The 57,148-nt window shown below is 56.9% G+C and carries 51 protein-coding genes, 2 tRNA genes and 1 riboswitch (1 of these 54 cut by a window edge); of the genes, 32 read left to right on the forward strand and 21 right to left on the reverse strand.

Annotated features, from left to right (window positions below):
- Positions 1–50: 50 nt before the first annotated feature.
- Positions 51–127, forward strand: a tRNA-Asp gene (locus LQK91_RS17045).
- A 7-nt stretch (positions 128–134) separates the two neighbouring features.
- Positions 135–210: transfer RNA gene (locus LQK91_RS17050), tRNA-Trp, on the forward strand.
- 120 nt (positions 211–330) lie between these two features.
- Here the strand turns inward: LQK91_RS17050 and hdfR are convergent.
- Positions 331–1,164 (reverse strand): HTH-type transcriptional regulator HdfR, encoded by an 834-nt coding sequence (gene hdfR / locus LQK91_RS17055; protein ID WP_008926363.1) that lies wholly within the window; start codon positions 1,162–1,164, stop codon positions 331–333.
- A 120-nt stretch (positions 1,165–1,284) separates the two neighbouring features.
- On the opposite strand from hdfR, the gene LQK91_RS17060 reads away from it, so the two are divergent.
- Positions 1,285–1,623, forward strand: coding sequence for a DUF413 domain-containing protein (locus tag LQK91_RS17060; RefSeq protein ID WP_008926362.1), 339 nt, complete (start codon positions 1,285–1,287; stop codon positions 1,621–1,623).
- Positions 1,624–1,649: 26 nt separating this feature from the next.
- Here the strand turns inward: LQK91_RS17060 and LQK91_RS17065 are convergent, their stop codons facing one another.
- The gene (locus tag LQK91_RS17065; protein ID WP_078805088.1) at positions 1,650–3,170 is read right to left on the reverse strand and encodes a YifB family Mg chelatase-like AAA ATPase; all 1,521 of its coding nucleotides are present in this window, start codon (positions 3,168–3,170) and stop codon (positions 1,650–1,652) included.
- Positions 3,171–3,500: 330 nt separating this feature from the next.
- Here LQK91_RS17065 and ilvL point away from each other — a divergent pair, with 330 nt between their 5' ends.
- The 6 genes from ilvL to ilvA all read left to right on the forward strand — a co-directional run bounded on the left by ilvL (position 3,501) and on the right by ilvA (position 10,061).
- The gene (gene ilvL / locus LQK91_RS17070) at positions 3,501–3,599 is read left to right on the forward strand and encodes an ilv operon leader peptide (protein WP_072101316.1); all 99 of its coding nucleotides are present in this window, start codon (positions 3,501–3,503) and stop codon (positions 3,597–3,599) included.
- 150 nt (positions 3,600–3,749) lie between these two features.
- Positions 3,750–5,396, forward strand: a complete 1,647-nt coding sequence (ilvG, locus tag LQK91_RS17075; RefSeq protein ID WP_078805089.1) for an acetolactate synthase 2 catalytic subunit — start codon at positions 3,750–3,752, stop codon at positions 5,394–5,396.
- Positions 5,393–5,650, forward strand: a complete 258-nt coding sequence (ilvM, locus tag LQK91_RS17080) for an acetolactate synthase 2 small subunit (protein ID WP_008926359.1) — start codon at positions 5,393–5,395, stop codon at positions 5,648–5,650. The genes ilvG and ilvM overlap by 4 nt, the downstream gene beginning before the upstream one ends.
- 18 nt (positions 5,651–5,668) lie before the next feature.
- A complete protein-coding gene (locus LQK91_RS17085; RefSeq protein WP_008926358.1) occupies positions 5,669–6,598 on the forward strand; it encodes a branched-chain amino acid transaminase in 930 nt (309 codons plus the stop codon).
- 62 nt (positions 6,599–6,660) lie between these two features.
- Complete coding sequence (ilvD, locus tag LQK91_RS17090) at positions 6,661–8,511, forward strand: dihydroxy-acid dehydratase (protein WP_008926357.1); 1,851 nt, start codon at positions 6,661–6,663, stop codon at positions 8,509–8,511.
- A gap of 2 nt (positions 8,512–8,513) precedes the next feature.
- Positions 8,514–10,061, forward strand: coding sequence for a threonine ammonia-lyase, biosynthetic (gene ilvA / locus LQK91_RS17095; RefSeq protein WP_090967021.1), 1,548 nt, complete (start codon positions 8,514–8,516; stop codon positions 10,059–10,061).
- Here the strand turns inward: ilvA and ilvY are convergent, their stop codons facing one another.
- The gene (gene ilvY, locus LQK91_RS17100; protein WP_008926355.1) at positions 10,062–10,943 is read right to left on the reverse strand and encodes an HTH-type transcriptional activator IlvY; all 882 of its coding nucleotides are present in this window, start codon (positions 10,941–10,943) and stop codon (positions 10,062–10,064) included.
- Between the two features lie 162 nt (positions 10,944–11,105).
- Here ilvY and ilvC point away from each other — a divergent pair, with 162 nt between their 5' ends.
- Positions 11,106–12,581 (forward strand): ketol-acid reductoisomerase, encoded by a 1,476-nt coding sequence (ilvC, locus tag LQK91_RS17105; RefSeq protein WP_105099982.1) that lies wholly within the window; start codon positions 11,106–11,108, stop codon positions 12,579–12,581.
- A gap of 525 nt (positions 12,582–13,106) precedes the next feature.
- Here ilvC and LQK91_RS17110 read toward each other — a convergent pair.
- The 3 genes from LQK91_RS17110 to LQK91_RS17120 form a co-directional block, all read right to left on the reverse strand.
- Positions 13,107–14,438, reverse strand: coding sequence for an MFS transporter (locus tag LQK91_RS17110; protein ID WP_105099926.1), 1,332 nt, complete (start codon positions 14,436–14,438; stop codon positions 13,107–13,109).
- Positions 14,439–14,710: 272 nt separating this feature from the next.
- The gene (gene yhjD / locus LQK91_RS17115) at positions 14,711–15,730 is read right to left on the reverse strand and encodes an inner membrane protein YhjD (protein WP_003852018.1); all 1,020 of its coding nucleotides are present in this window, start codon (positions 15,728–15,730) and stop codon (positions 14,711–14,713) included.
- Between the two features lie 45 nt (positions 15,731–15,775).
- A complete protein-coding gene (locus LQK91_RS17120; RefSeq protein ID WP_008926352.1) occupies positions 15,776–16,675 on the reverse strand; it encodes a LysR family transcriptional regulator in 900 nt (299 codons plus the stop codon).
- A gap of 115 nt (positions 16,676–16,790) precedes the next feature.
- On the opposite strand from LQK91_RS17120, the gene LQK91_RS17125 reads away from it, so the two are divergent.
- The gene (locus LQK91_RS17125) at positions 16,791–17,549 is read left to right on the forward strand and encodes an SDR family NAD(P)-dependent oxidoreductase (RefSeq protein ID WP_105099927.1); all 759 of its coding nucleotides are present in this window, start codon (positions 16,791–16,793) and stop codon (positions 17,547–17,549) included.
- A 39-nt stretch (positions 17,550–17,588) separates the two neighbouring features.
- On the opposite strand, the gene LQK91_RS17130 is transcribed toward LQK91_RS17125, so the two are convergent.
- Positions 17,589–18,437, reverse strand: a complete 849-nt coding sequence (locus LQK91_RS17130) for a PhzF family phenazine biosynthesis protein (protein WP_105099928.1) — start codon at positions 18,435–18,437, stop codon at positions 17,589–17,591.
- A 106-nt stretch (positions 18,438–18,543) separates the two neighbouring features.
- On the opposite strand from LQK91_RS17130, the gene LQK91_RS17135 reads away from it, so the two are divergent.
- Entirely contained in the window at positions 18,544–19,167 is a 624-nt protein-coding gene (locus LQK91_RS17135) for a glutathione S-transferase family protein (RefSeq protein ID WP_003852022.1), read from the forward strand.
- On the opposite strand, the gene LQK91_RS17140 is transcribed toward LQK91_RS17135, so the two are convergent.
- Entirely contained in the window at positions 19,134–20,621 is a 1,488-nt protein-coding gene (locus LQK91_RS17140) for a PLP-dependent aminotransferase family protein (protein WP_039661117.1), read from the reverse strand. The genes LQK91_RS17135 and LQK91_RS17140 overlap by 34 nt on opposite strands.
- A 134-nt stretch (positions 20,622–20,755) precedes the next feature.
- Between LQK91_RS17140 and LQK91_RS17145 the strand changes: the two genes are divergently transcribed.
- Complete coding sequence (locus tag LQK91_RS17145) at positions 20,756–21,343, forward strand: LysE family translocator (protein ID WP_105099929.1); 588 nt, start codon at positions 20,756–20,758, stop codon at positions 21,341–21,343.
- Here the strand turns inward: LQK91_RS17145 and LQK91_RS17150 are convergent.
- From LQK91_RS17150 to LQK91_RS17160, 3 genes are all read right to left on the reverse strand, one after another.
- Positions 21,340–23,724, reverse strand: coding sequence for a phosphoketolase family protein (locus LQK91_RS17150; protein WP_105099930.1), 2,385 nt, complete (start codon positions 23,722–23,724; stop codon positions 21,340–21,342). The genes LQK91_RS17145 and LQK91_RS17150 overlap by 4 nt on opposite strands.
- 126 nt (positions 23,725–23,850) lie before the next feature.
- Entirely contained in the window at positions 23,851–25,464 is a 1,614-nt protein-coding gene (mqo, locus tag LQK91_RS17155; protein ID WP_003852028.1) for a malate dehydrogenase (quinone), read from the reverse strand.
- A 511-nt stretch (positions 25,465–25,975) separates the two neighbouring features.
- On the reverse strand, positions 25,976–26,431 hold the full coding sequence (locus LQK91_RS17160; RefSeq protein ID WP_003852030.1) for a carboxymuconolactone decarboxylase family protein: 456 nt from the start codon (positions 26,429–26,431) through the stop codon (positions 25,976–25,978).
- A gap of 57 nt (positions 26,432–26,488) precedes the next feature.
- On the opposite strand from LQK91_RS17160, the gene LQK91_RS17165 reads away from it, so the two are divergent.
- Positions 26,489–27,931, forward strand: a complete 1,443-nt coding sequence (locus tag LQK91_RS17165) for a PLP-dependent aminotransferase family protein (RefSeq protein ID WP_105099931.1) — start codon at positions 26,489–26,491, stop codon at positions 27,929–27,931.
- On the opposite strand, the gene LQK91_RS17170 is transcribed toward LQK91_RS17165, so the two are convergent.
- On the reverse strand, positions 27,921–28,163 hold the full coding sequence (locus LQK91_RS17170) for a DUF1158 domain-containing protein (protein WP_078805093.1): 243 nt from the start codon (positions 28,161–28,163) through the stop codon (positions 27,921–27,923). The two genes, LQK91_RS17165 and LQK91_RS17170, sit on opposite strands and share 11 nt — an antisense overlap.
- Before the next feature lie 316 nt (positions 28,164–28,479).
- On the opposite strand from LQK91_RS17170, the gene mntP reads away from it, so the two are divergent.
- The 3 genes from mntP (at position 28,480) to LQK91_RS17180 (ending at position 30,509) form a co-directional block, all read left to right on the forward strand.
- On the forward strand, positions 28,480–29,055 hold the full coding sequence (mntP, locus tag LQK91_RS17175) for a manganese efflux pump MntP (RefSeq protein WP_003852038.1): 576 nt from the start codon (positions 28,480–28,482) through the stop codon (positions 29,053–29,055).
- 117 nt (positions 29,056–29,172) lie between these two features.
- Complete coding sequence (azuC, locus tag LQK91_RS22115) at positions 29,173–29,250, forward strand: stress response protein AzuC (protein ID WP_123809971.1); 78 nt, start codon at positions 29,173–29,175, stop codon at positions 29,248–29,250.
- 443 nt (positions 29,251–29,693) lie between these two features.
- On the forward strand, positions 29,694–30,509 hold the full coding sequence (locus LQK91_RS17180; protein WP_105099932.1) for a DUF4225 domain-containing protein: 816 nt from the start codon (positions 29,694–29,696) through the stop codon (positions 30,507–30,509).
- Here LQK91_RS17180 and LQK91_RS17185 read toward each other — a convergent pair.
- Positions 30,487–30,816 (reverse strand): hypothetical protein, encoded by a 330-nt coding sequence (locus LQK91_RS17185; RefSeq protein WP_003852044.1) that lies wholly within the window; start codon positions 30,814–30,816, stop codon positions 30,487–30,489. The two genes, LQK91_RS17180 and LQK91_RS17185, sit on opposite strands and share 23 nt — an antisense overlap.
- Positions 30,817–31,167: 351 nt before the next feature.
- On the opposite strand from LQK91_RS17185, the gene LQK91_RS17190 reads away from it, so the two are divergent.
- Both LQK91_RS17190 and LQK91_RS17195 read left to right on the forward strand, forming a co-directional pair.
- Positions 31,168–32,079 (forward strand): alpha/beta fold hydrolase, encoded by a 912-nt coding sequence (locus LQK91_RS17190; protein ID WP_105099933.1) that lies wholly within the window; start codon positions 31,168–31,170, stop codon positions 32,077–32,079.
- The gene (locus tag LQK91_RS17195) at positions 32,072–33,463 is read left to right on the forward strand and encodes a hypothetical protein (RefSeq protein ID WP_003852046.1); all 1,392 of its coding nucleotides are present in this window, start codon (positions 32,072–32,074) and stop codon (positions 33,461–33,463) included. Before LQK91_RS17190 ends, LQK91_RS17195 begins: the two co-directional genes overlap by 8 nt.
- A 19-nt stretch (positions 33,464–33,482) precedes the next feature.
- On the opposite strand, the gene LQK91_RS17200 is transcribed toward LQK91_RS17195, so the two are convergent.
- Together LQK91_RS17200 and LQK91_RS17205 are read right to left on the reverse strand one after the other, a co-directional pair.
- A complete protein-coding gene (locus LQK91_RS17200; RefSeq protein WP_003852047.1) occupies positions 33,483–34,835 on the reverse strand; it encodes an MFS transporter in 1,353 nt (450 codons plus the stop codon).
- Positions 34,836–35,005: 170 nt separating this feature from the next.
- Positions 35,006–35,908, reverse strand: coding sequence for a GntR family transcriptional regulator (locus tag LQK91_RS17205; protein ID WP_105099934.1), 903 nt, complete (start codon positions 35,906–35,908; stop codon positions 35,006–35,008).
- Between the two features lie 137 nt (positions 35,909–36,045).
- Here LQK91_RS17205 and LQK91_RS17210 point away from each other — a divergent pair, with 137 nt between their 5' ends.
- Entirely contained in the window at positions 36,046–37,074 is a 1,029-nt protein-coding gene (locus tag LQK91_RS17210; RefSeq protein ID WP_105099935.1) for a zinc-binding alcohol dehydrogenase family protein, read from the forward strand.
- 9 nt (positions 37,075–37,083) lie between these two features.
- Here the strand turns inward: LQK91_RS17210 and LQK91_RS17215 are convergent, their stop codons facing one another.
- The gene (locus LQK91_RS17215) at positions 37,084–38,004 is read right to left on the reverse strand and encodes a nucleoside hydrolase (RefSeq protein WP_105099936.1); all 921 of its coding nucleotides are present in this window, start codon (positions 38,002–38,004) and stop codon (positions 37,084–37,086) included.
- A 117-nt stretch (positions 38,005–38,121) separates the two neighbouring features.
- Positions 38,122–38,197, forward strand: a riboswitch (Fluoride riboswitch).
- Positions 38,198–38,286: 89 nt separating this feature from the next.
- Here LQK91_RS17215 and crcB point away from each other — a divergent pair.
- Positions 38,287–38,664, forward strand: a complete 378-nt coding sequence (crcB, locus tag LQK91_RS17220; protein ID WP_105099937.1) for a fluoride efflux transporter CrcB — start codon at positions 38,287–38,289, stop codon at positions 38,662–38,664.
- A 127-nt stretch (positions 38,665–38,791) separates the two neighbouring features.
- On the forward strand, positions 38,792–39,607 hold the full coding sequence (locus LQK91_RS17225; protein ID WP_008926340.1) for a sugar phosphate isomerase/epimerase family protein: 816 nt from the start codon (positions 38,792–38,794) through the stop codon (positions 39,605–39,607).
- Here the strand turns inward: LQK91_RS17225 and LQK91_RS17230 are convergent.
- The 3 genes from LQK91_RS17230 to LQK91_RS17240 all read right to left on the reverse strand — a co-directional run bounded on the left by LQK91_RS17230 (position 39,604) and on the right by LQK91_RS17240 (position 42,178).
- The gene (locus LQK91_RS17230) at positions 39,604–40,209 is read right to left on the reverse strand and encodes an alpha/beta hydrolase (RefSeq protein ID WP_003852059.1); all 606 of its coding nucleotides are present in this window, start codon (positions 40,207–40,209) and stop codon (positions 39,604–39,606) included. The two genes, LQK91_RS17225 and LQK91_RS17230, sit on opposite strands and share 4 nt — an antisense overlap.
- A gap of 23 nt (positions 40,210–40,232) precedes the next feature.
- On the reverse strand, positions 40,233–41,174 hold the full coding sequence (locus LQK91_RS17235) for a glutathione S-transferase family protein (protein WP_105099938.1): 942 nt from the start codon (positions 41,172–41,174) through the stop codon (positions 40,233–40,235).
- A 98-nt stretch (positions 41,175–41,272) separates the two neighbouring features.
- On the reverse strand, positions 41,273–42,178 hold the full coding sequence (locus tag LQK91_RS17240) for a LysR family transcriptional regulator (RefSeq protein ID WP_003852064.1): 906 nt from the start codon (positions 42,176–42,178) through the stop codon (positions 41,273–41,275).
- 141 nt (positions 42,179–42,319) lie between these two features.
- Here LQK91_RS17240 and LQK91_RS17245 point away from each other — a divergent pair, with 141 nt between their 5' ends.
- Positions 42,320–43,444, forward strand: a complete 1,125-nt coding sequence (locus tag LQK91_RS17245) for a GNAT family N-acetyltransferase (RefSeq protein ID WP_078805100.1) — start codon at positions 42,320–42,322, stop codon at positions 43,442–43,444.
- Here the strand turns inward: LQK91_RS17245 and LQK91_RS17250 are convergent.
- Positions 43,441–45,273: an ABC transporter ATP-binding protein gene (locus LQK91_RS17250; protein ID WP_008926335.1), complete on the reverse strand. Its 1,833-nt coding sequence runs from the start codon at positions 45,271–45,273 to the stop codon at positions 43,441–43,443. The genes LQK91_RS17245 and LQK91_RS17250 overlap by 4 nt on opposite strands.
- A gap of 72 nt (positions 45,274–45,345) precedes the next feature.
- Between LQK91_RS17250 and LQK91_RS17255 the strand changes: the two genes are divergently transcribed.
- Positions 45,346–45,846 (forward strand): GNAT family N-acetyltransferase, encoded by a 501-nt coding sequence (locus LQK91_RS17255; RefSeq protein WP_078805101.1) that lies wholly within the window; start codon positions 45,346–45,348, stop codon positions 45,844–45,846.
- Positions 45,847–45,881: 35 nt separating this feature from the next.
- Here LQK91_RS17255 and LQK91_RS17260 read toward each other — a convergent pair whose 3' ends face one another.
- A complete protein-coding gene (locus tag LQK91_RS17260; protein WP_008926334.1) occupies positions 45,882–46,799 on the reverse strand; it encodes a sugar ABC transporter substrate-binding protein in 918 nt (305 codons plus the stop codon).
- Positions 46,800–47,218: 419 nt separating this feature from the next.
- Here LQK91_RS17260 and LQK91_RS17265 point away from each other — a divergent pair, with 419 nt between their 5' ends.
- The 8 genes from LQK91_RS17265 to kdpD form a co-directional block, all read left to right on the forward strand.
- Positions 47,219–48,610 (forward strand): MFS transporter, encoded by a 1,392-nt coding sequence (locus LQK91_RS17265; RefSeq protein WP_105099939.1) that lies wholly within the window; start codon positions 47,219–47,221, stop codon positions 48,608–48,610.
- Positions 48,591–49,547: a 2-hydroxyacid dehydrogenase gene (locus LQK91_RS17270; protein WP_105099940.1), complete on the forward strand. Its 957-nt coding sequence runs from the start codon at positions 48,591–48,593 to the stop codon at positions 49,545–49,547. Before LQK91_RS17265 ends, LQK91_RS17270 begins: the two co-directional genes overlap by 20 nt.
- Positions 49,548–49,706: 159 nt before the next feature.
- Complete coding sequence (locus LQK91_RS17275) at positions 49,707–50,873, forward strand: HD-GYP domain-containing protein (protein ID WP_105099941.1); 1,167 nt, start codon at positions 49,707–49,709, stop codon at positions 50,871–50,873.
- Positions 50,874–50,981: 108 nt separating this feature from the next.
- The gene (gene kdpF, locus LQK91_RS17280; protein ID WP_010253443.1) at positions 50,982–51,071 is read left to right on the forward strand and encodes a K(+)-transporting ATPase subunit F; all 90 of its coding nucleotides are present in this window, start codon (positions 50,982–50,984) and stop codon (positions 51,069–51,071) included.
- On the forward strand, positions 51,071–52,759 hold the full coding sequence (gene kdpA, locus LQK91_RS17285; RefSeq protein ID WP_105099942.1) for a potassium-transporting ATPase subunit KdpA: 1,689 nt from the start codon (positions 51,071–51,073) through the stop codon (positions 52,757–52,759). The genes kdpF and kdpA overlap by 1 nt, the downstream gene beginning before the upstream one ends.
- Positions 52,756–54,804, forward strand: coding sequence for a potassium-transporting ATPase subunit KdpB (gene kdpB, locus LQK91_RS17290; protein ID WP_105099943.1), 2,049 nt, complete (start codon positions 52,756–52,758; stop codon positions 54,802–54,804). The genes kdpA and kdpB overlap by 4 nt, the downstream gene beginning before the upstream one ends.
- A gap of 10 nt (positions 54,805–54,814) precedes the next feature.
- Positions 54,815–55,381 carry a potassium-transporting ATPase subunit KdpC gene (gene kdpC / locus LQK91_RS17295; protein ID WP_039661149.1) on the forward strand — a complete coding sequence of 189 codons (567 nt, stop codon included), beginning with the start codon at positions 54,815–54,817 and terminating at the stop codon, positions 55,379–55,381.
- A gap of 16 nt (positions 55,382–55,397) precedes the next feature.
- Positions 55,398–57,148, forward strand: partial view of a two-component system sensor histidine kinase KdpD gene (gene kdpD, locus LQK91_RS17300; RefSeq protein ID WP_105099944.1) — the 5' portion only. 925 nt of this gene lie beyond the right edge of the window; the window shows 1,751 of its 2,676 coding nt (coding positions 1–1,751); it begins with the start codon at positions 55,398–55,400; its stop codon lies beyond the right edge, outside the window.

Raw genomic sequence — 57,148 nt, forward strand, 5'->3', positions numbered from 1 at the left:
AAGGAACAGACGGTTCTCAGCCGGTTGCTGAGAACCGTGAAAGAATCGGTGGAGCGGTAGTTCAGTTGGTTAGAATACCTGCCTGTCACGCAGGGGGTCGCGGGTTCGAGCCCCGTCCGTTCCGCCACCCTATTAGGGGCGTAGTTCAATTGGTAGAGCACCGGTCTCCAAAACCGGGTGTTGGGGGTTCGAGTCCCTCCGCCCCTGCCAGAAAACGATCCTTTGCTTCGGCAAAGGATTTTTTTTTGCCTTTAAAAAAAGCAAAAAAGAAAAACCAGCTAACGCTAACTGGCCTCTGATCTTCCCTGCTCACCTCTTTTTCCCGTAAATTCAGCTGTTTTGCCTGACCAGAATCGGGAATTTAAGCAACTGGCGGATGTGTGCCTGCTGATCGCTGTTCTGCAACCAGACAGCATAGAGCGGACGAACGGCAACGGGTGTATCCGGAATCATCATCAACTCACTGTAAACACTTTGCCAGAAGTCCGGCAGAAACGCGCATGCGCCGGTGGTATGCAGCAGTTCACGGGTGACATGCGCTGACGTTGTGGAGAGGACCGGCACATCATCAGCCCCCGAGAGATAGCTCTGATGCTGATGAAAATCAGCTCCCCATTCCAGCTTAATGTAATCATATTTCTCACGCTTTTCGCTCTGCCGGGCGCAGAACAGCGCCAGTGAAATATGACCAATCTGCTGACTGGTTAACTCATCCATCTTAGGCGCTTCAGTGGTAATCAACAGATCCAGCTGGCGCTCATGAAGCTGTTTAACCAGCAGATGCCGCTGTGCCACGCGCGCTTCTAAATGCAGGCTCTCCCGATTCTCATACAGCGTCTGTAGCCATGGCGTCAGATAGGCTTCCCATAGAGATGCACTGGCACCTATAGAAAGCTCATGATGCTGCTGAGTATGAGAAACCTCCTTCTTCGCCATCATCCAGGTGCTCATCAGGCTTTCAGCATAGGGAAGCAGTCGCTCTCCTGCCGCTGTCAGACGTATGTTATTGCGATGCCGTGTAAAAAGATTAACGCCAAGCTGATTTTCTAACTGACGGATGCGAAAACTGACAGCAGATTGCGTAAGGTAAAGTGCTTCTGCAGCACGCCCAAAATGACGTGTCCTGCTCACTTCCAGGAAAGTTTTCAGTAATTCCGTATCCACAGCGTTCTCCCAAAAAATGTTTGTCGTATAGATTTAAATGTTTTGTTTTACACTCTGTCAAGCCTATCTAATACTCCGCGCCATTAACAGCACGGCATTAGAAAATCAGGAGCGTGTAACATGGCGGAAAGCTTCTCAACAGAGAATCGTTTCTTTGATAACAAACATTACCCGCGTGGTTTCTCACGCCACGGTGACTTTACTATTAAAGAAGCTCAGCTTCTTGAACGCCACGGTTTTGCTTTTAATGAGCTGGATTTATCAAAGCGTGAGCCTGTAACTGAAGAAGAACGTTTGTTTATTGAAGTGTGTCGTGGCGTGCGTGAGCCGCAAACGGAAGCTGAGCGCGTGTGGTCTAAGTATATGACCCGCATTAAGCGTCCTAAGCGTTTTCATACGCTCTCTGGCGGTAAACCGCAGATGGACACCGTTGAAGACTTTACCGACAGCGACGATTAACAGAGAAGGGGCGAAAGCCCCTTTTTTTATTGCAGGCTGTTGTGCAGATGAATCATTAATCGATCTATTGTACGGTAACTGACCGCTTCCTGCAGATGTGACCGGCTAATATCCGTATCCCCCGCGAGATCGGCAACGGTACGCGCCACTTTCAAAATCCGCTGCCATGCCCGCACAGACAAACCCAGTTTCTCCAGCACGGACTCCAGCCACTCCGCGTCTTCTTTGGCAGGCTGACACCAGCGCATAATCTCTGCATTGTTTAAATGCGCATTGATCTTGCCTGTGCGGGCCAGCTGAATGTTACGTGCCGCGACCACCCGATGACGTACCTGCTCAGACGCTTCCGCTCTGGCGCGCTGACCGCTGAGCATCCCACCCGGCAGTAGCGGCACCTCCAGCGAAAGATCAAAACGATCCAAAAAAGGGCCTGATAGCTTACTGAGATATCGCAAAACCTGTTGGGGTGAGCAGCGGTTGTGTTGTCCCTGATAATGCCCGGTTGGACTGGGATTCATCGCAGCGATCAGCTGAAACCGTGCCGGATAGGTAACTTTTGCCCGGGCACGGGAAATAGCGATGACGCCCGACTCTAATGGCTCGCGCAGGGAGTCCAGTACCTTGCGATCAAATTCCGGTAACTCATCCAGAAACAGTACGCCATTGTGCGCGAGGGATATCTCACCGGGCCGTGGCAATGATCCGCCACCAATCAAAGCATAGAGAGATGCGCTATGGTGAGGTGACCTGAAAGGCCGCGTGCGCCACTGTCGGTGCAGGGTATTGTTGTTCACCAGGCTGTCGATTGCCGCGCACTCCAGAGCTTCCTGATCGCTAAGAGAAGGCATTATGCCAGGCAGTCGGGTGGCGAGCATGGTTTTACCCGTGCCCGGTGGCCCAATCAGCAGCAGGTTATGACCGCCTGCCGCTGTGATCTCCAGTGCTCTGCGCCCCTGCTCCTGACCAATGACATCAGCGAGATCATCAGCCGGCACGTCGCCCTGCTGTTCAGGGTATTGGGCCGTCGGTAATGTGAGCGCATTACGCAGAAAGGCGCATACCTCGCTGAGGTGAGAGGCGACCAGCGACAACCCCTGACGGATGAGTCCGGCATCACCCTGATTTTCAACGGAGAGCACCAGCTGCCTTCCCGCCTGTATCGCCACCATAGCCGCTGGAATCGCGCCCTGTACACCGCACACTGCGCCGTCGAGTGCCAGCTCACCCAGAAACTCATAGTGCGTCAGCTTATCGGCAGGAAGCTGCTCAGAGGCGACCAGAATGGCGATCGCCATAGGTAAGTCATACCGCCCGCCCTCTTTGGGTAAATCTGCCGGGGCCAGATTGATGGTGACGCGCTTAGCCGGAAAGGTAAAACCACTGTTGATAATGGCGCTGCGGACCCGCTCACGTGCCTCTTTCACGGTGGTTTCAGGCAAACCCACCAGTGTTAACGCTGGCAGGCCGTTACTGATATGCGCCTCAATGGTCACCAGCGGGGCTTCTACGCCTAATGCTGCCCGGGTCAGAACTTTTGATAATGACATACTCGCTCCTTGTTGCCGCCAGTCTGGTGACAGCGTCAAATGAAAGCGAGGGGATGATCAGCACTGTTCGGGCCATCGTCCAGCTCATCAGCGTTTTTTTCAAGGCGTATTGAAACCTTGTGCGACTGCGCGCAAATTCATCAAAACATGATTACGCCACTAAAGTGATGAATAATTATCATCACGTAATTATTTCTTGTAATACAGGTTGATAGGTCGTTATCCAGCGCCTGTGGTTAAAAAAAGTCTGTAAAAAAAGTTGTGCCATAACCCCTGACTATGATAACTCTGTAGGCATTACTTCGAACACGTAAAAGAATTGAACAACACATGAAAGCCCTTCTACAAGTGATTAGCCTGGTCGTGATTAGCGTGGTGGTGGTTATTAACCTACCGTGCGGGGCAACGCTTGGAGAAAGAAAGGCTTAAAAATCAAGCCTCGAATCCGAAAAAACCCCCGCACCGAAAGGTCCGGGGGTTTTTTTTCGACCCGAGGAAATATCAGTAAATCCACAAGGAACAAGCAATGAACAGTAGCATAAAATTCTGTTGTTCCGGTCAGGACACAGGAGAATAGCGATGACAGGTGCACAGTGGGTAGTTCAGGCTTTACGCGCGCAGGGGGTTAATACCGTATTTGGTTACCCTGGTGGCGCAATCATGCCGGTATACGACGCGCTCTATGATGGCGGCGTGGAACACCTACTGTGTCGTCATGAGCAGGGCGCAGTGATGGCGGCGATTGGCTATGCCCGCTCAACCGGCAAAACTGGCGTCTGTATCGCCACTTCAGGCCCTGGCGCGACTAACCTGATTACGGGCCTGGCGGATGCCATGATGGATTCGGTTCCGGTTGTGGCAATCACCGGTCAGGTGACCTCTGCCTTCATCGGCACCGATGCTTTCCAGGAGATCGACGTACTGGGACTCTCGCTGGCCTGTACCAAGCACAGCTTCCTGGTCGAGTCGCTGGATGAGCTGCCCGCTATCATGGCGGAAGCCTTTGCGCTGGCGCAGTCGGGTCGTCCGGGTCCGGTGCTGGTTGATATCCCGAAAGACATTCAGATTGCGCAGGGTGAGCCCGCACCGCATCTGGTGCCGGTAGAAGAGGGAAGCGCGCTGCCACATCAGGCAATTCACGAAGCACGTGCACTGATGGCGCAGGCCAGAAAACCCATGCTCTACGTTGGCGGTGGCGTCGGTCTGGCGCAGGCTGTTCCGGCACTGCGTGCGCTGGCAGAAGAAACCGGTATTCCGGCAGTGGCTACCCTGAAAGGCTTAGGCAGTGTGGATCCACACAGTGAGGTCTATCTGGGCATGCTGGGGATGCACGGCACCAAAGCCGCTAACCTGGCCGTACAGGCATGTGACCTGCTGATCGCGGTCGGTGCGCGCTTCGACGACCGCGTCACCGGCAAGCTGGATACCTTTGCACCCCACGCCAGCGTGATTCATCTCGACATCGATCCCGCTGAGTTAAACAAATTACGTCGCGCACACGTCTCTCTGCAGGGTGATCTCAACGAATTGCTGCCTGCTCTGAGTCAGCCGCTGCATATCAACGCCTGGCGTGATGAGGTGAAAGCGCTTAAAGCCAGTCACTCATGGCGCTATGACCATCCAGGCGAAGCGATCTATGCGCCGCTGTTGCTGAAGCAGCTTTCCGATCGCAAACCGGCCAATACTGTTGTGACCACCGACGTTGGTCAGCATCAGATGTGGACGGCACAGCACATGGCATTTAGCGCACCGGAAAACTTCATCACCTCCAGTGGTTTAGGCACCATGGGCTTTGGTTTGCCTGCCGCTATCGGCGCACAGGTTGCACGCCCGGAAGATACGGTTATCTGTGTCTCGGGTGATGGATCCATCATGATGAACATTCAGGAACTGGGTACCATCAAGCGCGGCAAGCTGCCGGTTAAAATCGTACTGATGGATAACCAGCGTCTGGGCATGGTGCGCCAGTGGCAGCAGCTCTTTTTTGACGGTCGCTACAGCGAAACCAATCTGTCCGATAATCCCGACTTCCTCACGCTGGCCAGCGCGTTCAACATTCCTGGCCAGCGCATTACCCGTAAAGATCAGGTCGACGCCGCCCTTGATGCTCTGCTGAACAGCGAAGGTCCTTACTTCCTGCATGTTGCAATAGATGAGCATGAAAACGTCTGGCCACTGGTACCGCCGGGTGCCAGCAATGCAAACATGATGGAGAAAACCGTATGAACCAGCATCAATTGTCTATCGAAGCCCGTTTCCGCCCTGAAATATTAGAGCGCATTTTACGCGTCGTGCGTCACCGCGGTTTTCAGGTCTGTTCAATGAACATGGCCTCAGTCGCTAACGCAGAAAACATTAATATTGAAATGACCGTTGCCAGCCAGCGCTCCGTCGATTTACTGTCTTCGCAGTTAAGTAAATTGATCGACGTTGCATGCGTTCAGATTCAACAACAGACAACACAACAAATCCGCGCGTAGCCGCGAGAGGAAATAACAATGAGCACGAAGAAAGCAGACTTTATTTGGTTCAATGGCGAGATGGTTAAGTGGGAAGATGCGAAGGTCAGCGTCATGTCTCACGCGTTGCACTACGGTACGTCGGTATTTGAAGGCGTGCGTTGCTACGACTCTCACAAAGGACCGGTTGTGTTCCGTCATCGCGAACACATGCAACGTCTGCACGACTCCGCCAAAATCTACCGCTTCCCGATTAAAAGCAGCGTTGATGAGCTGATGGAAGCGTGCCGCGAAGTCATCCGCCTGAACAAACTGAAAAGTGCTTATATCCGTCCGCTGGCCTTTGTTGGCGATGTGGGCCTGGGCGTGAACCCGCCAGACGGCTTCACCACCGATGTGATCATTGCTGCCTTCCCGTGGGGCGCATACCTGGGCGCAGAAGCGCTGGAAAACGGCATCGATGCGATGGTCTCCTCATGGAACCGCGTTGCGCCAAATACCCTGCCAACCGCCGCGAAAGCGGGTGGTAACTACCTCTCCTCACTGCTGGTGGGCAGCGAAGCCCGTCGTCACGGTTATCAGGAAGGTATCGCGCTGGACACCAATGGCCTGATTTCAGAAGGTGCTGGCGAGAACCTGTTTGAAGTTAAAGATGGTGTGCTGTTTACGCCGCCATTCACCTCCTCTGCACTGCCGGGTATCACCCGCGATGCCATCATCACGCTGGCGCGCGATATGGGCATTGAAGTGCGTGAGCAGACGCTGTCGCGTGAGTCGCTCTATCTGGCTGACGAAGTCTTTATGTCTGGCACCGCCGCAGAAATCACGCCGGTACGCAGCGTGGATCGCATTCAGGTCGGCGAAGGCAAACGTGGTCCGGTCACCAAACGCATCCAGGAGGCCTTCTTTGGTCTGTTCACTGGCGAAACAGAAGACAAGTGGGGCTGGTTAGATCCGGTTAACCCATAATCAGATACAGCGCGGGCGTCATCTGACGTCCGCGAGCTTATTCTTACTGGAGTAAATAGAGCATGCCTAAGTACCGTTCCGCCACTACCACCCACGGCCGCAATATGGCAGGTGCCCGTGCCTTATGGCGCGCGACAGGAATGACCGACGACGATTTCGGCAAGCCGATTATCGCTGTGGTTAACTCATTCACCCAATTTGTCCCTGGCCACGTTCACCTCCGCGACCTGGGTAAACTCGTCGCTGAGCAGATTGAAGCGTCAGGTGGTGTGGCTAAAGAGTTCAACACCATCGCGGTGGATGACGGTATTGCCATGGGTCATGGCGGCATGCTGTATTCACTGCCTTCGCGCGAACTGATTGCCGACTCGGTCGAGTACATGGTCAACGCGCACTGCGCAGACGCCATGGTCTGCATCTCTAACTGCGATAAAATCACGCCGGGAATGCTGATGGCGTCACTGCGCCTGAATATTCCGGTGATCTTTGTTTCCGGTGGACCGATGGAAGCGGGTAAAACCAAGCTTTCTGACAAAATCATCAAGCTGGATCTGGTGGATGCGATGATTCAGGGTGCCAACCCGAACGTCAGCGATGCCGACAGCGATCAGATCGAACGCTCTGCCTGTCCGACCTGCGGCTCCTGCTCCGGTATGTTCACCGCCAACTCGATGAACTGTCTGACCGAAGCTCTGGGCCTGTCGCAGCCTGGCAACGGATCACTGCTGGCCACGCACGCCGATCGCAAAGAGCTGTTCATCAATGCCGGTAAGCGCATCGTCAGTCTGACCAAGCGCTACTACGAGCAGGATGACGTCAACATGCTGCCACGTAACATCGCTAACAAGGCCGCTTTCGAGAACGCCATGATGCTGGATATCGCCATGGGCGGTTCCACCAACACCGTATTGCACCTGCTGGCGGCGGCACAGGAAGGCGATATCGACTTTAATATCTCCGACATCGATCGCCTGTCACGTAAAGTGCCTCAGCTTTGTAAAGTCGCGCCAAGTACCCCGAAATATCACATGGAAGATGTGCATCGCGCGGGTGGGGTTTTTGCGATTCTGGGCGAGCTGGATCGCGCAGGCCTCTTCGACAGCAGCGCCCGTAATATTCTGCAGCAGACGATGCGTGAAACGCTGGATCAGTACGACATCATGCTGACCAAAGATCAGGCGGTGAAAGATATGTTCCGCGCTGGCCCGGCAGGCATCCGTACCACCCAGGCGTTCTCACAGAACTGCCGCTGGGACACGCTGGATGATGATCGTGCCGAAGGCTGTATCCGCACCCGCGAAAACGCTTACTCGCAGGATGGCGGTCTGGCCGTGCTTTACGGCAACATCGCCGAAGATGGCTGTATCGTTAAAACGGCGGGCGTAGACAAAGAGATCCTGACCTTCACGGGTCCGGCTAAAGTCTATGAAAGCCAGGATGACGCGGTAGAAGCGATTCTGGGCGGCAAAGTTGTGGCAGGCGACGTGGTCGTCATCCGCTACGAAGGACCAAAAGGCGGGCCGGGCATGCAGGAAATGCTCTATCCGACCACCTATCTGAAATCGATGGGCCTGGGCAAAAGCTGCGCACTGATCACCGACGGTCGGTTCTCCGGCGGCACGTCGGGCCTCTCTATCGGCCACGCTTCGCCGGAAGCGGCTAACGGCGGCACCATTGCGCTGGTCAAAGATGGCGATACCATTGAAATCGATATCCCTAATCGCGGCATCAAACTCGCTGTGCCGGATAACGAACTGCACGCCCGCCGTGAAGAGCAGCAGGCACGTGGCGATGCGGCCTATACGCCGGTCAATCGTCAGCGTGAAGTCTCCTTTGCGCTGCGTGCTTACGCATTACTCGCGACCAGTGCTGACAAAGGCGCCGTCCGCGATAAGAGCAAGCTGGGAGGCTAAAAATGGCCGAGTCTCAACCGCTACCTGACGCGCCTGGCGGCGCCGAATATTTGCGCGCAGTGCTGCGTTCACCGGTGTATGAAGTGGCACAGGTGACGCCGCTGCAGGTTATGGAAAAAATTTCGGCGCGGCTCGGCAACACCATTCTGGTGAAGCGGGAAGATCGCCAGCCGGTGCACAGTTTCAAGGTGCGCGGTGCTTACGCGATGATTGCCGGTCTGAACGAAGAGCAGAAAGCGCGCGGCGTGGTGACGGCGTCAGCCGGTAACCATGCGCAGGGCGTGGCACTCTCCGCGACGAAACTGGGCATCAAGTCACTGATTGTGATGCCGCTGGCGACCGCAGACATCAAGGTTGATGCAGTGCGCGCATTTGGCGGTGAGGCTTTCCTGTTTGGTGCCAACTTTGATGAGGCGAAAGCCAAAGCGATAGAGCTCGCTGAACAGCGCGGCTACACCTTCGTGCCGCCGTTTGACCATCCGGCTGTCATTGCCGGACAGGGCACGCTGGCGATGGAGCTGTTGCAGCAGGATGCGCACCTTGACCGGGTCTTTGTCCCGGTTGGCGGCGGCGGTCTGGCCGCCGGCGTGGCTGTGCTGATCAAGCAGCTGATGCCGCAAATCAAAGTGATTGCGGTGGAGTCAGAAGATTCAGCCTGCCTGAAAGCCGCACTGGAAGCGGGTCATCCGGTCGATCTGCCGCGCGTCGGGCTGTTTGCCGAAGGCGTCGCGGTCAAACGGATTGGCAGCGAGACCTTCCGGCTCTGTCAGGCTTACATTGATGACATTATCACCGTCGATAGCGATGCGATTTGCGCGGCGATGAAAGATCTGTTCGAAGATGTTCGTGCTGTGGCGGAGCCGTCTGGCGCGCTGGCGCTGGCGGGCATGAAAAAGTATATCCAGCAGCACGAGATCAAAGGCGAGCGGCTGGCGCATGTGTTATCAGGTGCCAACGTCAACTTCCACGGCCTGCGTTACGTCTCCGAGCGTTGTGAGCTGGGCGAGCAGCGTGAAGCGCTGCTGGCCGTCACCATCCCGGAACAGCAGGGCAGCTTCCTGCGCTTCTGTCAGACGCTGGGCGGACGTTCCATTACCGAGTTCAACTATCGCTACGCGGATGCGGACAAAGCCTGCATCTTTGTTGGCGTGCGTCTGACCCGTGGCGTAGAGGAGCGTAGCGAAATCATCAGCGAGCTCACCAGCGGCGGTTATCAGGTGGTCGATCTTTCAGATGATGAGATGGCGAAACTGCACGTGCGCTACATGGTGGGCGGACGTCCCTCCAAGCCGCTGCGTGAACGGCTCTTCAGCTTTGAATTCCCGGAGGCACCTGGCGCGTTGCTGAAGTTCCTGCAGACGCTGGGCACTCACTGGAATATCTCGCTGTTTCACTACCGCAGCCACGGTACCGACTATGGTCGTGTGCTGGCGGCGTTTGAACTCGGCAGCGATGAGCCACGTTTCGAGGAGCATCTCACCGATCTGGGTTACGACTTTCATGACGAAAGCCAGAACCCGGCGTTCCGCTTCTTCCTGTCAGGCCACTGATTACAGCTGGCTCCAGAAAGCACTGATCAGCGGCTCTCCGAGCCGCTTTTTTTGCACGCAGATGCCGAGTTCGAACGGCGCAACCGAGTCAATATTCTCCAGCAGCAGCACGCGGTTTCGCACCGGGTCCGGGCTGTTCTCCAGCACCACATCCGGCAACAGTGCAATACCGCAACCCAGCGCCACCATTGAGACAATCGCTTCATGCCCCGATACGGTGGCGTAAATGACCGGATTCGGGATGCGCTGACGACGGAACCAGAGATCGATACGCCGCCGTGCGGGTCCCTGCACCGGCAGAATGAAGGGAATTTTTGACCAGTCGGGCTGCGGCTGTGTGGCCTGAGTGCGAACAGCACAGGGCAGTGCAGGCGCAATCAGCACCAGCGGGATCAGCCCCAGTGGCATAAAATCAATGCTGGCGGGCAGAGTTTCAGGCCGTCCGGCAATCGCCAGATCGGCATCGCCGGAGTGCACTTTTTCCACCGCATCCGCGGCATCGCCGGTATCCAGTTTGATTTCGACCTGCGGATGTTCAGCGCGAAAGCGGTCAAGGATGGGCGGCAGATGACTGTAGGCCGCCGTCACAGAACAGAACAGTCGTAGTTCGCCGCTGAGTGACGGGCCGTTAAGATCCATCACATGGCGCAGTTGCTGATACTGCAACAGCGTCTGCTGGGCAAACTGGCGCAGGCGTTCGCCCGCTTCCGTCAGCGTCACGGTTCGGTTATCACGCAGAAACAGCGCATGGCCGACATCTTCTTCAAGCCGCTGGATCTGGCGTGACAGGGTGGAAGGGCTGACGTGCATCGCACGCGCAGTGCGCCCGAAGTGGCAGCTTTCTGCCAGATGAAGAAACAGTTTCAGATCCCGTAAATCCATGTGCGCGTCGCCTCTGAGTGGTGTTGCATTTATTGCAATGTGACGTTGTTAATATATCAATTTAAGCAACAGAATTCCTGTCATATGATGGGGTCATTCGCGGCGCTGCACGATTCGCCGTTCCTGAACAAAAAAAGCAAACACAACCTTACTGGAGTACCCATGGCTAACTATTTCAACACATTGAACCTGCGCAACCAGCTGGCGCAATTAGGCAAATGCCGCTTCATGGCACGTGATGAATTCGCGGATGGTGCCAGTTTCCTGAAAGGCAAAAAAGTCGTTATCGTTGGCTGTGGTGCGCAGGGCCTGAACCAGGGTCTGAACATGCGCGATTCCGGTCTGGACGTTGCTTATGCACTGCGTGCTGAAGCGATTGCGGAAAAACGCCCTTCATGGCGCAAAGCGACCGATAACGGTTTCAAAGTGGGGACTTACGAAGATCTGATCCCGCAGGCTGACCTGGTGGTTAACCTGACGCCAGACAAGCAGCACTCTGCTGTAGTTCAGGCTGTTCAGCCGCTGATGAAAGATGGCGCTGCACTGGGCTACTCACACGGTTTCAATATCGTTGAAGTGGGCGAAAGCATCCGTAAAGACATCACTGTTGTGATGGTGGCGCCGAAGTGCCCGGGTACTGAAGTGCGTGAAGAGTACAAACGTGGCTTTGGTGTGCCGACGCTGATCGCGGTTCACCCTGAAAACGATCCAAAAGGCGAAGGCATGGCGATTGCTAAAGCCTGGGCTGCAGCCACCGGCGGCGATCGCGCTGGCGTGCTGGAATCCTCCTTCGTTGCAGAAGTGAAATCTGACCTGATGGGTGAGCAGACTATCCTGTGTGGCATGTTGCAGGCGGGTTCACTGCTCTGCTTCGACAAGCTGGTGGCTGAAGGTACCGATCCGGCTTACGCAGAAAAACTGATTCAGTTCGGCTGGGAAACCATCACCGAGTCACTGAAGTTTGGTGGCATCACCCTGATGATGGATCGTCTTTCTAACCCGGCGAAACTGCGCGCCTATGCGCTGTCAGAGCAGCTGAAAACTATCATGGCGCCGCTGTTCCAGAAGCATATGGATGACATCATCTCTGGTGAATTCTCTTCCGGTATGATGGCTGACTGGGCAAATGATGATAAAAACCTGCTGACCTGGCGTGAAGAGACCGGCCAGACCGCGTTTGAAACCGCCGCACAGTATGAAGGCAAAATCGAAGAGCAGGAATACTACGACAAAGGTGTTGTGATGGTTGCGATGGTGAAAGCGGGCGTTGAGCTGGCGTTTGAAACCATGGTAGACGCCGGCATCATTGAAGAGTCTGCTTACTACGAATCACTGCATGAGCTGCCGCTGATTGCGAATACCATCGCCCGTAAGCGTCTGTATGAAATGAACGTGGTTATCTCTGATACTGCCGAATATGGTAACTACCTGTTCTCCTTCGCCGCGGTGCCGCTGCTGAAAGAGTTCATGACCACGCTGCAGCCCGGCGATCTGGGTAAAGCGGTTGAAGGCACTCAGGTTGATAACGCGCAGCTGCGTGACGTCAACGAAGCCGTTCGCCAGCACCCGATTGAAACCGTTGGCCGCAAACTGCGTGGCTACATGACCGACATGAAGCGTATCGCTGTCGCGGGCTAATCAACCTCATCACAATTTTCAGCAAAACAAACCCCGGCTCGCCGGGGTTTTTTGTTTGGGAACACTGCCTGGAAGGTTCGCTGTAGGAACGGTGCCTGCACTGCCTGCTTCGCTGTAAGATCGAGCCGGTACAGGCAATACGGTCAGATCGGAAAGACGCAAAACCCGCCATCCCTGGTGCGGGACGCTTTCCTCCTCTGCCCGTATTGCCAGTGCCCTCAAGCTTCTTCATTGCTGTCCGAATCACCCTGCCTCATTAGCACTATGCAAGATCTTCAAACAGACAGCTAACCTGCTTCAGGCGATGGGAGCATACGCCTGTAGCAAAGCATCGCGGGCCAGGGATGGCGTCTTTTACGTCTTTGCGAAAGGCGTATGCGCCCTGAGCCTGCTACCTGACCTCAAGGCGACACTTTAAACCCTGCGGAGTAGATGTATGCTCCCTGAAACGCCCTTTATTTACTCAACCCAACCCATAAAAAAACCCGGCATCTGCCGGGTTTCACTGACATTCATCCAACCGGATTACACGTCATAAAGCGTCTGGTGACGCGTCTCTTTACAGGCCAGCAACGCGATCAGCGTCAGTACTGCCATTGACGCCAGATACAGCCCCACCGCCTGCAAACCATAATGGGCATTTAGCCAGGTCGCAATATAAGGCGCAACGGAGGCACCCAGAATCGAGGAGAGGTTATAGGAGAACGATGCGCCGGTATAACGCACTTCAGTCGGGAACAGCTCCGGCAGCAGCGCGCCCATCGGGCCAAACGTAAGCCCCATAATGCTCAGACCCAGCAGCAGAAACGCCATCACCAGCGCCTGTGAACCTGAACCAAGCATTGCCGGGAACAGGAACGAAAACCCGATAATCATCAGCGTAATGGTAATCATCGTCTTGCGACGACCAAAACGGTCAGCCAGCAAACCAGCAATCGGTACCATCACCCCAAAGCCAATCACCGCCAGCATCAGCATCCACAGCATACTGTTACGCGGAATGCCCAGACCCGCCGGTGCTGCCGTGGTGCCATAACTCATCGAATAGACGGTCATGATATAGAACAGCGTATAGGTCGCCAGCATGATAAAAGTGCCGAGAATCGTGGCGGTCAGATGCTTGCTCAGCAGCGCCGCAATCGGCACCCGAACCTGCTTCTTCTCTTTCTGCACTTTGGCAAACACCGGACTCTCATGCAGCGAAACGCGCACATACAGACCAATCAGCACCAGCACGGCAGAGAGAATAAACGGCACGCGCCAGCCCCACTGCATAAACTGCTCGTCGGTCAGCAGCCATGAAAGCAGCAGGAAAGTCCCGTTAGCGAAGAAAAAGCCAATCGGCGCACCCAACTGAGGGAACGAACCGTAAAGCGCACGCTTCTTCGCTGGCGCATTTTCCGTCGCCAGCAGCGCCGCACCACCCCATTCTCCACCCAGCCCCAGTCCCTGACCAAAACGCGCCAGCGCCAGCAGCAGCGGCGCCATCACGCCAATCGTCTCATAGCTGGGTAGCAGACCAATCACCACGGTGGAAATACCCATGGTCAGTAGCGAGGCAACCAGCGTGGCTTTACGCCCGACGCGATCGCCAAAGTGACCAAACACCGCTGAGCCAATCGGACGCGCGATAAAGGCGATAGCGAAAGTGGCCAGCGACTGTAGCGTTGCGACCGTGGCATCACCCTGCGGGAAGAAAATGTGCGGGAAAACAATTACCGCAGCCGTGGCATAAATATAAAAGTCGAAGAATTCGATGGCCGTACCGACCAGCGAGGCAATCACCACTTTACTGCGTGAGTTAACCGGCGTGGGATCCTGCTGTTTGTCGAGTGTGTCTGTGAGGGAGGCTTGCATAACTGTTTCTTATTTGTAAATACAGATAAAGAATCTTACGCATCTGCCAGGGCGCATTCAATGATGAAAACCCGCGCCGCGTCTGGCTTCAGAGGGCAAAAAGAGGATAATTTCTGTGGTGCTGTGAATACCGGGTGATACCGGGGTAAACCGGACGATATATGGCGGGATACTCTAAGAAAGGGCTAAATAAAAGTGACCCCTCAGCTATTCATCCTGTTATCTGATTAAAAAATAGCCGAGGGGGAATATTTTCCGCTGTTGTTAACGGATTACGATGATTTGTGTCGTGACGCGCTGCCCGCTTCAGGCATCTGTGGGTCGTCTTTATATTTGGCAGTGGCGATCCACGCTGCACAGAACAGCGTCAGACGAGCGAAGAAGTAGAAGAATGCCATCAGGCCGAGCACTGAACCAAAGGCGGCACCGGAAGGCGAGGTCGCCATCTTCGGCAGTGTCAGCGTCATCACAAACTTAATCACCTCAAAGCCGATTGCCGCCAGCAGTGTCCCGCGGAACAACGCTTTCTTACGTGGCTTATGACGCGGCAGAATCCAGAAAATCCACAGGAAAAGCAGATAGTTCGCCATAACGGAAATCGAGGTGGCGATAATGGTCAGCGCAGGCCGCAACCAGTCAATGCCATCCAGGCCCAGCGCACTCACGATAGAGGCCTGCGCAGAGCCGGCTACCGAGGTCAGCGACAGCGTAATCACCAGCGCCAGCATCAGACCCGCCAGCGACAGCAGATCGCGAATATAACGCTTCCAGATCTTCTCCTTGTCATCCGGTTTGCGTTCCCATACGTCGCGCGACTGGGCACGAATCGCTTCACGCAGGTTACCCATCCAGTTAAGGCCGGAGTAGAGCGCCAGCAGTAAACCGGTAATCCCCACGGTGGCACGCTGCTGAATCGCGGTATTCACCGTATTTTTCAGCGTGGTTGCCAGTGTCGGGTCGCTGATGCTGCTGACGATTTTGTTGATGATATCGGTCAGCAAATCCGGATTCGATGCCAGCACAAAACCCACGGCGGCGAACGACACCATCAGAATGGGAATCAGCGATAAAAACGAAAAATAGGTAATCGCCGCGCCAAACTGGCTGCCGAGCCGATCGTTAAAGCGGTCAAGGGCGCGAATGAAATGCGCCACCGCCGGAATAGCCTGAAACCAGGTGGCGAAACGCGACACGCGAACAATAGATTCATCTACGGTGTGGTTGCCGGTTTTAATATCGATAAGCGGCTTTTGTGGCTGCAAATCCTGCGGATTTTCCTGCTTGTCTGTCATAGACCTTCACTGTCCTGTTTATCATTAAAATCAAAGTATAGCCGCTCAGGTGACGTACTCCTGTAACACCTGACTCAGCCACTCCATAAATACCCGCACGCGACGTGCCACATTGCGCCGGTGCGGATAGAGCAGATGGATCGGCATCGGCCTGGCGGGAAAGCGGTGCAGCACTTCCACCAGCTCACCCCTTTCCAGCAATGTCTGAATGCCGGCGGCAGGCACCTGAATAATCCCTAAGCCCGCCAGGCAGGCGGCGCGATAGGTTTCGGTGCTGTTCACCGTCACCACGCCGCCGGTATGAACGTAATGGCACTGCCTGCCATCAAAATATTCAAATCCGGGTGATGCCTGACCGAGCTGCTGGCTGTAATGCACCATCGCATGCTGCGACAGCTCTTCCAGCCGGATGGGCATCCCGAACCGCGAAAGGTAGCCAGGGCTGGCGCAGTTAATCAAGGTATGGGTACCAATTTTTCGCGCAATCAGCCCCGAATCTTTGAGTTCGCCAACCCGAAGGACACAATCAAACCCTTCGCGGATCACATCCACCTGACGATCGCTGCTACTCAGCTCAATCTCTATGCCGGGATAGTGCTGCAAAAATTCGGGCAGTCGTGGCAGGATAAAACCGGTGGCCATCGCCACCGACATATCCACCCGGAGTTTACCGCTGAGCGAGGCGGGTTCGTGCTGAAACAGGCTGTCCATATCGTCAATCATCGACAATAAATCCAGACAGCGATCGTAATAGACTAATCCATCCTGGGTGAGTTGCACCCGGCGCGTGGTGCGATGCAACAAACGTGTTGCCATTTGATTCTCCAGCGCCTGGATCTGCCGGGATACACTGCCTTTCGGCACACCTAAACTTTCTGCTGCGCGGGTAAAACTGCCCATTTCTGCCACCCGCACGAAGACCTGCATTGCGTGAATTTTGTCCATGTTGTTCACCGATTGTTGTTTTTATTGAAACAGTGATGCGCGTTTACCCCTGTTTATAGATCAATAATTCGCGAATATCCTTAACCCGTGTTCAATTTTTCAACAGGTGTGAGCGATGAATCAGAAAGTGGCGTTAATTACCGGTGGAAACCGTGGGTTAGGCCGGAATGGAGCCTTAAAACTGGCTGCCAGAGGCACCGATATCATTCTGACGTACCGCAGCCATGCCGATGAGGCGCAGGCGGTCGTAAAGGAAATTGCGGCGATGGGGAGGCGCGCCGTGGCGCTGGCGCTGGATGTCGGCGAAACCGGTCAGTTCGACCGCTTTGTCGGAGACGTGAAACAGGCACTGCAACAGCAATGGCAACGGGAGCGATTTGACTATTTAGTGAACAACGCGGGTCATGGACACTACAAGCCCTTTACCGACACCACCGAGGCGGAATTTGATACGCTGGTGAATGTGCATTTTAAAGGGCCTTACTTTCTCACCCAGAAGCTGCTGCCGCTGATCAATGACGGTGGCCGCATCCTGAACATCTCCAGCGGGCTGACCCGGCTGGTCTATCCTGGCTCCTCGACCTATGCGTCGATGAAAGGGGCGATGGAAGTCCTGACGCGCTACCAGGCGAAAGAGCTGGGCGAACGGCGCATTCGCGTCAATATTCTGGCACCTGGCGCGATAGAGACTGACTTTGGTGGTGGCCGGGTGCGTGATACCCGCGAGATTAACGATCAGATTGCCGGACTGACGGCGCTGGGTCGGGTCGGACTGCCGGATGATATCGGCGACGCCATCAGCGCGATCCTCAGTGACGAAACCGGCTGGATCACCGCGCAGCGGATTGAGGCTTCAGGCGGGCAGGGGATTTAACCGCGGGCGGCGTCGTTGAAAACACGACGCCGCCGTCTTTCACAGTGTAATGGTGCCATCGATGACGGTAACCGTATTGCCGCCAATCCAGATGGTCTCACCGGCAAAGGTCACGTTCACCCGACCGGCACGCTGCAGGATTGTGCCCTGGCGAACGCGATAGGACGTCGTTTCACCCGCCATGGCGAAGTAACGCGCCAGACAGGCGTTGGCGCTGCCGGTCACCGGATCCTCGGTCAGGCTGCCATTTTCTACCAGCAGGCCACGCACTTCATACTGCTCAGGCTCGCCCTCAGGCAACCGGCCAAACGGCATCACTCCCGAAACACCCGCATGCTTAACCAGACGCTGCAAATCGCTGACATTGGGCTGCAGCGCCAGCACAGCGTCGGCACTGACCATCGGTACCAGCAGCCAGCGAATCCCCATATCGACCACCGTCGGGCTTTGCGTCAGATCGAACGCGTCGCTGTTTAAAGCGTTCCCCATCAGCGCATCCTGCCACGGCATCAGGGTGGCCGCTGGCGCGGCAAATGCCAGTTCGCCCGCCTCACCTATCTTCACCGTCACGTTTCCGACGCCACACTCCTGCACGATTTCACCCGGCGTTCGGGTAGGCCAGCCCGCCTCCAGCAGCGCATGTGCGGTGCCCAGCGTCGGATGACCGGCAAACGGCAGTTCGCCTTCCACGGTAAAAATACGCACCCGATAATCCGCCTCTTCGTGCTGCGGCGGCAGCACAAAGGTAGTTTCCGACAGGTTCGTCCAGCGGGCAATTGCCGCCAGCTGGCTGTCGTTTAGCCCCTGAGCATCCATGATCACCGCCAGCGGATTGCCATTAAAGGCGGATGAGGTAAACACATCGACTTGCTTAAACGCGACCTTCATTGTGACTCCTTGCTCTGGGTTCAGTGTGGCCTTTTCTCTGCCGGATGATTGCTTATAACAGCTAACAGCGTTATCAATAAGTTAAAGATTTTACCGGAGACTCTGAATGCTAACGATCCTGGGACGCGCCTCCTCAATCAACGTGCGCAAAGTACTATGGCTGTGTGACGAACTTGACCTTGATTTTGAGCGCGAAGAGTGGGGCGATGGCTTCCGCTCAACCCACCTACCCGAATTCATGGCACTGAATCCCAATGCGATGGTGCCGGTTCTGAAAGATGATGACTTTGTGTTGTGGGAATCCAATACCATTCTGCGCTATCTGGCGAACGCCTATGGCGGCGAGTGGCTCTATCCTCATGATCCGCAAACGCGAGCGCCTGTCGATCAGTGGATAGACTGGCAAGCTACCGAACTCAACACCTCATGGCGCTACGCATTTATGTCGCTGGTGCGAAACTCCCCGGCTCATCAGGATCCGCGTCTGCTGGCCGCGGCCAGTAAAGGCTGGGCGCATACCATGAGCATTCTCAATCAGCAGCTGGAAAAAACCGGCCGCTATGTTGCCGGACGTAATTTCACGCTGGCAGACATTCCGATTGGCCTGGCGGTGAACCGCTGGTTTGAGACCCCGCTCGACCATCCTGATTACCCTGCGGTGCGGACTTATTACGAGCGCCTGACTGAACGTCGCGGCTATACCGTCTGGGGCCGCAACGGCACACCCTGAGCCTCACCGCAAGGCAGACCCGCCAGCTCACAGGCGATTTCGCCTGCGCGCTGAATCGCCCGGCTGTAGCGCGCATCAAACGGATAGCAGCAGGAGAGTCGCAGCGCATGGTTGTAGCGCTCGCTCAGTGAGTAGAGTGCGCCAGGCGTAACGCAAATTTGCTCCTGCAGCAGCCGATCAAACATCTCGGTGGTATTCACGCCGCCCGGTAGCTCAACCCAGAAAACGAAGCCACCGCGCGGCAGTGTTGCGCGCGTGCCTTCCGGGAAGTAGCGGGCGATAAGACCCCGCGCCTCATCCAGATTAGCTGCATAGCGACGGCGCAGCGTGCGCAGATGGTGGTCGTAACCGCCGGAAGCCAGAAACTCCGCCAGCGTTTCGGAGAGCAGGGCAGATTCAGCCATTGAGGAGACGGCTTTCAGTCGGGCAATCGCATCATGAAAACGGCCTGCGGCGGTCCAGCCAATACGAAAATCGGGTGCCACGGTTTTAGTGAAACTGGTGCAGTAGATCACCCAGCCATCGCGATCAAAGGCTTTCACGGCGGGTGAGAGCGGCCAGTCGAACTGCAACTCGTCATACAGCCCATCTTCTATCAGCGGAACGTGGTAAGTGTTCACTAACTTTGCCAGCCGTTTCTTATTCTCCAGCGACATACCGCAGCCCAGCGGGTTCTGCGCGCTCGGCATCGCAATCAGCGCCTTGATACGCTGCTCCTGCAGCAGCATCTCCAGTGCATCCAGCGAGAGCCCGTGCTGTGGGTCAGTGGGGATTTCCAGTGCTTTCAGACCGAGCGAGGCCAGAAGCGGAAAGAGGAAAAAGTAGGTCGGCGACTCCAGTCCGACGCAGTCGCCGGGCTGCGTGACTGCTCTGAGCGCCAGCTGAAGCGCCTCCATGCAGCCGTGGGTCAGGGTGATCTCATCGGCGGTAATTGTCTGTCCGGCGTGCAGCGCCCGTCGCGCTATCTCCTCCCGTAAGCGCTCACTACCGGGCGGAAGCGCATAGCGACCAATCATGTTGGGATCACGACGCAACAATGAGGCGGTAATCCGGGCGATGCGTGCCGCCGGGAAAAGCTCACTGTCCTGCGGGCAGGCCAGCGAAATATTGGTGTAGTCGGGATGATTCTGCGCCGCAAACACCTTATCGATCAGGTCGAGTTTACCGCTGCTCGGGTCGCGTACCCGGGTCTTATGCTGACCGTGACGGGTGACGGCAGGCAACACGCCACGCACGTAATAGCCCGACTGCGGACGCGCCTCAATCAGCCCGCGATCTTCCAGCATCTGCCAGGCATTCAGCACGGTATTGACGCTGACCTGATGTGACTGCGCAACACGGCGGATCGCCGGCAGGCGTTTACCGGGTTTCAGCGTTCCCTGATGGATGGCTTCAGCGAAGCTCTCTGCCAGCTGCTGATAGAGGGGTTGTTCGGTCGTGGGAGCAAGGGACACAATAGCCTCCGGCCTGAATGGGTACAATTTCTGTTAACGATAACTGTAACCATAACAATAGTGATTTTGTGTCCCTGTTACCATCTTAATTCCCGCCTTAGCATAGAACTCTGTCTACCTTCAGGAGAGTCACCATGCTTGATCCCTCTTTCTTCAGTTACGTTACCGTGATGTCAATTACGCCAGGCCCGAACAATCTGCTGCTGGCGACCTCCGGGGTCAATTTTGGCATGCGGCGCACTCTGCCAATGGTGTTCGGTATTCTGGTGGGCTGTGCGGTGCAGACGGTGATTGCCGGGATGGCGCTGGAGGTGTTATTGCACTGGATGGCGGCGATTCGCCTGCCGCTGACGCTGGCAGGCTGTACTTATCTGATGTGGTTATCCTGGAAAATTTTTCGCGCTGCCGCACCCGAAGCGCGCACCCATCCTCAGCCAATGACGATAGTGGGCGGCGCCTGCTTCCAGGCGATCAATCCCAAGGCCTGGCTGATGGCCACCAACGTCGCGCTGCTCTATAGCGGCAGCAGCGGCGTCCTGACGGTGATGATCGGCTTTATGCTGCTCAATCTGCCCTGCATCCTGATCTGGGCAGCACTGGGCGATCGCCTGCGCAGCCATCTGCAGATTGCCTGGAAGCGCCAGCTGTTTAACAGCCTGATGGCGCTGTCGCTGGTGGCGACCACCGTCTGGATGCTGACCGACGCGCTGCTGGCCGCTTAATCGGGCACACCCGGTGCAGTGGCCGACGGCCATTTCCAGTTCTGCACCTCCGGCAAATCTTCGCCATGCTCACGGACATAGCGATGATGTTCCGCCAGACGCTGCTGTAAATCCTCCAGCAGCTCAGGATGCGCGTCGGCCAGGCCCGGCACGCGCAGAATCGCCTCCTGCGCCAGATGATAGCGGTCAAGCTCGTTCAGTACCGTCATATCAAATGGCGTGGTGGTGGTTCCCTCTTCGTTAAAGCCGCGCACATGGAAGTTGCGGTGGTTGGTTCGGGAATAGGTCAGGCGATGTATCAGCGTCGGATAGCCGTGGAAAGCAAAAATCACCGGTTTATCCTGGGTAAACAGCGCGTCGAACTCCGCATCAGATTTGCCATGCGGATGCTGATCTTCCGGCTGCAGTGCCAGCAGATCGACCACGTTCACCACGCGGATGCGCAGTTCAGGCAGCATCTCACGCAGCAGATCGACCGCCGCCATCGTCTCCATAGTTGGGACATCACCGGCACAGGCCATTACGACATCTGGCTGGTCATGTGCCGGCGTGGTGCCCGCCCAGCGCCACTCGCCCATACCCGCTTCACAATGGGTCACCGCACTGGCCATATCCAGCCACTGCGGCGCAGGCTGTTTGCCCGCCACAATCACATTGATGCGGTCCCAGGTGCGCAGGCAGTGATCGCCCACCCAAAGCAGCGTATTGGCATCGGGCGGCAGATAGATGCGCACGATGTCTGCTTTCTTGTTGGCAACATGATCGATAAAGCCCGGATCCTGATGGCTGTAGCCATTGTGGTCCTGACGCCAGACATGCGAAGAGAGCAGGTAATTCAGCGACGAAATCGGTTTACGCCAGCCCAGCTTGCGCGTCACTTTCAGCCACTTAGCGTGCTGGTTAAACATCGAATCGACGATGTGAATAAAAGCTTCATAGCAGTTGAACAGCCCGTGGCGGCCGGTCAGCAGATAGCCTTCAAGCCAGCCCTGACACTGATGCTCACTGAGGATTTCCATCACCCGGCCATCCCGCGCCAGCTGCTCATCGTACGGCTCTATTCGTTCCAGCCAGGTGCGGCTGGTCACGTCAAAGACCGGCGTCAGACGGTTAGAGGCCGTTTCATCCGGGCCAAACAGGCGGAAATTATCGCGGTTACGCTGGAACAACACGCTGAGATAGCGCCCCAGATGCTCTGTGGCCTGCGCTATCTCTGTGCCTGGCTCGCTGATATCGCAGGCAAACTCCGCGATGTCAGGTGCATCCAGCTCACGGCGCAGCAGGCCGCCATTGGCATATGGCGAAGCCCCCATGCGTTTATCGCCTTCCGGTGCCAGCGCCTGCAGTTCCGGCTTCAGGCGACCCTGTTCATCAAACAGATCGTCGGGCTGATAGCTCCGCATCCACGTTTCAAGGATCTGGCGATGACCTTCATCTTCACGACAGGCCGTGACCGGCACCTGATGCGCCCGCCAGAAATCCTCCACTTTCTTGCCGTCAACCGTTTCAGGGCCGGTCCAGCCTTTGGGGCTACGCAGGATAATCATCGGCCAGCGCGGCACGTCGTTGCTGGCGTTGCCGCTGCGCGCCTCACGCTGATACGCAGCGATCTTACTGAAGGCGGTATCCAGCGTCTCCGCCATCAGCGGATGCATTTTTTCCGGTTCATGCCCGCAGACAAACAGCGGCTCATAGCCGTAGCCGCTGAATAGCTGGTGCAGATCCTCATCGCTGCTGCGGCCCAGTAGCGTCGGGTTAGCAATCTTGTATCCGTTAAGATGCAGAATCGGCAGCACTGCGCCGTCACGTTCAGGATTGAGGAATTTGATGCCGTGCCAGCTGGAGGCCAGCGGCCCGGTCTCCGCTTCGCCGTCGCCAATCACGCACGGCACCACCAGATCGGGATTATCGAAGGCCGCACCAAAGGCATGAGAGAGCGAATAGCCCAGCTCGCCGCCTTCATTAATTGAGCCCGGCGTTTCCGGTGCCGCGTGGCTGGGAATGCCGCCAGGGAAGGAAAACTGTTTAAACAGGCGCTGCATACCCGCCGCATCCTGCGAGATGTGCGGATAAATCTCACTATAGCTGCCCTCCAGCCAGGTATTCGCCACCATGCCGGGACCGCCGTGGCCTGGCCCGCAGATATAGATCATATCCAGGTTCTGTTTGCGGATAACACGGTTGAGGTGGGCATAGATAAAATTCAGACCTGGCGTGGTGCCCCAGTGACCCAGCAGACGCGGTTTAATATGTTCCGGCCTGAGTGGCTCGCGCAACAGCGGGTTATCCATCAGGTAAATCTGTCCAACTGAGAGATAGTTCGCTGCCCGCCAGTAGCGGTCGAGCAGGGTAAATTCGGGTGACGCAGGGGAGTAAGACATGCGGGTTCCTCCTGATCGTTCGGCTAAAAGATGCCTTAACCCTAATAGAGAATCCTCAGGACGACCAGGCAACCGCCCAATAAAAAAGGCCCCGCTATGCGGAGCCTTTTTATCAACGGCACTGTATTACTTGCCGACGACGAACGCGGTTTCCCGTCCTTCATCGTTGGCCGCCATCGGCGTAACCGGCGAATAGTCGAGCTGCAGAACACGACTGGTCTCGGCTAACACTTTTTCTGTCAGCGCCACGTCGCCATTAAGCTTACGTCCCCAGGAGGGGACCACCGCACGGATTTTGTTCTGCCATTCCGGTGAAGCCATCTGCTCAGGACAGACCTTGTGCAGCAGCTCCAGCATGATGGGTGCCGCCGTTGAGGCGCCTGGCGAGGCACCCAGCAGAGCGGAAATCGTACCATCCTGCGAGGCGACCACTTCGGTGCCCAGACGCAACACGGCGCCCTCTTTCTCATCTTTCTTGATAATCTGCACACGCTGACCCGCTGTGACAAGGCGCCAGTCTTCCTGCTTCGCCTGCGGCACATAAGCACGCAGCGCCTCCATCCGGTCGCTGTCGCTTTGCAATACCTGATCCATCAGGTATTTCACCAGATCGAAGCTTTTCAGCCCCACTTTGACCATTGGCAACATATTGCTGCTGTTCAGGGACGTGAACATATCCATCAACGAACCCTGTTTCAGGAACCGGGTCGAGAAAGTGGCGAACGGGCCAAATAGCAGCACCTGCTTGCCATCCAGCACGCGGGTGTCAACGTGCGGCACGGACATCGGCGGCGCACCGACGCTGGCTTTGCCGTAAACCTTAGCCATGTGTTGCGCGACGACCTGCGGGTTTTCCGTGACCAGGAATGAACCGCCCACCGGGAAACCGGCGTAACCATTCGCTTCCGGGATACCGGCTTTCTGCAGCAGCGGTAACGCCGCGCCACCCGCACCAATAAAGATTTTGCTCGCCGTCAGCGTGCGACGCGTGCCGCTGTTCAGACACTGCAGCGTCACCTGCCAGCGACCATCGGCAAGCTTTTTGAGATCCCGAACTTCCTGACGCAGACGCAGCTGGAAATTCGCTTTCTTCTCTAACGAGGCAATCAGCTGACGGGTGATCTCACCGAAGTTCACATCGGTGCCCATCTCTGTCCAGGTCGCGGCCACTTTCTGGCGACGGTCACGGCCATTCATTACCAGCGGGATCCAGCGGGCAATCTGCTGCGGATCTTCGGAGTAGGCCATGCCGCGGAACAGAGTGCTTTTCTGCAACGCTTTGAAGCGCTTGCGCAGGAAGTCGACATTGTCGTCGCCCCAGACAAAGCTCATGTGCGGCGTGCTATGAATAAAGCTTTTGGGATTGCGCAGGTTGCCTTTCTGAACCTGATAAGCCCAGAACTGGCGGGAAATCTGAAACGATTCGTTGATCGTTATCGCTTTAGAGATGTCGATGCTGCCATCCGCCTGCTGAGGCGTATAGTTCAGCTCCGCCAGCGCCGCATGACCGGTGCCCGCGTTATTCCAGCCGTTGGAGGATTCTTCGGCCACGCTATCGAGCCGCTCCACCATTTCGATAGACCAGTCCGGCTCTAAATCCTGCAGCCATGCACCGAGGGTAGCGCTCATCACACCAGCACCAATCAGCAGCACGTCAACGTCTTTGCGCTCCTGCGCAGTAGTGGTGTCCTTTGCCATGGCACTCATCGCGAGCGCAAGGTTTACAGCTGAATTGCTCATGAGGCGACATCTCCTCTTCTGTTGACCTGAAGCCCAACAGTTTCGCAGGCGAAATAGTCACGCTTCTTACGAGCGCGTTGCGCTATTTCTCAAAGGTTAAGTCTCAGGTATAGGGTTAAAGCGGTGATAACGCGTTAACTGAACGTTATGCTTAGTCATCCGAATATAACATTCTCGCATCTGAATTAAACATTAGTTTATTTTTTAAATGCAGAAATGATTCAGCATAAGAATTAATCATCACGATGCGCGGCGTATTAGTGATTTTTTAGAGTGAAGTCAGTGAGTTAACTAAAAGCGGATGTTGCGGAAAAGCCCCATGCTGGTGCAGTGCCGGAAAGGATGTGAACAGTGCGGAATTATTTAATTAGCTGAAATTTAGCGATTTATTGCGCAGTAAGGAATAACAGGAATCAGGATGGCAGGGCCTTAACAGCCGCTTGTGTAAAAATAATGTTACATTTTTGTGAGTGTGAAAATGCGTGCGCATCGGCCCACGCATCGGATTCACCTATGACTGATTCGCGCTGGCAGGCAGCTTTTTCAGACTTATCGCCATGCGGTTATAGGTGTTCATCAGGCCAATCGCGATGTTCAGATCGACAATCTCTTTTTCACTGAACTCGGCTGTCAGTGCCGCATAGCAGGCGTCTGGCGCACCCTGCTGAGCAATCAGCGTCAGGTATTCAGCCCAGTGGAGAGCGGCCTTCTCTTTCTCACTGAACAGCGTCCCCGATTCATGCCAGACCGGGGTCAGCACGATCTTATCCCAGCTCATACCCGATTTATTCAGCGCTTTAGTATGCATATCAATGCAGTAGGCGCAGCCGTTAATCTGGGAAATGCGCAGGAACAGCAGTTCCAGTAAAGTGAGTGGCAGATCGGTTTGTGCCAGATAACTGTATACGCCGCCCAGCGCTTTCATGCCTGCCGGTGCTGCAAGGTGAAAATCGATACGTTCGCTCATCTTATTGCCTCCTGGGATTGATGAGGTGATTTTCGGCCTTTCAATGGAGCAGATAAAGTGCCAAAAAATGAGAGTCTGACTGGCCCATCGCCGCTTTCTACGCTGACACTGCAACGCGGTGCATCACGGGGGCTCAGCGAGCAGCTGCGACTGCTGATTGAACAGGCGATTAGTGAAGGGCGTTTACAGCCTGGTACGCGTTTACCTTCCTGCCGCGATCTGGCGGCGCAGCTCGGCGTGGCACGTGGCACCGTGCGTGCCAGCTATGACATGCTGGTTGATGGTCAGTTTCTGCAGGCCAGAGGCGCAGCAGGCACCTTCGTCAGTCCATTACCACCGTTAAAACCGGCCGGCAATGATGCCAACTGCAAGTCACTCCATCCTGATGGAATTGAAGAGTATGAAGCGCCACCGCTGACCTTTCAGATGGGCATTCCGGCCAGCGATGCGTTTCCGGCAAAAGTCTGGCTGCGCATCCTGCAGCGTCAGACGCGCATGCAGGTCAGCAGACCGGCGAGTTATCCCGATCCACGCGGCAGCTTAGCGCTGCGTCAGGCGCTGGTGGCCTACCTCGCGGTGGCACGCGGCCTGCGCTGTCAGGCGGATCAGATCATTATCACCAGCGGTTATGCGGGCGCGATGGGCCTGATTGGGCTGGTGATGAATTTTCAGGGCAAAAAGGCCTGGCTGGAGGACCCCGGATTCTGGGTGGCACGTCGCGCGGTTGAAGTGCTACACGTCACGCCGGTTGCCGTGCCGGTTGATGCCGAAGGGTTGCAGGTTCAGGCCGGGATTGCCCGCGCGCCGGATGCCGCTTTCGCGCTGGTCACACCGGGACAGCAGGCGCCGCTGGGCATGACCATGAGCCTGGTACGCCGTCATGAATTGCTGAACTGGGCCAGCCGGGAGCAGCGCTGGATTATCGAAGATGATTATCTCGGCGAGCTTCAGCCCGGTAATCGCGCGGCCCCTGCACTCGCCGCGCTCGACAGTGAAGGGCGGGTGCTGCACATCGGCACCTTCAGCAAGACGCTGACGCCGCAACTGCGGCTCGGTTTTATGGTGGTTCCGCCGGCGCTGACGGCGCGCTTCGGTGAGGTCTGCGCGTTGCTTGCGCCTGCATCCTCAGGATTGTTACACAACGCGGTGGCGGAGTTTCTGCGGGACGGACACTTTATGCGGCATCTGCGGCGCATGAAGCGCGTTTATCATGAGCGACTGGAGCAGATGGTCGCGGCGCTCCATCCTTACTTTCCCGACCTGCAACGCGCCGGGCTGGCGGTGATTGTCCGCTTACCCGCCGGTACTCTGGATGAGGCCATTGCGCAGCAGGCGGTGGAGTGGGGCATGGCCCCCTCGCCGCTGTCGGTCTGGTATCAGCAGGCCGGGCAGCGCGGTGCGGGTCTGGTACTGGGTGCGGCACATCTGCCGCGTGAAGGTTACGCGCGCAGCGCTGAACGGCTAAAAGCGCTGGTCGATGCGCAGGCGGTCAGCCCCTGAACCAGCGACGCCAGACAAAGCGGATAACAAAAAACTCTATGGCGCCCAGTAGCAAAAACCAGACGCAAAACACCACTGTGTAGAGCTGATTCAGATCCTGTAAATGGAACATCTGCAACAGATGCTGCGCCACCGTCACGCTAAAAGCGGGCGCGGGCAGCAGCAGCGCCGAGAGAAAGCCCAGCAGCAAAATGCCACCAGGCACAACCAACGTTTCAAAAGGGTTATTCATAACCGGTATCCCATATTTATCAGCCCGGCATTTTCCGGTAATCGGCGACAGGGTTCAATGGTGGTGTGCCGCAATACGCCCACATGGCGTAGTGCAGGGCAGGGAAAACGGCCAGAAAATGCTTTGCCACCATCGACTTAGCGCCATTCATAGCGAATGATAAGAGTTATAGCCTTTGCTATACTTAAATCCCTGATTTTACTGTCTTTTTATCTTGAGGTTTGCGTGGTAGACTGCGCCCACTTTTTCATAACTGAACACTTTGTGTGGTGAATTCAGCGTGAATTGCCGCTTTTTCGCCCCAGGTGAATAAATCATGACCTTTATTGCCACTTTAATTCTTGCGCTGGGTATGTCGATGGACGCGTTTGCCGCTGCGCTGGGCAAAGGTGCCACATTGCATCGTCCTGGTTTTAAAGAAGCGCTGCGTACCGGTCTGATCTTCGGCTCTATTGAAGCGCTGACCCCACTGATTGGCTGGGCACTTGGTCTGGCGGCCAGTCGTTACATCATGGCGTGGGATCACTGGGTTGCCTTCACCCTGCTGGCCTTTCTGGGTGGCCGTATGATGATGGAAGGTTTTCGTCAGACAGCCGTCGCAGAACCTTGTGAAGCCCCGCAAAGTCATGGCTTTATGGTCCTGGCGACCACTGCCGTCGCGACCAGCCTGGATGCACTGGCGGTCGGCGTTGGTCTGGCCTTTTTACAGGTGAATATCATCACCACCGCGCTGACCATTGGTGCCGCCACCACAGTGATGGCGACGACCGGCGTATTAGTCGGACGCTTTATCGGTCCGGTACTGGGCAAATGGGCGGAAGTACTGGGTGGCGTGGTGTTAATCGCCGTCGGCTCCACCATTCTGTTGCAGCATCTTGGCTACACCGCCTAGGGCCTTTGCACATAAAAGCGGTATTTTTGTGATCTGCTTCAAATTTATTTGCTGTTAAAACGCACAGCGGCTATACTTTTTCAGTATATGTTCAACTAAATTTGAATCAGGCATTTTATGAAACGCATCATTAAACACGTGTTCCGCGCTTATGTTGAGACGTTCAAACACGTACCGCCGGGTGCCATGTACTAAGCACCCCGCAAGAAACCCTCGATAATCGCGGTCAGGGATCGACCTGTGATTATCACCTTTTGCTTTTGCTTTTGCTTTCTTCTGAGTAAACCCGCGTTTTGCACTTCCTGGTGCGTCTAATCTGCTTCTGCCACTCTTCTTGTTGTCTTTCCGCTAAAAACACTTTCTGGCGACAAAATGACGCCTTTGCAGCCGTGCGTTATGTGCTGGTTGTAATTCCTTGTTTATGTAACCTGGTTTTCGATTTCATGCTGATTGTCTCTGCGTCAACGTGAGAATCATGGCAAAAGTGTCATGATTTAGTGCCGCTCTAAATTGTAAATTTTTTCTGATAGGTCATCCTTTAATATGCTATCTCATGTAGCTTAATTCTGTCGTAATCGACGGCTTATAGCTGAATATATGAGGTCTTATCGGCGATATAATGTTCAGGGAGAATATAAATGGATGCAGCATTGCTCGATATGATGCGCTCAGGCCGAAATAAGCACTGGGCTGAAACAATGATTAATCTTGAGGCCAGAAAGCTGATCAATACGGCTAATCATGTGTCCTCGGCCCATCTTTCAAATGGCATGACTCAGGTAAAGTTCGTTCAGGAGATTAGAGATCTCATTGAGAAGGAATTTGCCGCTGCACGACGTGCAAAATCTGACGAAGAGTGCGTGGCATGTATTAGAAATTTGCGGATAGAAATGGAAAACCTTCAGGAGCAGGACAGAATGCTGCGCATGAAAGCTGCGAAACTCTACGCCAAAGTGGAGTTTGTTAAGGAAAACAATAATATCGTTGGGTATGTGATTTCTGCTGTAAATGTTGTTATGGCCGGTGCCGAAATAGCTACTGGCCTAACCCTTATAGGTTCTATGACGCCTATGGGTATTCTGGCCGGTGCAGTGCTGGTTATTGACGGCGCTAACGGCATAAGCAAAGAATTTTCGAACTACGTTATGGGTATAAAAAACACCGAAGGTTTAGTGGCTGATGCTGCCATGTCTTCCGCTCAATTTATGGGGTTCAGTCCAAACAGCGGGCTGGCAGTCTATAAATCAGTCTCGCTGGTCGCAAATGCTTATACCGTATTTGGCCTCTTCAGGCGCCCCGGAACCTGGCGTTTATTCAGATACATGCCATCCGATTATTTCCGAAAAGTTAACACAATGAGCCGCGCCAAACTCACAATGCACATAGTCGGTTATGGTGTTACGGCCAAAGTCATATTTGACCTTATATCTGTTAAGGGCGCTGTTCAGAATTAGTTGTTAATTTACGATAGCGCCATGCCTTATAGGCAAGTGTTGCTGGCGTTAGATACCATATAAAAGGTAATACAATTGCAAGTGTACCTGTGAGCGTGATGCTGGTATCTGAGGATGCCAGCACTAACGTGAGAACGAGAATGGCTAAGGCAACGATAGTAATCCACTTTGCAGCAATAAAGCGGTTAGCAAGGTCATGGATAACCGAATCCAGAGAGCCGCCATAGTTAGCAATGTTGTTTTTAAGCTTCTGAAGATCTGCATAGTTAAAGCCGGAATCCAGCAGCGCCTTTTCGTTCAATTTCATAGACTTTTATCCTTAAAATTACCTGTGTAGCTTAAATAACTTTACCTGATAATGGCACTAAAAATCCCGCAAAGGGCACTCTTTCTGATAACTACTCTTTATGTCTGATATCCAGCTCTAAAGCGCGAAGCACTCGTAAACAGGATTATGCAGCAATGCGCTACTTGCCATCTGCAATATAGTGTACGGTCGGGGTCATGTTGTCCGCAAAACAGCAAGCGACGCTACACAGCAAATTTTGCCATTCTCTAAGAAATTACCTCTTACGCCAAACCTTCAACCCACCATTAACCCGCCTTCAACCCAATCCCGTCCTACACTGAATTATCCTCCCCAAATCAGGAGCAGCGGATGATCCAGAAGCATCGACGAAAACAGGCAGCGATTGTGGCAGGCGTGGGATTAGGTGTAGCGGCTACGCTTTGGGGTATGAAACGCTGGCAGCAACTGAAGCAGACGCCGCCGGTGTTGCCGCGCAGTCACCACGCCGGGCTGGCGGGTTATTTCCAGCAGGTGGGCGACTGGCGCATGTTTACGCGTGTCACACCTAATGAGGATCAGGGACTGCCGGTGGTGCTGATTCACGGGCTGGTGATGTCGGGCCGGGCGATGGAGCCGCTGGCGCTGGCACTGGGCCGCGACTATCACGTGCTGGTGCCGGATCTGCCCGGTTTTGGGGCCAGCACGCTGCCACCTTCCGCACCCATCATGACGGTGGATCAGCAGGCTGATGCGCTCTGGCTCTGGCTGCAGCACAACGGGTTTCAGCGTGCCATCTGGGTGGGCAATGCGTTTGGCTGCCAGATTCTGGCTGCGCTGGCGGTGAAATATCCGCAGGCGGTAGCGGGGCTGGTCTTGCAAGGGCCGACGGTGGATCGCCATGCGCGCAGTCTGACACGCCAGTTCTGGCGCAACTGGCGCAATCGTAGTCTGGAGGCGCATCGCTCGCCGGGTTCGCTGGCGTGCATCGACTACGCCAAGGCCGGGCTATGGCGCGCGTTCGGCACATTACGCGTCATGATGCGCGACCATATTGAGCATCGCCTCACTTACATCAACGCGCCAACGCTGCTGCTGCGTGGCTCGCGTGATCCAGTCTGCCCGGCACGCTGGCTGGATGAGCTCGCCGCGCTGATGCCGCGCAGCGAACGTCTGACGCTGCGCGATGGTACCCACACGCTGCACTACGTCTATCCGTGGAGTTTCTGCAACGCCATCCGCCCGTTCGTGGCGCGCATTCAGCAGGAGAATCAGCATGAGTAAACCGCCCAAGGGCATCGCCCGTTTTGACTCTGCTGCCGCCATGCTTCTGGCGCTGGCAAATGCGCTTCACGATCGTCCCTTCGCCAGTCCGAGCCAGTCACCGACGCTTGACCGGTTACTGCCCTCGCTGAATCGTCTGCCGACCGGGCTACGTGAGTGGGGTTATGCGCTGGGCGGCATGGCAGAAGGCATCAGCCTGCGCCAGGCGGGCGAGCTGGATATAGAAGGTATTGCTGAATGGATGGTGAGTGAGTACCCACAGCAGGATTATCCGGCGGCCTTTATCGGTTCGTCGAACGGCGCGCTGGTGCATCTGGCGTCGGCAATGAACGTGCCCTGGCTGCCGCAGACGTTTCTCTGTCCGGTGCGCGCCGCCAGTAACGATCCGGATGATGCAGAAGCGAATTTTGAGCAGGGTAAAGAGGTGGCCGCCGCGCTGCTGGCTGCCTGGCCACGGCTGGCGGTTCACCACATGCACGACCCGAATCAGGATCGCCTGATGCTTGATCAGATGCGCTATTTCCGGCTCAAACTGCGCGAACTGCCGCTGGCCTTTAACGAATTCCTGATGGGCAGTCTGCCCGCCGGTTCCACACTGTTTATCAATCACTGCACCCAGCAATGGCCGGTAACGCGCACCAGCGATCGCTCTTTCTTTCAGTTTGGTGCGCCGGGCGGAGCCAGCGAAAAAGAGTTTATGCAGGGCGGTCCGCGCGTGGCGGAATATCTGGCACGTTACGGTGTGGATCGTGAGCGCTGGACGCCGCCAGCCATTACCGACCGGGTGCCGGAAGCGGAGTGGGGGCTGGATGGTTATCTGATCGCACCGCTGAAAAAGCTTGCCGAAGCGCAGAGCTGGAAGCTGATGGAGATTCGCTACGAGAATCCGGAAGCAATGAGTTATGTGGTGGCGGAGATCTACCGCGACTGGTATCTGGCGGCGGGAATCTTACCGACCCGGCTGACGGTGGACAGTTTCCTGCTGATGGATCCGTGGTGTACGCAGCAGCAGCAGTCGATTCCGTTCTGGCTGAGCTTTAGCAGCGAATCCTCGGCATTAGCGCTGCAACGTTTCCTGGAAAAACAGCCGCCATTCCGTAACATCGATATGATGCTCTTTTCTCATGGTACCGACAGTATCGGGCTGGCGGAGATTGATCGCTGGCGGGCGCTGCTGTCCCATGCGCGTGACGAGGGAGTTTTAATTGGTGTGGATGAAGCCCGCTACCCGCGTGACTTCGCGACGTTTGCCCGCTTCGACTCGGCGCTGCGTGAACGGGCACCGCTGTTGCCACCGCCGCCTCCGCTTAATTCAGAGAAGGTGATGGCAGGTATTAAACGTTACGGTGCAAAACATGGCGTCACGCTGACGGCGCTGACGTAGCCGCCGCGCCGTCCTGCGATTATTCGCCGTCGGTGATGGGCTGGCGCACCAGCAGCAGGTAGGCGAGTGCGCCAACCAGCGTGACGCAGGCACAGATCATCAGCGCCAGGCTGAACGATTTGGTGGTGTCGAGCACCCAGCCGGTGATCACTGGCGCGAACGAGGCGAAGATAAAGCTGGCAAAGTTCTGGATGCTGCCGACCGAAGCGGTCATGCGGGCGGTGACGTTAGCGTGGATCAATCCCCAGCACGAGGTCCCGGCGAAGTGGATACAGAACAGCGCCATGCCAATCAGCGTCACGGCGCTGGTGGTGTCGGTCGCGCGGGTCACCACGGCGGTGAATCCGGCTGACAGCAGCATCCCACTAACGATGCAGACTTTGCGGGTTTTTACGGCGTTAAAGCCACGACGCACCAGCGAGTCAACCACATAGCCATTCAGCAGCATTCCCGCTGCACCAAACAGGAACGGAATCGCCGCCAGCAGGCCAGTACTTTTCAGATCGAGATGATAGGTGGACTGCAGGTAGCCCGGCAGCCAGGCGATATAGAGCCACGCGGTGTAGTTGATGCCGCTGAAGCCAATCATCATGCCCCACATGGTGCGCTGCTTAAACAGGCCACGCCACTCTTTGAAGCTGATCGGCTCTTTCCGCGACGCCACGCTGCCCGCCTGCAGATAGTGGATCTCTTCGGCGCTCAGGGTGTTGTTATCCCGGTCGCGGTAAATCATATACCAGCCGATAGCGAGGAACATGCCGAGGATACCGATGGTGACAAACATGCCACGCCAGCCCATCACCAGCATCATCGCCGCCAGAATCGGTGGGGCCACCGACAGCCCAATCATTGAAGCGGCATTAAACATCCCCATTGGCATGCCGCGATCTTTAATGTTGAACCAGTCGTTGATCACTTTCACGCCGCACGGGTTCATCGGCGCTTCGCCAATACCCAGGCCGATGCGCACCAGGATGAACTGGGTAAAGTTATGCACCAGACCAGAAGCGGCCTGGAACAGCGACCAGATAAACATGCCGATGCCGAGCATAATGCGCGGCCCTTTACGATCCAGCAGCGCGCCACACGGCAACTGCGCCAGGCCATACGCCAGCGAAAAAGCAGAAAGCAGGAAGCCAATTTCGGTGGCGCTTAGCCCCATCTCATCGCGGATGGTCATGTTCGCGACCGACAGCGAGCTGCGATCCAGATAGTTGATGATGGCGGCGAACAGCAACAGCAGCATCGCCGTAATCTGCACTTTGCGGATACGCGGTGAACGCACCACATCGCTGCGCATTGGCACGAAATCCTGGCCTGGTGGCGTGTCGCCGGTCACGCTGTCGCGACCGGTTACTGAGGTCTTTTCCATTGCACTCTCCCGAAACTGGGTACTTATCGTTATGGTGAGAAGGGGTCTGCGCGCAGCGGCAAAAGGCCGCCGTGACGTTGCAGTCGAGACTAAGAGCAAAGGGTTAAGGATGTTGCAAAGATGTTTCTGAATCGTGCGGGAGCTAATGCTTTGTGGTTTTTAATCGGTTTTTAATTGTACTGACCGATTGAGCGCACCATTGAGGTTTTGGCGGTCGCCAGATGGTTATGTAATGCACAGAGCGCATCAATATCCTGACGGCCAATCAGCGCGGTCAGTATCGCCATATGCTCCTCCAGCGCGACAATGTTACGCTGCTTAAGATCGCTTTCATCCCACTGATAATGCGAGTGAAAGATGACTGAGATGATCTCCAGCGACTGATTAAAAAATGGATTATTGGCGGCGGATAAAATCAGCGAATGCATCTGACGGTCCAGCGCAGCAAAGTGGCGATAGTTGCTGGCGATGGTGTCGCGCATGGATCGGTGACGATCCAGCAGATCCCGCGCCTGCACCCAGCGCTCATCGCTGGCGGGCAGATTCAGGAAGCGGCTCAGGGCGTGGGTTTCCAGCATCTCGCGCAGTTCAAACAGCTTCTCGGCATAATCCTGAGTGAATTTTTTCATGCGCCACTGACCGCGTTTCACCGGCTCCAGCAGGTCATAGCGCATAAAGCGCAGCAGAAATTCGCGCACCACAACCGGACTGACTTTCACCTGCTGCGCCAGTTGCAGCTCGCTGAAGGTGTCGCCGGGCACCAGCTGCCGCTGATTGATCATATTAAAAAACATCTGCTCAAAGTGACTGGCCTGCTGCTCAATCGGCGGCGTTAAGGCGCTAAAACTGTCCTCTTCGCGGGGATCACGCACGATAACGTAGGTTTGATCCACTTTATCCAGCACGCCGCACTGATGCAGATAGTGCAGGGTATGTCGCACCGTGGTCCGGCTGATATTGAACATCTCCGCCAGCGCCGCCTGCGGTGGCAGGGGCGAACGAATATGTCGCTGAGCGATACTCTCCAGCATCTGGTTGATGACGTTCTGGCGCAAATTCTGGCTGCGGCTCATCTGACTCTCCGGTTTTTAATGCATTAAAAACCATTCAAAGCCCAAAAAAATCGCCGTGCTTCACACTTCCCGTAAACGAACGCTGCGCATCAGGCAGGATTCGCCGTAACTGCCTGCAGGACAACCGGAGAATCACCATGACAACAATGAAAGCACTGGTCATCGCTGAACCACGTAAGATGGTCTGGGCCACCCGCGACACCCCCACGCCTGCCGCTGGCGAGGCGCTGATTAAAATTCTCACCGCCGGAATCTGCGGCACGGATATCCACGCCTGGTCCGGCAATCAGCCGTTCTTCAGCTATCCACGGGTGCTGGGCCATGAAATCTGTGCGGAAGTGGTGGCGCTGGGTAGTGGCGCCGAGGGCTTTCAGGCAGGCCAGCGGGTGGCGTTAATGCCCTACATCTCCTGTCTGCGCTGCGACGCCTGCCAGAGTGGCAAGACCAACTGCTGTGAACAGATCTCGGTGATAGGCGTGCATCAGGATGGCGGTTTCTGCGACTACTTAAGCGTGCCGGTCAGCACGTTGCTGGCGGTGGATGAGGTGGCCCCGGAAGCGGCCGCGCTGATTGAGCCCTTTGCCATCAGCGCCCATGCGGTGCGTCGTGCAGGCATTGTAGCGGATGAGCAGGTTCTGGTGGTGGGTGCCGGACCGATTGGGCTGGGTGTCGCCGCCATTGCCGCCGCCAGTGGCGCGCAGGTCGTGGTGGCGGACACCAGCGGATTCCGTCGCCAGCATGTCGCTGATCAGCTGGGTCTGGCGGCACTGAATCCGGCGGATGAGGCGTTTTACAGCGCGCTACGGGATCAGTTTGGTGGTCGTCTGGCGCTGAAAGTGATCGACGCCACCGGCAGCCCGGCGGCGATGAACAATTCGGTTAACCTGATGCGACACGGCGGCACAATCGTCTATGTCGGCCTGCACAAAGGCGATCTGGTTATCCCTGACAGTGAATTCCACAAAAAAGAGACCACGCTGATGGGCAGCCGCAATGCCACCCGCGAAGATTTTGATCGGGTAAGTGCACTGATGGCCAGCGGCCAGCTGCGTGCTGAAATGATGCTGAATCATCACCTGGCTTTCTCCACGCTGGATGAAACCTTTGAGTCGCAAGTCATCAATAATCGCGAACTGATCAAAGGCGTGATTCACTTCGACCGCTAACGCGGCGTTTCAGGGCGCGGTGAGGGTTTCAAAGAAGTGCGCCCGCACCGCGTCGGCATCCACGCCGAGCGCGATACGCTGGGCGGGCAGACCGGCAAAGGGATCATTGCGCGACGCCAGTGCGCCGAGCTTACGCACAGTCTGACCGCAGGCGATGCCCTCGGTGATGACCCGCAGCGGACTTTCAGTGAGGGTAAAGGCCTGCGGCAGCGTCAGCCACGCCACTGCCAGGGTATCGTGCAGCGCCATACCGGCAAAACCCTCCTTTGCCAGGCTGTAAGCCAGATAAGGACGACAGATAGCGCTCAGCACCGGCTGGTTCAGACGCTGAACCTCATCACTGCTGATTAACACCTTGTGCGTGACATCCAGCGGGATGACTACCACGTTCAGCGCCGAGGCGAGCACCTGATCGGCGGCATGCGGATCTTTCCAGATATTAAATTCGCTGAAGGGCGTCACGTTGCCGCTGTGGCCGTCGGTGCCAAACGCGCCGCCCATGATCACCAGCTCTTTCACCAGCGGAATAATATCCGGCGCCTGATTAATGGCCGTGGCGATGTTGGTCAGCGGGCCAATCGCCACCAGGGTGATCTGATGCGGCTGCGCCCGCACGCTGTCGATAATAAACTGCACTGCGCCTGGCGCCTCATCGCTGCAGGCATTATCAAACGCGTCGCCCAGCCCATCTTCACCGTGCAGTCTGGCGGGCGCAGAGGGTGCCAGCGCCAGCGGCCGCGAACAGCCGCGATAGACCTCCGCATTAATCGCCATTTTGTCGCAGAACAGCCGGGCATTTTTCACCGCCTGACCCACCGCCACGTTGCCATACACGGTGGTAATCCCCAGCAGATGCTGTGTCCGCGCCGCATAAGCCAGCGCAAAGGCATCATCCACGCCGATATCAGTATCAAAAATCAGGGTACGCATAGGCTCTCCGCAACAGGCTGTTAACTCTCAGCATTACCCCGCCAGCGGGCAGGGCGTCAAGCGATTCATCCGCCATGCGCACAGGCTTGCCAGCCTGAAACGGGCGTCGTATTATCACCGGCTCAAGGTGATGGCGTGCCACCTTTCCCAACCGCCGGTGGGCTTTACACCGGCTGATGACGCCTGACACTCAATCCTTTCGCGGGAGCTGAGGTGTCAGGCGCAGTTTATCTCTGCCTTTCCCCCCTCAGCCCGGCATTACTCTGTTATCAGGAGCAACACATGTTTAAACCGTTACTGGCTGTGATGATCGGCGGCTCTGCCGGCTGTGTACTGCGCTGGCTGTTCTCGATGCGTTTTAATGCGCTCTTTCCTAATCTGCCGCCCGGCACGCTGCTGGTGAATCTGATCGGCGGGCTGGTGATCGGCGGCGCAATGGCCTGGTTTGTGCGCCATCCCGACGTGGACCCGATCTGGAAACTGCTGATCGTCACCGGACTCTGTGGCGGCCTGACAACATTCTCCTCGTTTACTGCGGAATTAATGGGTCTGCTTCAGACCGGAAAATATATGTGGGCGATGGCCAGCGCGCTGGTGCATGTGATTGGCTCACTGCTGATGGCGTTTGCCGGTTTCGCGCTGGTCACGCTGCTGAGCTGATCCGGCGAATTGGCGCTTGTCTTAACGCTTAAGAGGTAGATACTGTTTCAGGTTTTACGCCCGCATGGCTATTGCGGGCGTAACGCTGAACGTCACCGATTATTCCGGACGATTAAGGAGCCGAGCCATGCGAACCAATCCTACCTTCCTTAACCTGGTGTTGTTAAACGGTGAACCCGACCAGAAACTGCAGGCGGCGCGCGACGCCGGTTTTGATCAGGTCGAGATCTGGCGCGAGGATGTTGACGCATACGAGGGCGGTGCGGCAGCACTGGCTGAGATCAGCGCACTGAAGGGACCTGGCTTTACTAATCTGCAGGTGTTGCGCGATTTTACCGGCGCACCGGGTGCGCTACGGTGCCAGAAGCGCGAAGAGCTGCGCCAGTTTATACAGATTGCCCGGACGCTGGGCTGCGACACGATTCAGGCACCGGCCAGCACCCGCGAAGATTGCTGCGCCGACCAGATTGATGATGACCTGCGCTGGATGGCCTCTGAAGCTGCACGCTACAACATGCGCATTATGTATGAGCCGATGGCCTGGTGCAGCGTGGACAATACGCTGCCGCTGGCGTGGCAGCGATTGCAGCGGCTCGATCAGCCCAATATCGGGCTGGTGGTGGATCTTTTCCATATCTGCGCACTGGGCGGTGACGCCTCGCAGCTGGACGGCATTCCTGCCGACCGTATTTATGAAGTGCAGCTGTGTGATATGGCCGCGGTTCCCGCGCAGGATAAGCATAGCCTGATGGCGATGGCAAAACACCATCGTCAGTTGCCCGGCGATGGCATTATTGATGTTGAACGCTTCGTCGATAAGCTGAAAAGTGCAGGCTATCAGGGGCCGGTGGGTATCGAAGTCTTTAATGATACGCTGAAACGCCTGCCGCCCGACGTCGCAGCACGTCATGCCTGGCAGGCGTTAAACCGCTACTGGGGTTAGTCCTGTAAACACTGGCCGATAAATCCGGCGGCGTGCATAGCACCCTGAGCGGAAATAGTGTGGCCGGTGGCGGGTTCAAAGCGCGCGTCGACCGGCACCGCTGCGGCCCGGAGTCGTGCTGCGGCAGATTCGCTCTCCTGCCACGGGATCACCTCATCGGCCTGACCGTGAATCAGCAGCGCGGGTACATGAGCCTGCGGGGTTAATTCACCGTCAACCGCCAGACGCCCGGAAAAGGCGACCACGCCTGCCAGCGGATAACGGCCTGACGCCAGGGCATCCAGTGCCATGATCGATCCCTGCGAGAAGCCGACCAGCACCACATCCTGCCAGCGTTCCGCGAAGCCGTGCTGCGCAATAATCTCGCTAAGGGTTGCATCAAATGCCGCCCGCGCTGCCCGAACACGGGCAGGCCTGTTCTCAGGTGTGATGTCCGCCAGGCTGAACCACTGCCAGCCAAAACCACCGGGAAAACGTTCAGGCGCATTGGGAGAGGCAAAAATCACATCCGGCAACAGCGTCGCCCAGTGACGGCCAATCGGTGCCAGATCGTCGCCGTTACTGCCCACGCCATGCAGAAAAATTACCAGTGCTTTTGCCATCATTGCTCCTTTAGCTTATGTCCTTACAAATTGTATTCACTCATATCCGGGCCAGCCGGAACAATCCCGTTCGGATTCAGCGCCTTGATCGAGTAATAACCCTGTTTGATGTGGTCGATACTGACCGTCTCACGTACGCCGGAGACCGATAACATGCTCTTAAGATAGCGATTCAGCAGCGTATAGTCGCGTATCCGGCGCAGGTTGCATTTGAACAGGCCATGGTAGGCGGCGTCAAAGCGAATCAGCGTCACGAACAGGCGAATATCGGATTCAGTCAGCCGTTCCCCCAGCAGGAAAGTGCGACCATCGCTGAGCAGGGCTTCCAGTTCATCGAGCTGGCTAAAGACGTCATTAAATGCCTGCTGATAGCTGAGGGCGGTAGTGGCGAAGCCAGCACCATAAACACCGTTATTCAGACGCGGATAGAGACTCTCATTCAGCGCGTCAATCTCCTGGCGCAGCGCGGCGGGATAGAGATCGATGCGGTTATCGGCCAGATCGCCAAAGCCGCTGTTGAACATGCGCACAATGTCAGCGGACTCATTATTGACGATGGTGCCGGTCTTCTTGTCCCACAGCACCGGCACGGTGGCGCGGCCGGTGTAATCGGGCGCGACACGGGTATAGATTTCATGCAGATATTGCGCGTTATTCAGCGGGTCCTGCTGTGCGCCGGGAAACGTGCCGAAGCGCCAGCCCTGAGCCCCGAGCTGCGGCTCAACCACCGTGACACTAATCATTGACTCCAGCCCTTTGAGTTTGCGGGCCATCAGCGCACGTGACGCCCACGGGCAGATCAGCGCCACATAGAGGTGGTAACGATCCGGTTCGGCGGCGAATTCAGTCGAGCCATCGCTACTGATAAAGTGCCGGAAACCGGATGTCTGGCGAACAAATCCGCCCTGTTTATCGGTAGCCTGCACCGGATGCCAGTCACTACTCCATTTGCCTTCTACTAACATCGCGCAACTCCTCTGTGGTGAGAGAAGTAGCTTAACTGATGACTAAACGACTGATAATCGGGTCTGTAAGACAATGATTTCTTCCAATATGGAAGAAATCACACCGGTGGAGCGTGCGTGAAGTGCGTCACCAGGAAGTCGATGAGCAGGCGTGCCCGATGTGGCAGATGACGGGCCGGCGGATAAACCGCAAACAAGCCTAGCGGTGGCGTCTCAAAATTTTCCAGCAGCCGGACAATCTCCCCACGTTGCAGCGCCGGGGCCGCAATAAAACCGGGCAAACGCGCAATGCCCAGACCGGCGATGGTGGCCTGCAGACAGGCTTCAGTATTGGCGAAGCGTAAACGTCCACGCACCGGCACGGTCACAATTTCACTGCTGCCGTCCCCGCTGGTAAACGGCCAGTGCCAGGGATCGCGAAAATTGGTGTCGATAATGCACTGATGCTGTGCCATGTCACGCCAGTGCTGCGGCGTGCCGAACTGCTCCAGATAGACCGGTGATGCGGCGATACGCACATGTACTTCGCTCAGCTTGCGCGCCACCAGGCTGCTGTCGCTGAGCGTGCCGATGCGGATCGCCATATCAAAACCTTCATCGACGATGTTCACGGCCCGGTCTGAAAAGCTGACATCCAGCTCAATCAACGGATAGCGCCGGGCAAACGCCACCAGCACCTGAGACAATACCGCCGTGCCAAAGGAGCCGGGTGCGCTGATTTTCAGCCTGCCGGTGGGCGTCGTCGCACTTTCACGCACGCTGGCATCCAGCGCCTCAAAGGCATCGAGCAGATTCTTCACCCGCTCATAATAGCTGCGTCCGACATCGGTGGGCGACAGCGCGCGCGTGCTGCGCTTAAACAGCTGCACGCCGAGCTGCTGCTCCAGCTTTGAAACCAGTTTTGATGCCTGACTGCTGCTGGTGCCGAGACGCAACGCCGCGGCAGAAAAGCTGCCGGTTTCCAGCACCGTGACAAACATCCGGTCACAATCGAGTCGATCCATGGCGAAGTCCTGAGGAGGTAAAGTCGCAGTATAGGGGCTGTGGCCAGGCGATGCAGCCTTCACTTTGCGTGCCTTAACCCTTTCGCTGGCGCGGAAAACCTGCTTGACTGATTCTCTGCCCGACGTTCACTGGAGTATTTCATGTCGCTGATTCACCTGACGTCACTGGCGGAGATTCCGGCCGCCGAGTGGGATGCGCTGTTGCCTGATGACCAGCCATTTTTGCGCCACGCCTTTCTGCTGACGCTGGAAGAGAGTGGCAGCGTACGGTTTGAGGCGGGCTGGCAGCCTGACCATCTGCTGTGGCGGGAAGAGGGCGTGACCCGCGCCGCGCTGCCGGGCTACCGTAAACGACATTCACAGGGCGAATATGTCTTTGATCATGCCTGGGCGGATGCCAGCCAGCGCGCCGGCATCCGCTACTACCCGAAATGGCTGGGCGCGATACCCTTCAGCCCGGTCACCGGTGCACGCCTGCTGGGAGAAGCCTCGGCCGCGTCTCAGCTGGTTTCAGCCCTGCCGGAAAGCCTGTTGCAGCAGGGCTTAAGCGGTGCGCACATCAATTTTACCGATGCGCAGGCTAACGCGCTGCTGGCCGATCAGCCCGACTGGCTCTTACGGCTCGGTTGTCAGTATCACTGGCATAATCGCGGCTACCGCGATTTTCAGGATTTCCTGGACACGCTGATGTCGCGCAAGCGCAAACAGCTGCGTAAAGAGCGTGAACAGGTGGCGCAGAGCGGTTTTGTGTTTGACCGCTATCGCGGTGATGAGCTGCGCGAAGATCAGTGGGATTTTGTCTATACCTGTTATGCCAACACTTATGCGGTGCGCGGTCAGCGGCCCTATCTGACGCGCGACTTCTTCAGTCTGCTGGCGGAACGAATGCCGCAGAATATTGTGGTGGTGATCGCCCGCTTACAGCAGCAACCGGCGGCAATGGCTTTTTATCTGCGGGACAGCCACTCGCTCTATGGCCGCTACTGGGGCTGCCTGGCGGAGTTTGATCGGCTGCACTTCGAAACCTGTTTCTATCAGGGAATGGATTTAGCCCTGGATGAAGGGCTGACGCGCTTTGATGCGGGTGCGCAGGGCGAGCACAAGCTGGTGCGCGGCTTTGAGCCGCAGATTACCCACTCCTGGCACTATCTGCTGCATCCCGGCCTGCGCGATGCCGTGGCCGATTTTCTGGTGCAGGAGCGGGAAGGCGTGCGCGGCTGGGCGGAAGAAGCACGCGACGCCTTACCCTATCGACGCGGCGATTAATCGATGCCGACAAAGCCACCGGTCTGATGCTGCCACAGACGGGCATACAGACCGTTCTGCGCCAGCAGCTCGTGATGGCTGCCCATCTCAGCAATACCGCCTTTATCCAGCACCACCAGTCGATCCATCTTCGCGATGGTCGACAGGCGGTGTGCAATCGCAATAACGGTTTTGCCCTGCATCAGTGACTCCAGGCTCTCCTGAATCGCCGCTTCCACTTCGGAGTCCAGCGCCGAGGTGGCCTCATCCATGATCAGCACCGGCGCATCTTTCAGTAGCACGCGGGCAATCGCCACACGCTGACGCTGACCACCCGACAGTTTCACGCCACGCTCCCCCACGTGTGCATCCAGCCCGGTGCGGCCCAGTGAATCGGAGAGTAGCGGAATAAACTCATCGGCGCGGGCGCGGTGAATCGCAAGCTGTAATTCCTCTTCGCTGGCGTCAGGACGACCATAAAGCAGGTTTTCCCGAATCGAACGGTGCAGCAGCGAGGTGTCCTGCGTAATCATGCCAATCTGGCTACGGAGGCTCTCCTGCGTCACTGCGGCGATATCCTGATCGTCGATCACAATCCGCCCACCGTTAAGGTCATAAAGACGCAGCAGCAGGTTCACTAACGTCGATTTACCGGCCCCCGAAGGACCAATCAGACCAATCTTCTCGCCCGGTTTAATGTCGAGATTAAAGCCGTTAATCACCTGACGGCCACCGCCATAGTCAAAGCGCACATCCTCGAATCGGATGTTGCCGCGCGTCACCTTAAGCTGTTTAGCCTGCGGCGCATCCTGCACGCTCAGCGGCTGCGCAATGGTTTTCAGGCCATCCTGAACCGTACCGATATTTTCGAAGATGCCATTGACGACCCACATGATCCAGCCAGACATATTGACCAGGCGGATGACCAGACCGGTCGACAGCGCAATGGCGCCGACACTGATCAGCGACTGGCTCCACAACCACAGCGCCAGCGCGGATGTAGAGACAATCAGCAGGCCGTTCAGTGCTGACAGCGTCAGATCCATGCTGGTGACCATGCGGCCAGCGTGCTGAGTTTTTTCCGTCTGCTCCTGCATCGCCTCACGCGCATACTTACGCTCCAGATCGCTGTGGGCAAACAGCTTGATGGTGGCAATATTGGTATAGCCATCAACAATGGTGCCCATCAGCTTTGAACGCGACTCTGAAGAGACCACCGAACGGGCTTTGACGCGCGGCACAAAGAAACGAAGCGAGGCGCTGTAAGCGACCATCCATATAATCAATGGGATCATCAGCCGCCAGTCGGCATCGGCAAACAACACCAGCGACGTCACGGCGTAGATCAGCACGTGCCAGATAGCGTCGACCAGCTGCACCGCGGAATCACGCAGTGAACTGCCGGTCAGCATGATGCGCTGGGCGATACGACCTGCAAAATCGTTCTGGAAAAAGTTAAGGCTCTGGCGCAGCACATAGTTGTGATTCTGCCAGCGGATCAGGTTGGTCATGCCCGGGCTGATGCTCTGGTGAACCAGCATGTCGTGCAGGGCGATAAAAATCGGCCGCAGAATCAGCGCCACTGCTCCCATCCACAGGAGTATCGGCCAGTTATCCTGAAACAGGCTGGCGGGTGTGGAGTGGTTCACCATATCGATAATGCGGCTCAGATAGCTGAACAGCGACACTTCGATCAGCGCTGACGCCAGCCCCACCACCAGCAGTGCTGCGAAACTGGGCCAGACCTGGCGCAGGTAGTAGAGGTAAAACGACCAGACCGTTGAGGGCGGCGAATCGGTGGGCGCGTCATGAAATATATTGATAAAACGTTCAAAACGACGATACAACATAGCGATACTCTTTCCGTCCGGTAAAGAGCTACAGCTTAGTGCATGAACCCCGTTCGGCTAAAAGGAGAAAATATGGAAATCATTATTCGGGCACGGGAACCGCAGGATGCTGCCGCCTATCAGCGCCTCTACAGTCATCCCGATGTCTATCCCTGGACACTGCAACTGCCGTTTCCCAGCGTTGCGACCTGGGAGAAAAAAATTGCCCGAATGGACGCCGAGGGGTTTATCGCCTTTGTGGCAGAAATTGATGGCGAGCTGGTGGGTGAGCTGACGCTGTTTGTCGATAACAAGCCGCGAACCCGCCACTGCATCAGTTTTGGACTGGGCGTGCATCCCGATTTCGGCGGTCGCGGGGTCGGTGAGCGGCTGATTCGCACCGCAATGGACTACTCCCGCAACTGGCTGGGCATTACCCGTATGGAGCTGGAGGTGTTTCACGACAACGAACGGGCGCTGCGGCTCTATGAGCGGCTGGGCTTTGAGCGGGAAGGGGTGATGCGGCAGGCGGCACTCCGCGACGGTCAGCTGCGCGACGTGGTGATGATGGCGAAGCTGCTGCACGAGAAGTGATAACCGGAGCGGCATCACGGCCGCTCCGTGTTGCATTACGGATTTTTATTGCTGTAGTGCTGCATATTCTGCTTCGTTACCAGCTCAAACGGGATCCACTGGTGAGAATCTACCTTCTGGCCTTTGATCATCTGCTGCGCCACTTCAACCGATTTTTTGCCCTGACCCACGGCATCCTGGAACACGGTTACGGCCAGTTTACCGCTGGCCAGCGCTTTCAGGCCATCCGGCGTGGCATCAATCCCGCCCACCAGAATGGTTTTCTTCGGCTTCGACTGAGCAATGGCCATCGTGGCGCCAATTGCCATTTCGTCGTTGTTCGCGGCGACAATATCGATATCCTCACCGTTCGACAGCCAGTTGAGCATTAAATCCATCCCCTCATTGCGCGCATAGTTAGCGGTCTGCTTCAGTACCACTTTCATATTGGGATACTTCGCCACCACCTGCTCCACATCTTTGGTGCGCTGAAGTGCGCCCGCATCGCTGAGGTTGCCGATCATGATGGCGACGTTGCCACGGTAACCGGCCTGCTTTGCCAGCGCTTCCATCTGCAACGTGCCTGACTCGCGCTCGTCAGAGCCAACAAACACCACGCCTGGCGGCAGGGTTTTATCGCCCGGTGAGCGGTTAACATAGACCAGTGGAATATGGGCCTGCTGCGCCAGTTTTGTCAGGGCTGGCGTACTGGCAGAGTCCACCGGGTCGACAATAATCGCATCCACCCCGGCGCTGATAAAGCTCTGCACCTGATCGGTCTGACGCCCTACGTCGCCACGTGCATCTTCGAACTGCGCCTCCAGCTGGCGCACTTTAGCCTCTTTCTCAATCGACTGGCGGATGATAGTCAGGAAGTTCTGGTCGAAATAGGCCATCGAGACACCTATTTTCTCAGCCAGCGCCGGTGTTGAAAGAGAGAGCAGACAGAGTATTGCCCATGCATGTTTTTTCATTAGAGGCTCCCGAGGTTACCGGATGGAATGAAATTTTCATTTATTATAAAAATGGAAAGGCAGGATCATTTGCAGATTAGAAACTGCCATCAGGTTTGACAACCGGTCCTTTTCACTCTTGCTAGCGCCGCCACATTTTGTCGTGAAATCGCCTCGTCATAGCGGTCAGCGCGGGGGAAATCCCCGACCTGGTGCACACTCTGCAGTAGTGAGCCGCAGCTTTTCACGCTTTTGTGCAGTGCCGCACGGGCAGTTGTGAGGATTGTCAGAAAACCGTTTAATCGGGCCAGACGATCCTGACATCTGCACAGTGACCCATCGTTAGCCTCCTATCTATATTTCCAGAAGCGGGAATTCTCAGCGTTATTCCTGAAAAAAACCTCGTGGCGCAACCTGCCGCTTTTTAAGGAATTCAGCTCATGCCTAAAGAACAAACGCCTCAACGGACGACCCATGTCCGCATCGGGATCCTCTGCCTGATCCTGTTTCTGTCGGTTGTGGCTTACGCCGACCGTTCGATCCTCTCGATCTCCGGGTCGGCAATCAAAGAGGAGTTCGGTCTGTCAGCGATCCAGCTGGGATTGATCCTCTCTGCTTTCAGCTGGGCCTATGTCATCGGTCAGATTCCTGGCGGACTGTTGCTTGACCGCTTCGGGGCCAAAAAAGTGTATGGCGTTACACTGGCGCTCTGGTCAGTTTCAACGCTGGCGATGGGATTTGTGGGCGAGTTCTCCAGCGGCATGACCGGCGCGCTGATGCTGATGTTTGGACTGCGCTTTATGCTGGGACTCATAGAGGCACCCAGCTTTCCCGCTAATGCGCGCGTGGTCATTATGTGGTTTCCGGGCGCAGAACGGGGACGGGCATCATCGCTGTTCAGCTCGGCGCAATATTTTGCTGTCGCTATCTTCTCGCCGCTTTCAGGCTGGCTGGTCTCGCGCTTTGGCTGGGAATGGCCATTCTTTGTGCTGGGCGGCATCGGTCTGGTGGCGGTCCTGGTCTGGGCGGCCTGGATGCGCGAGCCACGTAACCACCCCGGCGTATCGGAAAGTGAATTGCGCCACATTGTCGACGGTGGCGCGCTGGTGGATATCGATGCGGCGCAGACGCTGAAAGCACGACCACCGGTCAGCAAAGCGATGTTCAGAAAGCTGCTCACCAATCGCATGCTCTGGTGCGCCTATCTCGGTCAGTACTGCATCATTGCGCTCAGCTACTTCTTTATTACCTGGTTTCCAATCTATCTGGTGCAGGCGCGCGGCATGAACATCATGGAAGCGGGATTCGCCACTATTGCGCCAGCGCTGTTCGGTTTTCTGGGCGGCATCAGTGGCGGTTACCTGTCAGACAAGTTACTCGCCCGAGGCTGGAGCGTCTCCTGGGCGCGTAAAACGCCCTATATCGTCGGCATGCTGATGGCGTCCAGCCTGGTGCTGGCGGCGATTATTCCCGGTAACGGCGGCATCATCGCCATTATGTCCTTCGCCTTTTTCGGCAAAGGCATCGCGGCTGGCGCAGGCACCTGGACGGTGATCAGCGACACCGCACCGAAAGAGGCGGTGGGTCTGGCGGGGTCCATTTTTAACGGCATCGGCAATATTGCCGGTTTCACCACGCCGCTGCTGTTCGGCATCATCGTTGGGCTGACCGGTAGCTACAGCATTGGACTGGCGTTTGTGGCGGCACACTGCGTGGTCGCGGCGCTGCTGTTCCTGCTGGTGATGGGGCCGATTGAACGTGTCGGCGAAGAGACCGGACGCCCGGCATCATTTAACAATCAGGAGAAAGAAGATGGCATTAAAGCAATGTAACGTGCTGATCAAAGGGAAATTTCTGCCACCGCAGCTGATTGAGAATATCGAACAGTCGTTCACCGCCTTCCGGCTGTGGGAGGCGGAGGATGAGGCGGCCTTTCTGACGGAAAAGGGTGCTGATATCGACATGCTGGTCACCAGCGGCAATGCGGTGATGGGCGCACCCGCCGCATTGATTGCCGCGTTGCCCAACCTGAAAGCGATCTGCAGTAACGGCGTCGGGTATGACAGCATTGATACGGAAGCTGCCCGGTCTCGCGGCATTGTGGTGACCAACACGCCAGAGGTGCTGAATGATTGCGTCGCCGATCTGGGGATGGCGCTGCTGCTGGATGTGGCGCGCCGCATCAGTGAGGCCGATCGTTTCACGCGCGCCGGGCACTGGGCGCAGGGCCGCTTTCCGCTGAGCAGCAAAATTGGCGGTAAGGTGTGTGGCATTGTCGGGCTGGGCAATATCGGCCAGGCGGTGGCAAGGCGTGCGCAGGCGTTTGATATGCAGATTCATTACTATAATCCGCGTTCACGCTCCGATGTGCCCTATACCCGGCACGAGAGCCTGGTGGACCTGGCGCAGCGGGCCGATTTCCTGGTGCTGACGCTGCCTGGCGGTGCCGCAACGCGCCATATTATCAACGCAGATGTGCTACAGGCGCTGGGACCAGAGGGGTATCTGATTAACATTGCACGCGGCAGCGTAGTGGATCAGCAGGCGCTGGTGGCGGCGCTGGAAACCGGACGGATCGCCGGAGCGGGGCTGGATGTGTTTGAACAGGAACCGCAGGTGCCTGACGCCCTGCGCCAGCTCGACAATGTGGTGATTACACCGCATATCGCCAGCAGCACCCGCGAAACCATGGCGGCGATGGCTGACCTGGTCTTTGAGAACATGCTGGCATTTTCCCGTGGTGAGCCCGTGCTGACACGCGTGGTGTAACCACACCAATGACGTAACCCTGCGAAACGGACGTGAGGCAGGATGCCTCTCCTCTGACCACTCATCAGACCCCCAGACTTCGCACAAAACAGCCTGAAGAAAATCAGCCCGGCTGCCGATATCACCTTATCCCAACCGTTAATGTTAAGGAGTGATAGCGTGATTAAGCTGATTACCATTGATGAGTTGCGCCCGGGGATGTTTATCCACAAGCTTGAGGTCTGGTGGATAAAAGAGCAGCGCATTCATAATCAGATGCTGATCACCGATCCACGACAAATTGCCACGCTACGCAGCGAAGGGATCCGCCAGCTCTGGATCGACCTCGATCGATCTGTTCAGACGCCGATCGCCACCACGGTCGCAAAAAGAACCATTGGCCGCACTCCGTTTTTTCAGGAAATGGATCAGGCGCAGCAGATCTTTCAGCAGGGCAAACCGAAAGTGCGGGCGATGTTCAACGAAGCGCGGCTGGGTAACGGCCTGAAGCTCGATTATATGATGGACCTGGTGGATGAAATCGCCGGATCGATCACGCGTGAACCTTCCGCCATGCTGAGCGTGGCGCGGCTGAAAAATCATGATGACTACACCTATCTGCACTCTATGGCGGTCTGCGGGCTGATGATTGCGCTGGGTAAAAAACTCGGACTGGATGAGCAGCAGCTGCGCCGGGTGGGCATGGGCGGTTTACTGCATGATGTCGGCAAAGCGGCTGTGCCACTGGAGATCCTGAACAAAGCGGGCAAGCTGACTGAAGAAGAGTTCAGGGTGATGCGTGAGCATCCGGTGGTCGGCACGCAGATGCTGATAGAGGCCAACGCTGACGACGATCTGCTCGATATCGCTCTTCATCATCATGAAAAATATGATGGCAGCGGCTATCCGCACCGCCTGAAAGGCGAGGCGATTTCGTTCTACGCCCGCATGGCGGCGGTGTGTGATGTTTATGATGCGGTGACCTCGACCCGCTCCTATCGCAACGGCTGGACACCCGCAGAGGCGATGCACCAGATGCTGAGCTGGCGCGGCCATTTCGATCCTGGCTTGCTGCACACCTTCGTACGCACCATTGGCATCTATCCGGTGGGATCGCTGGTGCGTCTGGCTTCCGGCCGGGTGGCGCTGGTGGTGAAAGCAGGCGAAAAATCGCTGATGCGGCCCTGCGTGCATGTCTTCTGGTCGCTGCACGCCCAGCGTGAAATGAAGCCGGAAGAGCTGGACCTCGGCGACAGCTTCTGCACCGACAGTATTGTGGGTGCAGAGGACAGTAAGCTGTGGGACAACGTCGATCTCAATCGTATCTGGGCGCTGGAAGTCGCCTGATTTTTCGCCATTTTTACACTATTTTTACGCCCGCCCGCTGCATTTTAACCCCTTCTTTATACGCCTCCGCGCAAGCTAAGCCATAAATCCAATCCTCTGGAGGTTCCTGTGAGCGTGGGCGTAATAACCGGCATTGTGCTGGTGGTGTTGTTACTGGGCTATCTGATCTATGCCCTGTTGAATGCGGAGGCCTTCTGATGGCGGCCAATGCTTTTTTACTCATCGCATTTTATCTGGTGCTGCTGATGGTACTGGCGCAGCCGCTCGGACGGGGTCTGGCCTCGTTAGTGGCGGACAAGCCGGTGTTTGCCCGCCTGGAAACGCCACTGTGGCGACTGCTGGGCGCGCAGGCGTCGGACATGCGCTGGCCGCACTACCTGCTGGCGATTCTGCTGTTCAACGCGCTGGGTTTCGTGGTGCTGCTGGCTATGCTGCTGCTGCAGGGCTCGCTGCCGCTGAATCCTCAGCAGCTGCCTGGCCTGAGCTGGCATCTGGCGCTGAACACTGCCGTGAGCTTCGTGACCAACACCAACTGGCAGGCTTACAGTGGCGAAAGCACCCTGAGCTATTTCAGTCAGATGGTGGGCCTGACGGTGCAGAACTTCCTCTCTGCCGCGACCGGTATCGCCGTGGCCTTTGCGCTGATCCGTGGCTTCGCCAATCGCAGCTCTGCGACCCTGGGTAACGCCTGGCGCGATCTGACCCGCATCACGCTCTACGTCTTACTGCCGATCAGCCTGCTGATGGCGCTGTTTTTTGTCAGTCAGGGCAGCATCCAGAACTTCTCGCCTTATCACAGCTTCTCCACGCTGGAAGGCGTGCAGCAGACGCTGTCGATGGGACCGGTGGCGTCGCAGGAAGCGATCAAAATGCTGGGCACCAACGGCGGTGGCTTCTTTAACGCCAACTCCTCACATCCCTTTGAGAACCCAACGGTACTGACGAATCTGGTGCAGATGCTGAGCATCTTCCTGATCCCGGCAGCGCTCTGCTTCGCGTTTGGCGAAAGCGTGCGTGATCGTCGTCAGGGCCACATGCTGCTGTGGGCGATGACGCTGATGTTTGTGGCGGCGGTCGCCGTCGTGATGTGGGCCGAACTGCAGGGCAACCCGCATTTCCTTCAGCTGGGGGCCGACAGTGCCATCAACATGGAAGGCAAAGAGACGCGCTTTGGCATCCTTAACAGCAGCCTGTTCGCGGTCATTACCACTTCTGCCTCCTGCGGTGCCGTTAATGCCATGCATGACTCCTTTACCGCGCTGGGCGGCATGGTGCCGATGTGGCTGATGCAACTGGGCGAGGTGGTATTTGGCGGTGTTGGCGCCGGCCTCTACGGCATGCTGCTGTTTGTACTGCTGGCGGTCTTTATTGCCGGACTGATGATTGGCCGTACCCCGGAGTTCCTGGGTAAAAAAGTCGATGTGTGGGAAATGAAAATGACCGCACTGGCGATTCTGGTTACCCCGGCGCTGGTGCTGATTGGCACTGCACTGGCGATGATGACCGACGCCGGGCGCAGCGCGATGGCAAACCCGGGCATCCACGGCTTCAGTGAAGTGCTCTATGCGGTCTCTTCGGCTTCCAATAACAACGGCAGTGCCTTTGCCGGACTGAGTGCCAACACGCCGTTCTGGAACCTGTTACTGGCTGTCTGCATGCTGCTGGGCCGTTTCGGCATCATCATCCCGGTGATGGCGATTGCCGGTGCGATGGCGGTTAAAAAAGTGCAGCCGGTAGGTAACGGCACACTGCCAACTCACGGTCCGCTGTTTATTGCACTGCTGATCGGCACCGTGCTGCTGGTGGGTGCACTGACCTTTATTCCTGCTCTGGCGCTGGGCCCGGTGGCTGAGCATCTGCAACTTGTTCAGGGACAATCCTCATGAGTCGTCAACAACAGGCGTTATTTGACGCAGCCCTGCTGCGTACCTCGGCCTGGGATGCGGTGAAAAAGCTCGATCCCCGGGTACAGTTCCGTAACCCGGTGATGTTTGTGGTCTACCTCGGCAGCATCCTCACCTCGCTGCTGGCGGTGGGCATGCTGACCGGGCGCATCAACGGCAGCGCCAGCTTTACCGGGGCGATTGCGGTCTGGCTCTGGTTCACCGTGCTGTTCGCCAACCTGGCGGAGGCGCTGGCAGAAGGGCGCAGCAAGGCCCAGGCAAGCAGCCTGAAAGGCGTCAAAAAGACCAGCTTTGCCAAAAAACTCTCAGCGGCGCGCTATGGTGCCGAGTGGCAGCAGGTCAGTGCCGATGCGCTGCGCAAAGGCGATGCGGTGCTGGTAGAAGCGGGCGATATCATTCCCTGTGACGGTGAAGTGATGGAGGGCGGTGCCTCAGTGGATGAGAGCGCCATTACCGGTGAATCTGCACCGGTTATTCGTGAGTCAGGGGGTGACTTTGCTTCCGTGACGGGCGGTACCCGTATTCTCTCTGACTGGCTGGTGATCACCTGTAGCGCCAACCCGGGCGAAACCTTCCTTGACCGGATGATCGCCATGGTGGAAGGCGCAAAACGCCGCAAAACGCCAAATGAGATCGCCCTGACCATCCTGCTGGTATCACTGACCATCGTGTTCCTGCTGGCGACCGTGACGCTCTGGCCGTTCTCGGCATGGGGCGGCACACCGGTCAGCGTCACGGTACTGGTGGCACTGCTGGTCTGTCTGATCCCGACCACTATCGGCGGCCTGCTGTCGGCGATTGGCGTGGCGGGGATGAGCCGGATGCTGGGTGCAAACGTCATCGCGACCAGCGGTCGTGCGGTGGAAGCCGCAGGGGATGTGGATGTGCTGATGCTGGACAAAACCGGCACCATCACGCTGGGTAACCGTCAGGCGACCCAGTTCCTGCCCGCGCCAGGCGTCAGCGAAGAGCAGCTGGCGGACGCCGCGCAGCTCGCCTCGCTGGCCGATGAGACGCCGGAAGGCCGCAGCATCGTGGTACTGGCGAAACAGCGATTTAACCTGCGTGAACGCGATCTCAGCAGCATGGACGCCAGCTTTATTCCGTTCTCAGCCCAGACCCGCATGAGTGGCGTGAATGTGCAGGACCGGCTGATCCGCAAAGGCGCGGTCGATGCCGTTCGCCGTCATATCGAAGCGAACCATGGTCGTTTCCCTGCGGAAGTGAATGCGCAGGTGGAAGAGGTGGCTCGCAGTGGCGGCACGCCGCTGGTGGTGTCAGAGGGCGCGAACGTGCTGGGCGTGGTGGCGCTGAAAGATATCGTGAAAGGCGGCATCAAAGAGCGTTTTGCCGAGCTGCGCAAAATGGGTATCAAAACGGTGATGATCACCGGTGATAACCCGCTGACCGCCGCAGCGATTGCCGCAGAAGCGGGCGTGGATGACTTCCTGTCAGAGGCCACACCAGAAGCCAAACTGGCGCTGATCCGCCAGTATCAGGCCGAAGGCCGTTTAGTGGCGATGACCGGCGACGGCACCAACGATGCACCAGCACTGGCGCAGGCGGATGTGGCGGTGGCGATGAACTCCGGGACCCAGGCGGCGAAAGAGGCGGGCAACATGGTCGACCTCGACTCTAACCCGACCAAGCTACTGGAAGTGGTGCACATCGGTAAACAGATGCTGATGACGCGCGGTTCGCTGACCACCTTCAGTATCGCCAACGACGTGGCGAAATATTTCGCCATTATCCCGGCGGCGTTTGCGGCGACCTATCCGCAGCTCAACATGCTTAACGTGATGCAGCTGCACTCGCCCGCCAGCGCAATCCTGTCGGCGGTGATCTTTAACGCCCTGGTGATTGTCTTCCTGATCCCGCTGGCCCTGAAAGGCGTCAGCTACCGCCCACTGAGCGCCGCTGCGCTGCTGCGCCGCAACCTGCTGATTTATGGTCTGGGTGGCCTGCTGGTGCCGTTTGTCGGCATCAAAGCGATCGATCTGCTGTTAGTGTTTTCAGGCATGGCCTGAGGAGAGAAAAATGAGTCAGTTACGTCCGGCAATTTTACTGTTGTTGCTGCTTACGCTTGTCACCGGCGTGGTTTATCCTTTGCTTACTACTGGTCTGGCGCAATGGCTGTTTCCGTCCCAGTCCAGCGGCTCGCTACTGGAGGAAGATGGCGTGGCGCGCGGGTCAGCACTGATTGGCCAGAATTTTACCCAGCCCAACTATTTCTGGGGCCGCCCTTCAGCCACAGGCGATAAACCCTATAACCCGCTCTCCTCAGGCGGCAGCAACCTGGCCGCCAGCAATCCGGCGCTGGATAAAGCGGTAGCCGATCGCGTCGCTGCGCTGCGGGCCGCGAACCCGCAGGCATCGGCTGCCGTGCCGGTCGAGCTGGTCACAGCCTCAGCCAGCGGGCTGGACCCGGATATTTCGCCGGAGGCCGCGCGCTGGCAGGCGCCGCGTGTCGCCGCCAGCCGCAAGGTGCCGGTGGCGCAGGTCGAGGCGCTGATTGAAAAGATGACGCATCGTCCACTGATGCCATTCCTCGGCACACCGACAATCAACGTGTTGCAGCTGAATATGGCGCTCAACGAACTGTAATGGTGTTAAGGAAGCGATGAACCACGAACCCCAGCGTCCCGATCCCGACGCGCTGCTGCAGGCTAACCGCGAAACGCATCGCGGGCAGCTGAAAATTTACTTTGGTGCCTGTGCTGGCGTGGGCAAAACCTACGCCATGCTGCAGGAGGCACAGCGGCTGCGTGCGCAGGGTCTGGATGTGCTGATTGGCGTGGTAGAGACCCACGAACGGCCGGAAACCGCACAGCTGCTGACAGGATTAACCCTGCTGCCGCGTCGCGCGACCGGCCGCTCGCGTCATGCAGAGTTTGATCTCGATGCCGCGCTGGCCCGCCATCCTGCCGTCATCCTGATGGATGAGCTGGCGCACACCAACGTTAAGGGCTCGCGCCATCCCAAGCGCTGGCAGGATATTGAGGAGCTGCTGGAAGCGGGCATCGACGTCCTGACCACCGTCAACGTGCAGCATCTTGAGAGCCTCAACGATGTGGTCGGCGGCGTCACCGGCATTCAGGTGCGCGAAACCGTACCCGATCCCTTTTTTGACAGTGCCGACGAAGTGGTGCTGGTCGATCTGCCGCCCGACGATCTGCGCCAGCGATTGAAAGAGGGCAAAGTTTATATTGGCGATCGTGCTGAGCGCGCCATCGAAAACTTTTTCCGTAAAGGTAATCTCTTCGCCCTGCGTGAGCTGGCGCTGCGCCGCACCGCCGATCGGGTAGACGATCAGATGCGCGCCTGGCGCGATCAGCAGGGCCGGGATCGGGTCTGGCACACCCGCGACGCTATCCTGCTCTGTATTGGCGACGACAGCGGCAGTGAAAAGCTGGTGCGCACCGCAGCCCGACTGGCGGCGCGACTGGGCAGCGAATGGCACGCGGTCTATGTTGAAACGCCCCGGCTCAACCGGCTGCCGGAAGCACGGCGACGGGCCATCCTGCGCACATTACAGCTGGCACAGGAGCTGGGCGCGGAAACCGCCACCCTTTCTGAACCGGATGAAGCGGAAGCGGTGCTGGGTTATGCCCGCGAACACAATCTGGGCAAAATCGTCACTGGCCGTCGCCCACTCCGGCGCTGGCGGCGTGACAGTTTTGCTGAACGACTGGGCCAGCTTGGCCCGGATCTCGATCTGCTGGTCGTGGCGCTGGATGAGCCACTGAAAGATGCGCCGCATCCGCTGCCGGATGGTCGTGTTAACAGCGAAAAATGGCGCATTCAGCTGCGCGGCGTGATGATGGCGCTGGTGCTCTGCATCCTGGTGACCGCAGCCGGGCAATCGGTGCTGATCAATTTCGATCCCGCCAACTGCGTGATGATCTATCTGCTGGCGGTGGTGATCGTGGCACTACGCTATGGCCGCTGGCCGTCGGTGATCGCCACGGTGATAAATATCTTCGCCTTCGACCTCTTCTTTGTGGCCCCCACCGGCACGGTGGCGGTCTCCGACCTGCAATACCTGGTGACCTTTGGCGTGATGCTGGCGGTCGGCGTGATTGTCGGGAATCTTACGGCAGGCGTGCGCTATCAGGCGCGGGTGGCGCGCTACCGCGAGCAGCGGGCGCGTCAGCTCTATGAGATGGCGAAATCGCTGGGCAGCGCGTTGACACCGCAGGATATCGCCGCCACCAGCCAGCGTGTGCTCGACGCCACGCTACAGGCGCGCTGCCTGCTGCTGCTGCCCGATGAGCAGGGCGAGCTGAAAGCGGTGGGCGATGCGTTACCGGCCAGCGAGCCGGATCGCGCGATTGCTAAATGGAGTTACAGCAAAGGCCAGCCTGCAGGCGC

This window comes from Pantoea sp. MHSD4 (assembly GCF_021043305.1).
GTDB classification, from domain to species: Bacteria; Pseudomonadota; Gammaproteobacteria; order Enterobacterales; family Enterobacteriaceae; genus Pantoea; species Pantoea eucalypti.

Excerpts from the sequence above, each read along its gene's own strand:
- LQK91_RS17225 (WP_008926340.1), top strand. The coding sequence starts at position 38,792 with ATGCGAACCAATCCTACCTTCCTTAACCTGGTGTTGTTAAACGGTGAA.
- LQK91_RS17270 (WP_105099940.1), top strand. The coding sequence starts at position 48,591 with ATGGCATTAAAGCAATGTAACGTGCTGATCAAAGGGAAATTTCTGCCA.
- LQK91_RS17085 (WP_008926358.1), top strand. The coding sequence starts at position 5,669 with ATGAGCACGAAGAAAGCAGACTTTATTTGGTTCAATGGCGAGATGGTT.
- LQK91_RS17180 (WP_105099932.1), top strand. The coding sequence starts at position 29,694 with ATGGATGCAGCATTGCTCGATATGATGCGCTCAGGCCGAAATAAGCAC.
- LQK91_RS17185 (WP_003852044.1), bottom strand. The coding sequence starts at position 30,816 with ATGAAATTGAACGAAAAGGCGCTGCTGGATTCCGGCTTTAACTATGCA.
- mqo (WP_003852028.1), bottom strand. The coding sequence starts at position 25,464 with ATGAGCAATTCAGCTGTAAACCTTGCGCTCGCGATGAGTGCCATGGCA.
- LQK91_RS17060 (WP_008926362.1), top strand. The coding sequence starts at position 1,285 with ATGGCGGAAAGCTTCTCAACAGAGAATCGTTTCTTTGATAACAAACAT.
- ilvG (WP_078805089.1), top strand. The coding sequence starts at position 3,750 with ATGACAGGTGCACAGTGGGTAGTTCAGGCTTTACGCGCGCAGGGGGTT.
- kdpC (WP_039661149.1), top strand. The coding sequence starts at position 54,815 with ATGAGTCAGTTACGTCCGGCAATTTTACTGTTGTTGCTGCTTACGCTT.
- LQK91_RS17235 (WP_105099938.1), bottom strand. The coding sequence starts at position 41,174 with ATGTTAGTAGAAGGCAAATGGAGTAGTGACTGGCATCCGGTGCAGGCT.
- LQK91_RS17135 (WP_003852022.1), top strand. The coding sequence starts at position 18,544 with ATGCTAACGATCCTGGGACGCGCCTCCTCAATCAACGTGCGCAAAGTA.
- LQK91_RS17160 (WP_003852030.1), bottom strand. The coding sequence starts at position 26,431 with ATGAGCGAACGTATCGATTTTCACCTTGCAGCACCGGCAGGCATGAAA.
- LQK91_RS17245 (WP_078805100.1), top strand. The coding sequence starts at position 42,320 with ATGTCGCTGATTCACCTGACGTCACTGGCGGAGATTCCGGCCGCCGAG.
- ilvD (WP_008926357.1), top strand. The coding sequence starts at position 6,661 with ATGCCTAAGTACCGTTCCGCCACTACCACCCACGGCCGCAATATGGCA.
- yhjD (WP_003852018.1), bottom strand. The coding sequence starts at position 15,730 with ATGACAGACAAGCAGGAAAATCCGCAGGATTTGCAGCCACAAAAGCCG.
- LQK91_RS17215 (WP_105099936.1), bottom strand. The coding sequence starts at position 38,004 with ATGCGTACCCTGATTTTTGATACTGATATCGGCGTGGATGATGCCTTT.
- LQK91_RS17120 (WP_008926352.1), bottom strand. The coding sequence starts at position 16,675 with ATGGACAAAATTCACGCAATGCAGGTCTTCGTGCGGGTGGCAGAAATG.
- LQK91_RS17265 (WP_105099939.1), top strand. The coding sequence starts at position 47,219 with ATGCCTAAAGAACAAACGCCTCAACGGACGACCCATGTCCGCATCGGG.
- LQK91_RS17195 (WP_003852046.1), top strand. The coding sequence starts at position 32,072 with ATGAGTAAACCGCCCAAGGGCATCGCCCGTTTTGACTCTGCTGCCGCC.
- LQK91_RS17260 (WP_008926334.1), bottom strand. The coding sequence starts at position 46,799 with ATGAAAAAACATGCATGGGCAATACTCTGTCTGCTCTCTCTTTCAACA.
- LQK91_RS17065 (WP_078805088.1), bottom strand. The coding sequence starts at position 3,170 with ATGTCATTATCAAAAGTTCTGACCCGGGCAGCATTAGGCGTAGAAGCC.
- LQK91_RS17205 (WP_105099934.1), bottom strand. The coding sequence starts at position 35,908 with ATGAGCCGCAGCCAGAATTTGCGCCAGAACGTCATCAACCAGATGCTG.
- LQK91_RS17130 (WP_105099928.1), bottom strand. The coding sequence starts at position 18,437 with ATGAAGGTCGCGTTTAAGCAAGTCGATGTGTTTACCTCATCCGCCTTT.
- LQK91_RS17170 (WP_078805093.1), bottom strand. The coding sequence starts at position 28,163 with ATGAATAACCCTTTTGAAACGTTGGTTGTGCCTGGTGGCATTTTGCTG.
- LQK91_RS17190 (WP_105099933.1), top strand. The coding sequence starts at position 31,168 with ATGATCCAGAAGCATCGACGAAAACAGGCAGCGATTGTGGCAGGCGTG.
- ilvL (WP_072101316.1), top strand. The coding sequence starts at position 3,501 with ATGAAAGCCCTTCTACAAGTGATTAGCCTGGTCGTGATTAGCGTGGTG.
- ilvM (WP_008926359.1), top strand. The coding sequence starts at position 5,393 with ATGAACCAGCATCAATTGTCTATCGAAGCCCGTTTCCGCCCTGAAATA.
- LQK91_RS17200 (WP_003852047.1), bottom strand. The coding sequence starts at position 34,835 with ATGGAAAAGACCTCAGTAACCGGTCGCGACAGCGTGACCGGCGACACG.
- ilvC (WP_105099982.1), top strand. The coding sequence starts at position 11,106 with ATGGCTAACTATTTCAACACATTGAACCTGCGCAACCAGCTGGCGCAA.
- kdpA (WP_105099942.1), top strand. The coding sequence starts at position 51,071 with ATGGCGGCCAATGCTTTTTTACTCATCGCATTTTATCTGGTGCTGCTG.
- LQK91_RS17110 (WP_105099926.1), bottom strand. The coding sequence starts at position 14,438 with ATGCAAGCCTCCCTCACAGACACACTCGACAAACAGCAGGATCCCACG.
- mntP (WP_003852038.1), top strand. The coding sequence starts at position 28,480 with ATGACCTTTATTGCCACTTTAATTCTTGCGCTGGGTATGTCGATGGAC.
- LQK91_RS17230 (WP_003852059.1), bottom strand. The coding sequence starts at position 40,209 with ATGGCAAAAGCACTGGTAATTTTTCTGCATGGCGTGGGCAGTAACGGC.
- kdpB (WP_105099943.1), top strand. The coding sequence starts at position 52,756 with ATGAGTCGTCAACAACAGGCGTTATTTGACGCAGCCCTGCTGCGTACC.
- ilvA (WP_090967021.1), top strand. The coding sequence starts at position 8,514 with ATGGCCGAGTCTCAACCGCTACCTGACGCGCCTGGCGGCGCCGAATAT.
- crcB (WP_105099937.1), top strand. The coding sequence starts at position 38,287 with ATGTTTAAACCGTTACTGGCTGTGATGATCGGCGGCTCTGCCGGCTGT.
- LQK91_RS17250 (WP_008926335.1), bottom strand. The coding sequence starts at position 45,273 with ATGTTGTATCGTCGTTTTGAACGTTTTATCAATATATTTCATGACGCG.
- LQK91_RS17210 (WP_105099935.1), top strand. The coding sequence starts at position 36,046 with ATGACAACAATGAAAGCACTGGTCATCGCTGAACCACGTAAGATGGTC.
- LQK91_RS17240 (WP_003852064.1), bottom strand. The coding sequence starts at position 42,178 with ATGGATCGACTCGATTGTGACCGGATGTTTGTCACGGTGCTGGAAACC.
- ilvY (WP_008926355.1), bottom strand. The coding sequence starts at position 10,943 with ATGGATTTACGGGATCTGAAACTGTTTCTTCATCTGGCAGAAAGCTGC.
- LQK91_RS17255 (WP_078805101.1), top strand. The coding sequence starts at position 45,346 with ATGGAAATCATTATTCGGGCACGGGAACCGCAGGATGCTGCCGCCTAT.
- azuC (WP_123809971.1), top strand. The coding sequence starts at position 29,173 with ATGAAACGCATCATTAAACACGTGTTCCGCGCTTATGTTGAGACGTTC.
- LQK91_RS17150 (WP_105099930.1), bottom strand. The coding sequence starts at position 23,724 with ATGTCTTACTCCCCTGCGTCACCCGAATTTACCCTGCTCGACCGCTAC.
- LQK91_RS17145 (WP_105099929.1), top strand. The coding sequence starts at position 20,756 with ATGCTTGATCCCTCTTTCTTCAGTTACGTTACCGTGATGTCAATTACG.
- LQK91_RS17125 (WP_105099927.1), top strand. The coding sequence starts at position 16,791 with ATGAATCAGAAAGTGGCGTTAATTACCGGTGGAAACCGTGGGTTAGGC.